The 55,668-nt window shown below is 73.1% G+C and carries 58 protein-coding genes (2 of these 58 cut by a window edge); 19 read left to right on the forward strand and 39 right to left on the reverse strand.

The window, feature by feature from the left end; translation table 11 throughout:
* Both fmt and def read right to left on the reverse strand, forming a co-directional pair.
* On the reverse strand, positions 1-183 hold the start of the coding sequence (gene fmt / locus FIP57_RS17730; protein WP_148574871.1) for a methionyl-tRNA formyltransferase. 762 nt of this gene lie to the left of the window's left edge; the window shows 183 of its 945 coding nt (coding positions 1-183); its start codon is at positions 181-183; its stop codon lies off the left edge, out of view.
* Between the two features lie 16 nt (positions 184-199).
* Complete coding sequence (def, locus tag FIP57_RS17735) at positions 200-742, reverse strand: peptide deformylase (RefSeq protein ID WP_148574872.1); 543 nt, start codon at positions 740-742, stop codon at positions 200-202.
* A gap of 212 nt (positions 743-954) precedes the next feature.
* Between def and FIP57_RS17740 the strand changes: the two genes are divergently transcribed.
* The 5 genes from FIP57_RS17740 (at position 955) to FIP57_RS17760 (ending at position 4,988) form a co-directional block, all read left to right on the forward strand.
* The gene (locus tag FIP57_RS17740) at positions 955-1,155 is read left to right on the forward strand and encodes a DUF1918 domain-containing protein (RefSeq protein WP_148574873.1); all 201 of its coding nucleotides are present in this window, start codon (positions 955-957) and stop codon (positions 1,153-1,155) included.
* A 91-nt stretch (positions 1,156-1,246) separates the two neighbouring features.
* Complete coding sequence (locus FIP57_RS17745; RefSeq protein WP_148574874.1) at positions 1,247-1,747, forward strand: flavodoxin family protein; 501 nt, start codon at positions 1,247-1,249, stop codon at positions 1,745-1,747.
* A 69-nt stretch (positions 1,748-1,816) separates the two neighbouring features.
* Positions 1,817-2,467, forward strand: coding sequence for a response regulator (locus FIP57_RS17750; RefSeq protein ID WP_238993571.1), 651 nt, complete (start codon positions 1,817-1,819; stop codon positions 2,465-2,467).
* 88 nt (positions 2,468-2,555) lie between these two features.
* Complete coding sequence (locus tag FIP57_RS17755; RefSeq protein ID WP_162529854.1) at positions 2,556-3,230, forward strand: universal stress protein; 675 nt, start codon at positions 2,556-2,558, stop codon at positions 3,228-3,230.
* Between the two features lie 42 nt (positions 3,231-3,272).
* Complete coding sequence (locus FIP57_RS17760) at positions 3,273-4,988, forward strand: sensor histidine kinase (protein WP_148574877.1); 1,716 nt, start codon at positions 3,273-3,275, stop codon at positions 4,986-4,988.
* Between the two features lie 13 nt (positions 4,989-5,001).
* Here the strand turns inward: FIP57_RS17760 and FIP57_RS17765 are convergent, their stop codons facing one another.
* From FIP57_RS17765 to FIP57_RS17810, 10 genes are all read right to left on the reverse strand, one after another.
* A complete protein-coding gene (locus tag FIP57_RS17765) occupies positions 5,002-7,083 on the reverse strand; it encodes a primosomal protein N' (protein ID WP_148574878.1) in 2,082 nt (693 codons plus the stop codon).
* Between the two features lie 66 nt (positions 7,084-7,149).
* The gene (locus tag FIP57_RS17770; protein ID WP_148574879.1) at positions 7,150-7,425 is read right to left on the reverse strand and encodes a DUF6458 family protein; all 276 of its coding nucleotides are present in this window, start codon (positions 7,423-7,425) and stop codon (positions 7,150-7,152) included.
* Positions 7,426-7,518: 93 nt separating this feature from the next.
* Complete coding sequence (gene metK, locus FIP57_RS17775; RefSeq protein WP_148574880.1) at positions 7,519-8,715, reverse strand: methionine adenosyltransferase; 1,197 nt, start codon at positions 8,713-8,715, stop codon at positions 7,519-7,521.
* A gap of 84 nt (positions 8,716-8,799) precedes the next feature.
* Positions 8,800-10,041 (reverse strand): bifunctional phosphopantothenoylcysteine decarboxylase/phosphopantothenate--cysteine ligase CoaBC, encoded by a 1,242-nt coding sequence (coaBC, locus tag FIP57_RS17780; RefSeq protein ID WP_148574881.1) that lies wholly within the window; start codon positions 10,039-10,041, stop codon positions 8,800-8,802.
* 25 nt (positions 10,042-10,066) lie between these two features.
* Positions 10,067-10,393: a DNA-directed RNA polymerase subunit omega gene (gene rpoZ, locus FIP57_RS17785; RefSeq protein ID WP_275266173.1), complete on the reverse strand. Its 327-nt coding sequence runs from the start codon at positions 10,391-10,393 to the stop codon at positions 10,067-10,069.
* Between the two features lie 45 nt (positions 10,394-10,438).
* The gene (gmk, locus tag FIP57_RS17790) at positions 10,439-11,029 is read right to left on the reverse strand and encodes a guanylate kinase (protein WP_148574882.1); all 591 of its coding nucleotides are present in this window, start codon (positions 11,027-11,029) and stop codon (positions 10,439-10,441) included.
* Entirely contained in the window at positions 11,026-11,358 is a 333-nt protein-coding gene (gene mihF / locus FIP57_RS17795; protein WP_148574883.1) for an integration host factor, actinobacterial type, read from the reverse strand. Before mihF ends, gmk begins: the two co-directional genes overlap by 4 nt.
* Positions 11,359-11,450: 92 nt before the next feature.
* Positions 11,451-11,894, reverse strand: coding sequence for a hypothetical protein (locus FIP57_RS17800; protein ID WP_148574884.1), 444 nt, complete (start codon positions 11,892-11,894; stop codon positions 11,451-11,453).
* Positions 11,891-12,718, reverse strand: coding sequence for an orotidine-5'-phosphate decarboxylase (gene pyrF / locus FIP57_RS17805; RefSeq protein ID WP_148574885.1), 828 nt, complete (start codon positions 12,716-12,718; stop codon positions 11,891-11,893). Before pyrF ends, FIP57_RS17800 begins: the two co-directional genes overlap by 4 nt.
* The gene (locus FIP57_RS17810) at positions 12,715-13,782 is read right to left on the reverse strand and encodes a quinone-dependent dihydroorotate dehydrogenase (protein ID WP_148574886.1); all 1,068 of its coding nucleotides are present in this window, start codon (positions 13,780-13,782) and stop codon (positions 12,715-12,717) included. Before FIP57_RS17810 ends, pyrF begins: the two co-directional genes overlap by 4 nt.
* Before the next feature lie 133 nt (positions 13,783-13,915).
* On the opposite strand from FIP57_RS17810, the gene FIP57_RS17815 reads away from it, so the two are divergent.
* Both FIP57_RS17815 and FIP57_RS17820 read left to right on the forward strand, forming a co-directional pair.
* Positions 13,916-14,449 (forward strand): SigE family RNA polymerase sigma factor, encoded by a 534-nt coding sequence (locus FIP57_RS17815; protein ID WP_148574887.1) that lies wholly within the window; start codon positions 13,916-13,918, stop codon positions 14,447-14,449.
* Positions 14,446-15,771, forward strand: coding sequence for a hypothetical protein (locus FIP57_RS17820; protein WP_148574888.1), 1,326 nt, complete (start codon positions 14,446-14,448; stop codon positions 15,769-15,771). The genes FIP57_RS17815 and FIP57_RS17820 overlap by 4 nt, the downstream gene beginning before the upstream one ends.
* A 3-nt stretch (positions 15,772-15,774) precedes the next feature.
* On the opposite strand, the gene FIP57_RS17825 is transcribed toward FIP57_RS17820, so the two are convergent.
* Positions 15,775-17,076 (reverse strand): Nramp family divalent metal transporter, encoded by a 1,302-nt coding sequence (locus FIP57_RS17825; RefSeq protein WP_148574889.1) that lies wholly within the window; start codon positions 17,074-17,076, stop codon positions 15,775-15,777.
* A gap of 146 nt (positions 17,077-17,222) precedes the next feature.
* On the opposite strand from FIP57_RS17825, the gene FIP57_RS17830 reads away from it, so the two are divergent.
* Positions 17,223-18,506 carry a serine hydrolase domain-containing protein gene (locus FIP57_RS17830; RefSeq protein WP_148574890.1) on the forward strand — a complete coding sequence of 428 codons (1,284 nt, stop codon included), beginning with the start codon at positions 17,223-17,225 and terminating at the stop codon, positions 18,504-18,506.
* Between the two features lie 3 nt (positions 18,507-18,509).
* Here FIP57_RS17830 and FIP57_RS17835 read toward each other — a convergent pair whose 3' ends face one another.
* The 3 genes from FIP57_RS17835 to FIP57_RS17845 are packed head-to-tail and all read right to left on the reverse strand — an operon-like array spanning position 18,510 to position 20,306.
* Positions 18,510-18,842 (reverse strand): hypothetical protein, encoded by a 333-nt coding sequence (locus tag FIP57_RS17835; protein ID WP_148574891.1) that lies wholly within the window; start codon positions 18,840-18,842, stop codon positions 18,510-18,512.
* Between the two features lie 43 nt (positions 18,843-18,885).
* The gene (locus FIP57_RS17840; protein ID WP_148574892.1) at positions 18,886-19,329 is read right to left on the reverse strand and encodes a DUF6069 family protein; all 444 of its coding nucleotides are present in this window, start codon (positions 19,327-19,329) and stop codon (positions 18,886-18,888) included.
* A gap of 2 nt (positions 19,330-19,331) precedes the next feature.
* Positions 19,332-20,306, reverse strand: coding sequence for an RNA polymerase subunit sigma-70 (locus FIP57_RS17845; protein ID WP_203231330.1), 975 nt, complete (start codon positions 20,304-20,306; stop codon positions 19,332-19,334).
* A 180-nt stretch (positions 20,307-20,486) separates the two neighbouring features.
* Here FIP57_RS17845 and FIP57_RS17850 point away from each other — a divergent pair, with 180 nt between their 5' ends.
* Positions 20,487-21,026, forward strand: coding sequence for a hypothetical protein (locus FIP57_RS17850; RefSeq protein ID WP_148574894.1), 540 nt, complete (start codon positions 20,487-20,489; stop codon positions 21,024-21,026).
* 9 nt (positions 21,027-21,035) lie between these two features.
* Positions 21,036-21,329: a hypothetical protein gene (locus FIP57_RS17855; protein WP_148574895.1), complete on the forward strand. Its 294-nt coding sequence runs from the start codon at positions 21,036-21,038 to the stop codon at positions 21,327-21,329.
* A 373-nt stretch (positions 21,330-21,702) separates the two neighbouring features.
* Here FIP57_RS17855 and FIP57_RS23355 read toward each other — a convergent pair whose 3' ends face one another.
* Positions 21,703-22,086 carry a hypothetical protein gene (locus FIP57_RS23355; RefSeq protein WP_162529855.1) on the reverse strand — a complete coding sequence of 128 codons (384 nt, stop codon included), beginning with the start codon at positions 22,084-22,086 and terminating at the stop codon, positions 21,703-21,705.
* Here FIP57_RS23355 and FIP57_RS17865 point away from each other — a divergent pair.
* A complete protein-coding gene (locus FIP57_RS17865; protein WP_162529856.1) occupies positions 22,081-22,719 on the forward strand; it encodes a CPCC family cysteine-rich protein in 639 nt (212 codons plus the stop codon). The two genes, FIP57_RS23355 and FIP57_RS17865, sit on opposite strands and share 6 nt — an antisense overlap.
* Before the next feature lie 332 nt (positions 22,720-23,051).
* Positions 23,052-23,417, forward strand: a complete 366-nt coding sequence (locus FIP57_RS17870; RefSeq protein WP_148574898.1) for a YciI family protein — start codon at positions 23,052-23,054, stop codon at positions 23,415-23,417.
* 243 nt (positions 23,418-23,660) lie between these two features.
* Here FIP57_RS17870 and carB read toward each other — a convergent pair whose 3' ends face one another.
* The 6 genes from carB to FIP57_RS17900 all read right to left on the reverse strand — a co-directional run bounded on the left by carB (position 23,661) and on the right by FIP57_RS17900 (position 31,848).
* On the reverse strand, positions 23,661-26,966 hold the full coding sequence (carB, locus tag FIP57_RS17875; RefSeq protein ID WP_148574899.1) for a carbamoyl-phosphate synthase large subunit: 3,306 nt from the start codon (positions 26,964-26,966) through the stop codon (positions 23,661-23,663).
* Positions 26,966-28,084 carry a glutamine-hydrolyzing carbamoyl-phosphate synthase small subunit gene (gene carA / locus FIP57_RS17880; RefSeq protein ID WP_148574900.1) on the reverse strand — a complete coding sequence of 373 codons (1,119 nt, stop codon included), beginning with the start codon at positions 28,082-28,084 and terminating at the stop codon, positions 26,966-26,968. Before carA ends, carB begins: the two co-directional genes overlap by 1 nt.
* A gap of 1 nt (position 28,085) precedes the next feature.
* Positions 28,086-29,375, reverse strand: a complete 1,290-nt coding sequence (locus FIP57_RS17885) for a dihydroorotase (protein ID WP_148574901.1) — start codon at positions 29,373-29,375, stop codon at positions 28,086-28,088.
* Positions 29,372-30,358, reverse strand: coding sequence for an aspartate carbamoyltransferase catalytic subunit (locus FIP57_RS17890; protein ID WP_148574902.1), 987 nt, complete (start codon positions 30,356-30,358; stop codon positions 29,372-29,374). Before FIP57_RS17890 ends, FIP57_RS17885 begins: the two co-directional genes overlap by 4 nt.
* Positions 30,355-30,861 carry a bifunctional pyr operon transcriptional regulator/uracil phosphoribosyltransferase PyrR gene (pyrR, locus tag FIP57_RS17895; RefSeq protein ID WP_238993578.1) on the reverse strand — a complete coding sequence of 169 codons (507 nt, stop codon included), beginning with the start codon at positions 30,859-30,861 and terminating at the stop codon, positions 30,355-30,357. Before pyrR ends, FIP57_RS17890 begins: the two co-directional genes overlap by 4 nt.
* A 186-nt stretch (positions 30,862-31,047) precedes the next feature.
* Positions 31,048-31,848 (reverse strand): hypothetical protein, encoded by an 801-nt coding sequence (locus FIP57_RS17900; RefSeq protein WP_148574904.1) that lies wholly within the window; start codon positions 31,846-31,848, stop codon positions 31,048-31,050.
* A 113-nt stretch (positions 31,849-31,961) separates the two neighbouring features.
* Between FIP57_RS17900 and FIP57_RS17905 the strand changes: the two genes are divergently transcribed.
* Entirely contained in the window at positions 31,962-32,657 is a 696-nt protein-coding gene (locus FIP57_RS17905; protein WP_148574905.1) for an acetoacetate decarboxylase family protein, read from the forward strand.
* Positions 32,658-32,669: 12 nt separating this feature from the next.
* Here the strand turns inward: FIP57_RS17905 and FIP57_RS17910 are convergent, their stop codons facing one another.
* The 5 genes from FIP57_RS17910 to pepN form a co-directional block, all read right to left on the reverse strand.
* A complete protein-coding gene (locus FIP57_RS17910) occupies positions 32,670-34,061 on the reverse strand; it encodes a dihydrolipoyl dehydrogenase family protein (RefSeq protein WP_148574906.1) in 1,392 nt (463 codons plus the stop codon).
* Positions 34,062-34,223: 162 nt separating this feature from the next.
* Positions 34,224-35,009 (reverse strand): response regulator transcription factor, encoded by a 786-nt coding sequence (locus tag FIP57_RS17915; RefSeq protein WP_148574907.1) that lies wholly within the window; start codon positions 35,007-35,009, stop codon positions 34,224-34,226.
* Positions 35,010-35,041: 32 nt separating this feature from the next.
* Positions 35,042-35,449 carry a transcription antitermination factor NusB gene (gene nusB, locus FIP57_RS17920; protein WP_148574908.1) on the reverse strand — a complete coding sequence of 136 codons (408 nt, stop codon included), beginning with the start codon at positions 35,447-35,449 and terminating at the stop codon, positions 35,042-35,044.
* 8 nt (positions 35,450-35,457) lie between these two features.
* Complete coding sequence (gene efp, locus FIP57_RS17925) at positions 35,458-36,021, reverse strand: elongation factor P (RefSeq protein WP_148574909.1); 564 nt, start codon at positions 36,019-36,021, stop codon at positions 35,458-35,460.
* A gap of 97 nt (positions 36,022-36,118) precedes the next feature.
* The gene (gene pepN, locus FIP57_RS17930) at positions 36,119-38,554 is read right to left on the reverse strand and encodes an aminopeptidase N (protein WP_148574910.1); all 2,436 of its coding nucleotides are present in this window, start codon (positions 38,552-38,554) and stop codon (positions 36,119-36,121) included.
* A 272-nt stretch (positions 38,555-38,826) separates the two neighbouring features.
* On the opposite strand from pepN, the gene FIP57_RS17935 reads away from it, so the two are divergent.
* The 6 genes from FIP57_RS17935 (at position 38,827) to FIP57_RS17960 (ending at position 44,870) form a co-directional block, all read left to right on the forward strand.
* Positions 38,827-39,456, forward strand: a complete 630-nt coding sequence (locus FIP57_RS17935) for a hypothetical protein (RefSeq protein WP_148574911.1) — start codon at positions 38,827-38,829, stop codon at positions 39,454-39,456.
* 57 nt (positions 39,457-39,513) lie between these two features.
* Entirely contained in the window at positions 39,514-40,395 is an 882-nt protein-coding gene (locus FIP57_RS17940) for an AAA family ATPase (protein WP_148574912.1), read from the forward strand.
* A gap of 7 nt (positions 40,396-40,402) precedes the next feature.
* Positions 40,403-41,806 carry a vWA domain-containing protein gene (locus FIP57_RS17945; RefSeq protein ID WP_148574913.1) on the forward strand — a complete coding sequence of 468 codons (1,404 nt, stop codon included), beginning with the start codon at positions 40,403-40,405 and terminating at the stop codon, positions 41,804-41,806.
* A 150-nt stretch (positions 41,807-41,956) separates the two neighbouring features.
* Positions 41,957-43,396, forward strand: coding sequence for a glycosyltransferase family 2 protein (locus tag FIP57_RS17950; protein WP_148574914.1), 1,440 nt, complete (start codon positions 41,957-41,959; stop codon positions 43,394-43,396).
* Positions 43,397-43,438: 42 nt separating this feature from the next.
* The gene (locus tag FIP57_RS17955) at positions 43,439-43,699 is read left to right on the forward strand and encodes a hypothetical protein (RefSeq protein WP_148574915.1); all 261 of its coding nucleotides are present in this window, start codon (positions 43,439-43,441) and stop codon (positions 43,697-43,699) included.
* The gene (locus FIP57_RS17960; RefSeq protein ID WP_203231331.1) at positions 43,626-44,870 is read left to right on the forward strand and encodes a GGDEF domain-containing protein; all 1,245 of its coding nucleotides are present in this window, start codon (positions 43,626-43,628) and stop codon (positions 44,868-44,870) included. Before FIP57_RS17955 ends, FIP57_RS17960 begins: the two co-directional genes overlap by 74 nt.
* 97 nt (positions 44,871-44,967) lie before the next feature.
* On the opposite strand, the gene aroB is transcribed toward FIP57_RS17960, so the two are convergent.
* The 11 genes in view from aroB to FIP57_RS18015 are tightly spaced (at most 57 nt apart) and all read right to left on the reverse strand, a layout consistent with a single transcriptional unit that may run on beyond the window.
* On the reverse strand, positions 44,968-46,089 hold the full coding sequence (aroB, locus tag FIP57_RS17965; RefSeq protein ID WP_238993572.1) for a 3-dehydroquinate synthase: 1,122 nt from the start codon (positions 46,087-46,089) through the stop codon (positions 44,968-44,970).
* The gene (locus FIP57_RS17970) at positions 46,086-46,622 is read right to left on the reverse strand and encodes a shikimate kinase (RefSeq protein WP_476739178.1); all 537 of its coding nucleotides are present in this window, start codon (positions 46,620-46,622) and stop codon (positions 46,086-46,088) included. Before FIP57_RS17970 ends, aroB begins: the two co-directional genes overlap by 4 nt.
* Positions 46,619-47,797 carry a chorismate synthase gene (gene aroC / locus FIP57_RS17975; RefSeq protein ID WP_148574916.1) on the reverse strand — a complete coding sequence of 393 codons (1,179 nt, stop codon included), beginning with the start codon at positions 47,795-47,797 and terminating at the stop codon, positions 46,619-46,621. The genes FIP57_RS17970 and aroC overlap by 4 nt, the downstream gene beginning before the upstream one ends.
* A gap of 26 nt (positions 47,798-47,823) precedes the next feature.
* Positions 47,824-48,609 carry a prepilin peptidase gene (locus FIP57_RS17980; RefSeq protein ID WP_148574917.1) on the reverse strand — a complete coding sequence of 262 codons (786 nt, stop codon included), beginning with the start codon at positions 48,607-48,609 and terminating at the stop codon, positions 47,824-47,826.
* Positions 48,610-48,666: 57 nt separating this feature from the next.
* A complete protein-coding gene (locus tag FIP57_RS17985; RefSeq protein ID WP_148574918.1) occupies positions 48,667-49,485 on the reverse strand; it encodes a shikimate dehydrogenase in 819 nt (272 codons plus the stop codon).
* A 5-nt stretch (positions 49,486-49,490) separates the two neighbouring features.
* On the reverse strand, positions 49,491-50,762 hold the full coding sequence (gene mltG, locus FIP57_RS17990) for an endolytic transglycosylase MltG (RefSeq protein ID WP_148574919.1): 1,272 nt from the start codon (positions 50,760-50,762) through the stop codon (positions 49,491-49,493).
* Positions 50,759-51,244 (reverse strand): Holliday junction resolvase RuvX, encoded by a 486-nt coding sequence (gene ruvX, locus FIP57_RS17995; RefSeq protein ID WP_148574920.1) that lies wholly within the window; start codon positions 51,242-51,244, stop codon positions 50,759-50,761. Before ruvX ends, mltG begins: the two co-directional genes overlap by 4 nt.
* Positions 51,241-53,919: an alanine--tRNA ligase gene (alaS, locus tag FIP57_RS18000; RefSeq protein WP_148574921.1), complete on the reverse strand. Its 2,679-nt coding sequence runs from the start codon at positions 53,917-53,919 to the stop codon at positions 51,241-51,243. The genes ruvX and alaS overlap by 4 nt, the downstream gene beginning before the upstream one ends.
* Positions 53,919-54,263: a DUF6167 family protein gene (locus FIP57_RS23360; protein WP_162529857.1), complete on the reverse strand. Its 345-nt coding sequence runs from the start codon at positions 54,261-54,263 to the stop codon at positions 53,919-53,921. The genes alaS and FIP57_RS23360 overlap by 1 nt, the downstream gene beginning before the upstream one ends.
* Positions 54,260-54,871: a hypothetical protein gene (locus FIP57_RS18010; RefSeq protein ID WP_148574923.1), complete on the reverse strand. Its 612-nt coding sequence runs from the start codon at positions 54,869-54,871 to the stop codon at positions 54,260-54,262. The genes FIP57_RS23360 and FIP57_RS18010 overlap by 4 nt, the downstream gene beginning before the upstream one ends.
* Before the next feature lie 11 nt (positions 54,872-54,882).
* Positions 54,883-55,668, reverse strand: partial view of a replication-associated recombination protein A gene (locus FIP57_RS18015; RefSeq protein ID WP_148574924.1) — the 3' portion only. Its footprint extends 585 nt past the window's final position; the window shows 786 of its 1,371 coding nt (coding positions 586-1,371); the start codon falls outside the window, past its right edge; it ends in the stop codon at positions 54,883-54,885.

Genomic DNA, 55,668 nt, shown 5'->3' on the forward strand with positions numbered 1-55,668 from the left:
CTTCAGCACCGGGACGCCGAGCTCCTCGGCGAGAGCGGCGACCGGCGAGGCCACGAGCCGTCGGCCGCGTCCGGCCGGCGCGTCCGGCCGGGTGACGACGCCGACCAGCTCGTGGCGGCTCGCGGCGATCGCGCGGAGCGACGGCAGCGCCACCTCCGGGGTGCCGGCGAAGACGACGCGCATCAGCAGCGCCCCGCCGTCACAGCCCGAGGCCGCGGGTCGGGTGCGGGCTGACCTTGATCGTCGGTGGGGCGCCGAACCAGTCGGCCTCGCGGATCGCCCGCATCGCCTGCTTGCGGGTCTCGCGGTCGAGCCGTTCGACGAAGAGGATCCCGTCGAGGTGGTCGGTCTCGTGCTGCAGGGCGCGGGCGAGGAGGTGGGAGCCCTCGACGGTCACCGGCTCGCCGTACATGTCGAACCCGCGGGCGACGGCGCGGAGCGCCCGCCGGCAGTCGAAGGTGAGGTCGGGGATCGAGAGGCACCCCTCCTCGCCGTCCTGGCTCTCCTCCGACAGCGTCAGCTCGGGGTTGACCAGGTGGCCGACCTCGCCGTCGACGAACCAGGTGAAGACCCGGAGCCCGACCCCGATCTGGGGCGCGGCCAGCCCGGCCCCCGGGGCGTCGAGCATCGTGTCGGTCAGGTCCTGGACCAGCCGGCGCAGCTCGAGGTCGAAGTCCGTCACCGGCGTGGCCGGCGTGCGGAGCACCGGGTCGCCGAACAGGCGGATCGGCTGGACGCTCACGTGGTTCCTCCCTCAGGTGCGCGGTCGCCGAGTCTACTGAGCCGCCCGCGCGCGTCCGGGGCTGCCGGTGCCGGACCCTCTCGACCTGCGCGCAGGACCGGCGCAGGATGGCGGTGTAGCACTGTGCACCACCATTGGCACCGCCGTGGCAGCACCGTGGCAGCACCGTGCCGGTCCGCGCCGGACCGGCACGTGAGCGGGGAGGAGGAACCATGCACGCGTCCGTAGGAGACCGTCTGGTCGTCCGGAGTGCGCACGTCGACGGTCACGTCCGGGACGGGGAGATCACCGAGGTGAGGGGCGACGACGGCGCCCCTCCGTACGTCGTGCGCTGGTCGGACGACGGCCACGAGGGGCTCGTCTACCCCGGCCCCGACGCCTTCGTGGAGCACCGCCAGCCGCAGGAGCGGTAGCACCACCACCGCCACCGCCGGCTGGTGCCGATCGGCCCTGCCGAGAAGCTCCCCTGGGGACCACCGTGGAGGTGAGTGGAAGGAGGCCGTCATGGAGGCCTTGGTGGTCTACGAGTCGATGTGGGGCAACACCGAGGAGGTCGCGCGGGCCGTCGCCCGGGGGCTCGGGGGCGCGCGGGTCGTCGAGGTCGGAGCCGCGACGGAGCAGGAGCTCGAGGGCGTCGAGCTGCTCGTCGTGGGCGGACCGACGCACGCGTTCTCGATGAGCCGGGCGTCGACCCGGCGCGACGCGCACCAGAAGGGCGCACCGCGGGGCGGCGAGGAGGTCGGCGTCCGCGAGTGGCTGGGCCGGCTGCCGAAGCGGCTTGAGGTGCCGATCGCCACGTTCGACACCCGGGTCGCGAAGGTCGCGAAGCTGCCGGGCTCGGCGGCCAAGGGCGCGGAGCGGGAGCTCCGCCGTCACCACCGCGGACGGGTGGTGGGGCGCGAGAGCTTCTACGTCGAGGACATGGCGGGCCCGCTCGTGCGCGGTGAGCTCGAGCGTGCCGAGGCCTGGGGGCGGGCGCTCACCGACGTGCGTGTGTTCGGCTGACCAGCCGAAGGTCACGGCTCTGCGCGGGGGACTTGGCGCAGCCACTCCGCCATGGGGTGGAATGGGCCCATGACGGGCGAGAAGATCACGGTCTACCTCCTCGACGACCACGAGGTGGTCCGTGCGGGGCTGAAGGTGATGCTGGAGGCCTCCGGCCAGATCGAGGTGATCGGCGAGTCAGCGTCCGCCACCGACGCTTCACACCGGATCCCCGCCCTCCGCCCGGACGTCGCGGTCCTCGACGCCCGGCTTCCCGACGGCTCGGGGATCGAGGTGTGCCGGCAGATCCGCTCTGTCGACCCGTCGCTGAACGCGCTCATCCTCACCTCGTACGACGACGACGAGGCGCTCTTCGCCGCGATCATGGCCGGGGCGGCCGGCTACGTCCTCAAGGACGTCCGGGGCAACGACCTCCTCGACGCGATCAAACGGGTGGCGGCCGGGCAGTCGCTGATCGACCCGGCGCTGATGGCGCGGGTCCTCGACCGGGTCCGCAACGGCCCGCAGGTCGCGCCGGAGCTGGCGAACCTCACCGAGCAGGAGATGAAGCTGCTCGGTCACATCGCCGAGGGGCTCACCAACCGGCAGATCAGCGAGAAGATGTTCCTCGCCGAGAAGACCGTGAAGAACTACGTCTCGGCGCTGCTCCACAAGCTCGGCCTCGAGCGCCGGACCCAGGCCGCCGTGCTGGCCACCAAGCTGCTCGGCCCTCCCCAGTGACCTAAGACCTTCCGGCTGGTGTCGCCCTCCCCTGCGGCGGGCCCGGTGCCGCGCCGACCCTTGGGACGGGACCCCGAGGAGCGCACCCGTGAGCAGCACCGCACCGAAGCACGACGACCGTCCGGTCGTGGTCGCGATCGCGGGCACGGCCGAGGACCACGCCACCTTGGAGTGGGCGGCCGAGGAGGCCGCGTCGTCGGGGCGGCGGCTGCTGCTGACCCACGCGGCCGGGCACCTGCCCCCGGAGATGTCCTACGCCGAGCGCCACGTGGCACGCGCCGAGGTACGGGCCCGCAGCCAGCGGCTCCTCGACGAGGCGGTGACGTGGGTACACCGGCTGGTCCCGTCGGTCCCCGTCGAGACCCTCGTGCGGCTGCTGCGGCCCGAGGCGCTCCTGCCCGCCGTCGGCGACCAGGCCGCCGCCGTCACCCGGACCGCCGCGAGCTGGCAGCGCCGCCGGGCAAGGCAGGGCCGGCCCGTCGTCGCGGCCCTCAGGGACGCCGAGAGCGACCGGCACGTGCTCCACTTCGCAGTCGACTACGCCGACCGCCGGGGCGTCGACCTGCTGGTCCTCGAGGACCGGGGACCGGACGCCTCCCGTCGCGTGGTGGAGCGGTCCGGCAGCACCTCGCTGGTCCTCGTCGCGCGCCCCGGCCATCACCGGCCCGGGTCACCACCGGCCCGCGCCGGCTGGGGCACCGCCTTCGACGTGCTGCAGCGCTCCGAGAGCCCGGTCGTGCTGGTCTCCCCCGAGAGGGGCTGAAGGGCGAGCCACAGCGCGGCCCCGCGCCCCTATCCTGACCGCATGGACGAGGGCCACGAGCGACGTACGAGCGGCATGGGCGACGTGCCGCAGCTCCGGCTCGAGGAGCTCCTCTCCCAGCTCATCGAGCGCGCCCAGGAGGCCCTGCACACCCAGGGGCGGCTGCGCGGTCTCGTCTCCGCGAACCAGGCGATCGTCGGTGACCTGGACCTGCACACGGTGCTGCGCCGCATCGTGGAGGCGGCCTGCGAGCTCGTCGGCGCCAGGTACGGCGCGCTGGGGGTCATCGCCCCCGACGGCAGCGGGCTCGAGGAGTTCGTCTACGTGGGCATGGAGGAGGCCGACGTACGACGGATCGGGCACCTCCCGGAGGGCAAGGGGCTGCTCGGCGCACTGATCGACGACCCCTACCCGATCCGGCTCGACCACCTCGACGAGGACGTCCGCTCCGTCGGCTTCCCCGAGGGCCACCCGCCGATGGACAGCTTCCTCGGCGTCCCCGTGCGGGTCCGCGACGAGGTCTTCGGCAACCTCTACCTGACCGAGAGCGCCTCCGGTCACTTCGACGAGGACGACGAGGCACTGGCGCTGTCGCTCGCCGCGACGGCCGGGGTGGCGATCGACAACGCCCGGCTGTTCCAGGAGAGCCGACGTCGGCAGGACTGGCTCCAGGCCTCGGCGGAGATCACCCGCCAGGTGCTCGCCCCCGGAGACGGCAAGCCGCTGCAGACCGTCGTCGACACCGTGCTGCGGCTCGCCGACGCCGACCACGTGAGCCTCGTCGTGCCGGGCACCGACGGCACCACGCTTGCCATCCCCGCCGTCGCGGGCGAGGACTCCGACCACCTCGCAGGCACCGCCGTCCCGGTGGCAGGCACGATCAGCGAGACCGTGCTCACCACCGGCCGGCCGGTGCTGGTCGACAACGCTGCACAGCGGGACGTCGAGGGCGCCCCGCTCCCCCACGTCCGCAGCCTCGGCCCGGTCATGCTGCTCCCTCTGAACAGCTCCGACGGGGTCCGCGGGGTGCTCATCACGGGGCGCCGGCAGGGGCGCCGACGGTTCAGCGAGAGCGACCTCGACATGGCCTCGACGTTCGCCGGCCACGCCTCGCTCGCCCTCGAGCTCGCCGAGGCCCGCCAGGACCGCGAGCGGATGGCGTTGCTCGAGGACCGCACCCGCATCGCCCGGGACCTGCACGACCACGTCATCCAGCAGCTCTTCGCCGCCGGCATGACGGTGCAGGGGGTCGCGGTCGGGCTCCCCGACGACGGCCCCGCCAAGATGCTCGACACCGTCGTCGACACCCTCGACGACGCCGTCAAGCAGATCCGCACGTCGATCTTCCAGCTGCGGCCGCACAGCTACACCGGTGCCAGCCTCCGCGGAGCCGTCCTCGAGGTCTCCTCGCACGTCGCGCGGGCCCTCGGTTTCGAGCCCCACGTGAGCTTCGACGGTCCTGTCGACGCGGTCAGCGACGAGGAGCTCTCCGAGGACGTCCTGGCGGTCGTGCGCGAGGCGTTGACCAACACCGCCAAGCACGCGAGGGCCCGGTCGGCCACCGTCCGGCTGCACGCGACGGCGTCGACCCTGGACGTCACCGTCGTCGACGACGGGGTCGGGCCCGGGGACGCCGAGCGCCACAGCGGGCTGGCCAACCTCCGGGCGCGCGCGGAGCGCCGCAGAGGCACGCTGCTCGTCAACGACCCGCGCCCCGAGAACGGCACCACCCTGGTCTGGTCGGTCCCACTGGGCTGAGCCGCCCGGCACGTCATCCCAGCGCGTAGGGGTCGACCTGCACCCGCACCACGGGGAGCTTCTTCGCCGAGCGGGTGCGCTGCACCGTGCGCAGCGCCTCGCCGAGCGCGTTGCCATGGCGCCGCGGGACGCGCACGATGACGCGCACCTGCGGCCCTTCCTCGCCCGGCTCCCGCTCCGGGACGGGGACGGGGCCGAGCAGCTCCGCCCCCGGGGGCAGCACCAGCGCCGTGACGGCCTCCTCGACCGCTTCCTCGCCCCCCGACAGCACCGCGAGCCGGGAGGCCGGCGGCAGGTGCGCCGAGCGGCGCTCGTCGGCCTCCCGCTCCGCGAATCCGGCGGGATCCCAGCGGACGAGCGCCTGGAGCCCCGGGTGGGACGGCTCGCCGACCGCCACCACCCTGCCGCCCTCGGGCCCCGGGCGGGCGAGCGCAGCGGCGTTGAACCACCGGCGCACCGCCTCCTCCGCCGACCGCAGGTCGGGCCGGGCCAGCGCGAGCCAGGTGTCGAGCAGCACGACCGCGGCGTAGCCGCCCTCGGCGACCGGCTCCGCCCCCGGCGTCGCCACCACGATCGCCGGCGCACCGTCCACGGCGTCGAGCACGCGGCCGCCGGAGGAGCGCTTCACCGGCACCCGTGGGAACGCCCGGCCGAGCTCCTCGGCGGTGCGCAGCTCCCCCACGACCGGCGCACGCAGCCCCGTCCCGCCGCAGTGCGGGCACCGCCAGGCCGGCTCCTCCCGGCCGCACCACCGGCAGCGTGGCGCCTCGTGGCGCCGCGGCTGGTGCAGCGGCCCCGAGCAGGCCACGCACCGCGCCGGCTCCCGGCACCGGTCGCAGACCAGCGTGGCGGCGTAGCCGCTCCTCGGCGTCTGGACCAGCACGGGGCCGACCTCGAGCGCCGCACGGATCGTCGCGTGGGCGCTGCGCGGCACGCGGGCCACCCGGGCCGCCGGGTCCCGCTCCAGCTCCCGGTCGGTCGCACCGGTCACCGCCACCTGGGGCGCCGCGTCGCGGACCACCTGGCGTGGCGCCGTCAGCTCGGTGGCCCACCTCGTGCGGAGCAGCGACGAGGCCTCCACGCTGCGGGCATGCCCGCCGAGCAGCGCCGCGCAGCCGACGTCGTGTGCGCGGAGCAGCAGCACCTCCCGCGTGTGGGGGTACGGCGCCCGCGGCTCGGCGAAGAGGTCGTCACCGTCGTCCCAGGTCGCGACGAGCCCGAGGTCGTGCACCGGGGCGAACGCCGCGGCGCGGGTGCCGGCGACCACCCGCACCGCCCCGCGGGAGACGGCCAGGAACGAGCGGTAGCGCGCGGAGGGACCCAGGTCGGCGGTCAGGGTGACGTGGCGCCCCTCCCCCAGCACCTCCCGGAGCGCCGCGTCGAGCCGGTCGAGGTCGCGGCGGTCAGGGACGCAGAGCAGCGCCCCGCGCCCGGAGGCGAGGGTGGCGGCCGCGGCGTGCGCGAGCCCCGAGGCCCAGTCATCCCCGGGCAGGGTGGTCCACACCATCCGGGGGGCCCGACCCGCGGCCAGCCCCTCGACCAGCGTCGCGCCGCCGGTGTAGCGGCTCCACCACGCCGCCCCGCCCCGGGTCGGGGCCGGCGCCTCGGGGGCGGGGGGGCTGGGCCGCTTCTCCACCGTCGCGTGGCGCGGCGGCACGGCCAGCCGCAGCACGTCGGCGCGGGTGCCGGCGTAACGGGTCGCCACGGCCTCGGTGAGCCGCGCGACCTCGGGGCTCAGCACCGGCTCGGCGCTGACCGCACGGCGCAGCGGGGCCAGCCGCCCCGGGTGGTCGCTCTCGGCCACCCGGTCGACGACGAACCCGTCGACGTCCTGCCCGGCGAAGCGGACCTTCACCCGGCCGCCCACGACCACCTGCTCGTGCATCGCGGCGGGGACCAGGTAGTCGAACGGCCGGTCGAGGTGGGCCAGCGGGACGTCGACCAGGACGCGGGCCACCGGCAGCGCGGGAGCAGGCTCGACCGGGGTGGGCGTGCGGTCCTTCGACCGGGTCCGCCGCGTCGCCGCGGCCGTCTCCTCCCGGGCCCTGGCCAGGGCCGGCAGCAGCGCGAACTGCTCCTGCTCCTCCTCGGCCATGGGGCGGATTCAACCAGCCGGCTCCGACGCTCCCGACCGCCCGTCCTCCGGCCCGACCGAGGACGGTCAGCCGGCCGACGTCGGCGGCGGCTCGCCGCCCGTGGGGTCCTGCTCGGTCACCGACTCGCGGACCGTGCGCACGGTCCGGTCGGGGTCGTGGCGGTCCTCGACGGTCACCACCTCGCGCTCGGCGGTGGCCCCGCGGCGCGCGAAGTAGACGATCGCGCCCCCGGCGACCATGAGGATCAGCCCGACGACCTGCAGGTCGACGACCGAGGAGTCGCTCCGCACGGCGAGCGCGAGGATCGCCCCGAGGACCAGCAGGAACACACCGACGCCCACGGCACACCTTCCCCAGCGACAACTCCGGTCACGGACCACCGTGCCCGGAGCGGTCGCCGCGAAAACGTGCGGCGGGTGGCGGCGCGCCGGGGGTCAGACCCCGGCCGCACCCTTCAGCGCCTCGACCCGGTCGGTGCGCTCCCAGGTGAACTCCGGCAGCTCGCGGCCGAAGTGGCCGTAGGCCGCGGTCTTGGCGTAGATCGGCCGGAGCAGGTCGAGGTCGCGGATGATGGCCGCGGGCCGGAGGTCGAAGACCTCGAGGACCGCCTTCTGGATCGACTCGACGGGGACGACCTCGGTGCCGAAGCAGTCGACGAAGAGCCCGACCGGGTGCGCCTTGCCGATCGCGTAGGCGACCTGCACCTCGCAGCGGCGCGCGAGCCCGGCGGCGACGACGTTCTTCGCCACCCAGCGCATCGCGTAGGCGGCCGAGCGGTCCACCTTCGACGGGTCCTTGCCGGAGAACGCGCCGCCGCCGTGACGGGCCATGCCGCCGTAGGTGTCGATGATGATCTTGCGGCCGGTGAGCCCGGCGTCACCCATCGGGCCGCCGATCTCGAAGCGGCCGGTGGGGTTCACCAGCAGCCGGTAGTCGTCGGAGGGGACGTCGAACTTCGAGAGCACCTCGTCGACGACGTGCTGCTTGATGTCCGGGGTGAGCATGTTGTCGAGGTCGATGCCGCGGGCGTGCTGCGTGGAGACGACGACGGTGTCGACCCGGACGGGACGGTCCTCGGCGTCGTACTCGATGGTGACCTGGGTCTTGCCGTCGGGACGCAGGTAGGGCAGCGTCCCGTCCTTGCGGACCTCGGAGAGCCGCTCGGAGAGCCGGTGGGCGATGGTGATCGGGAGCGGCATCAGCTCCGGGGTGTCGTCGCAGGCGTAGCCGAACATCAGCCCCTGGTCGCCCGCGCCCTGCCGGTCCAGCGGGTCGACGGAGTGGTCGTGGCGCTCCTCGTAGGCGTCGTCGACGCCTTGGGCGATGTCGGGCGATTGCGCGCCGATCGCCACCTGGACACCGCAGGAGGCGCCGTCGAACCCCTTCTCGCTGCTGTCGTAGCCGATGTCGAGCACCCGCTGGCGTGCGAGCTGCGGGATCGGCGCGTAGGTCTCGGTGGTGACCTCGCCGGCGACCACGATGAGCCCGGTGGTGACCAGCGTCTCCACCGCGACCCGGCTGTGCGGGTCGTCGCGCAGGAGCGCGTCGAGGACGGTGTCGCTGATCTGGTCGGCGATCTTGTCCGGGTGGCCCTCGGTCACCGACTCAGAGGTGAAAAGTCGTCCCGTCACGTTCGTGTGCCCCTTGCCCTGCGCCTCGGCGCGCGTCAGCGGTCGTGTGTCCGCGCCACGATAACCGCCGACAGTGACAGAACCTCAGGAGGTCTGCCACCTGGACGAGACCGTGTCCCAGATGACCTGCGCCAGGGCGGCCTTCGAGCCGCGCGGGACCTCGGTGGTCGAGCCGTCGCGGGAGAGCAGGACCGCTTCGTTCTCCGGGCTGCCGAACACCTTGCCGCCGCTGACGTCGTTGACCACCAGCAGGTCGCACCCCTTGCGAGCGAGCTTCGCGCGGGCGTGGTCGAGCACCGAGCCGGTCTCGTCACCGGTCTCGGCCGCGAACCCGACCACGACCATCCCCTCCCGAGGGCGGTGGTGGGAGAGCTCGGCGAGGATGTCGGGGTTCTGGACCAGCCGGACCTCGGGCGCCGAGCCGTCGTCGGCCTTCTTGATCTTGGCCTCGCTCAGCGCGGCCGGCCGGAAGTCCGCGGGGGCCGCCGCCATCACCACGGCGTCCGCCGAGGCGGCCGCCTCGAGGACGGCGTCGCGGAGCTCGGCGGTGGTCTCGACCCGCACGACCTTCACCCCGGCGGGGTCGGGGACGGCGACGTTGGCGGCGACGAGGGTGACCTCGGCGCCGCGGGCCGCGGCGGTGCGGGCCAGCGCCACCCCCTGGCGCCCGGACGAGCGGTTGCCGAGGAACCGGACCGGGTCGAGGTACTCCCGGGTCCCGCCGGCGCTCACCACGACGTGGCGTCCGGCGAGGTCGCCGCCGGTCGCCCCGGGCCGGGCGAGCACGTCGCGGGCGAGCTCGAAGATCTCGCCCGGCTCCGGCAGCCGCCCCTTGCCGGTGTCGGCACCGGTGAGCCGCCCCTCGGCCGGCTCGATGACGACGTTGCCCCGCGCACGGAGCGTCGCGACGTTGGCCTGCGTCGCCGGGTGCTCCCACATCTCGGTGTGCATCGCCGGTGCGAACACGACCGGGCACCGGGCGGTGAGCAAGGTGTTGGTCAGCAGGTCGTCGGCGATGCCGTGGGCCGCCTTCGCCAGCACGTCGGCGGTCGCCGGCGCGACCACGACGAGGTCGGCCTGCTGGCCGATCCGCACGTGGGGCACCTCGTGCACGTCGGCCCACACCTCGGGCGACACCGGCTTGCCCGAGAGCGCCGCCCACGTCGGGGCGCCGACGAACTGCAGCGCCGCCGCGGTGGGCACGACGGTGACGTCGTGCCCGGACTCGGTGAAGCGGCGCAGCAGCTCACAGCTCTTGTACGCCGCGATCCCACCGCTCACCCCGAGGACGACGCGGGGACGTGCTCCCGGCTCGGCGGTCGTCACCCGTGCACCTGCGGGGAGCCGGGGGTCAGAGCTGGAGGTCGTCGGAGCCGGTCTCCGGCTGGGCCGCCGGGGCGGTCAGCTCGGGCTCGGCCTCGGGGTCGTACTCCTCGGCGGTGAGGAGGTCCTCGTTGATCTCGCGCAGCGCGATCGACAGCGGCTTCTCCTGCACGTGGGTGTCGACCAGCGGACCGACGTACTCCAGGAGCCCCTCGCCGAGCTGCGAGTAGTAGGCGTTGATCTGCCGCGCGCGCTTGGCGGCGTAGAGCACCAGGCGGTACTTGGAGTCGGTCTTGGTCAGCAGCTCGTCGATGGGCGGGTTGGTGATGCCCTCGGCGACGGGGTTCACGGACACGTGGGAAGGCCTCGGCTTCGCTCGGGATTCGGTCGGAGGACGCCCTCAGGCGCTCGGCTCCACCATCAAGGCTACCAACTCCTCGCCCGCCTGCTGAATTTCGCTGTTCACCACCGACACGTCGAACTCCGGCTCGGCGGCCAGCTCGACCAGCGCCGTCTCGAGCCGCCGGGTGCGCTCCTCCTCCGACTCGGTGCCCCGGCCGATCAGCCGGCGGACGAGCTCCTCCCAGGACGGCGGCTTGAGGAAGACGAAGAGCGCGTCGGGCATCGACCGCCGCACCTGCCGGGCGCCCTGCAGGTCGATCTCGAGCAGCGCCGGCCGGCCGGCGGCCAGCATCTCCTCGACCGGGCCCCTCGGGGTGCCGTAGCGCGCCTTGCGGTGCACCACCGCCCACTCCAGCAGCTCGCCGTCCTCGACCATGCGGTCGAACTCGGCGTCGCTGACGAACCAGTAGTGCTGCCCGTGCACCTCGCCCGGGCGCGGGGGGCGGGTGGTCGCGGAGACCGAGATCCAGATCTCCGGGTGGTGGTCACGGATGTACGCCGACACGCTCCCCTTGCCCACCGCGGTGGGGCCGGCGAGCACCGTCAACCGGGCCCGCCCGCGGGGGTGGTCGGCGTCGGACGAGGTCACGCCCCGGAGGTGTCCGAGCCGCCGAACTCGCGTTGCAGCGCGGCGATCTGGTTGCTGCCCAGCCCGCGCACCCGACGGCTCTCCGAGATCCCGAGCCGCTCCATCATCTGGCGGGCGCGGACCTTGCCGAGCCCGGGCATCGCCTGGAGCAGGTCGAGGACCCGCATCTTGCCGATGACCTCGTTGGTCTGGCCCTGCTCGAGTACCTCGAGGATCGAGGCTCCCGAGTGCTTGAGCCGGTTCTTGACCTCAGCCCGCTCCCTGCGGGACGCAGCCGCCTTGTCCAGGTTCGCCTGTCGCTGTTCGGGGGTCAGCCGCGGCAACGCCACTGTGGGAACCTCATCGTGTGGGGGGCGGGGGGACGGACGAAATCTAGTCACCGCTCGCTGACGGTGGCAACGCGGGTCACGCGGCCGCGCGGCTAACCGGTGAGGTCGACCTCGCAGACCGACGTCGCATGGTCCTCGATACCCCGGCTGGCGTCGGTCACGCGTGGGGAACCGGCCGTCCCGGCGGCGGCCTCCAGGCGGCGCACGTCGTCGCGGGACACCCCGGCCGGCGGGTCCTCGGGGTCGTAGCCGCCCGGGTCGACGCCGGTCTCCGCGACCGCGTCCGCCAGCGTCCGGTAGGCGCGCACGACGGTGTCCCACTCGTCCCGCAGCTCCTCGGGGGCCTGTTCCTGGAGCCGCTCCATCGAGGCGAGCGCCCGGTCGAGGACGTCGGCGGAGCCGCTCCCCGCCAGCTCCGACAGCGTCTCCCGCTCCTCGGCCAGCGCGTCGCAGTAGGCGTCCTCCTGGTCGCTGCACGCGGCCAGGCCGACCAGGAGCAGCAGCGCCACGACGAGCCGTGCGCCGGCCGGCCTCACGCGACCAGCGCGCCGAACTCGTCGTTGGCGCGCCGCGCGGCGTCCCGGAGCGCCTGTTCCGTGGGGCCGGCGGAGAGGATCTCGCGGCTGCTGGACGGCAGCACGTTCGGCAGCGCGCCCCCGAAGACCGCACGCACCGACTCCGCGGAGCCGCCCTGCGCACCCACCCCCGGGACGAGCAGCGGCCCGTTGACGTCGAGCTCCTCGTCGGTCCGACCGATCGTGGCCCCGACCACGGCACCGAACGACCCGAGCGGCTGCGCGCCGGCGTTGCGCTCGGCGAGGGCCGCGAGGACGGTGGCCGCCACGGTCGGCCCGGCCGTGGTGCGCGCGTGCTGGACCTGCGGCCCCTCGGGGTTGGAGGTGAGCGCGAGGACGAAGACGCCCCCGCCGTGGCGCTCCGCGGTCGCGAACATCGGCTCCAGCGAGCCGACGCCCAGGAACGGGCTGGCGGTGATCGCGTCCACGGCCAGCGGCGCGGCGGGGTCGAGGTAGGCGTCGGCGTACCCCTGGGCGGTGGAGCCGATGTCGCCCCTCTTCACGTCGAGGACCACGAGCGAGCCCAGCGACCGGGCCGCGACGACGGCCCGCTCGAGCACCGCGATGCCGGCGGAGCCGTGGCGCTCGAAGAACGCCGACTGCGGCTTCAGGAGCGCGACCTCGCCGGCGAGTGCCTCGACGGCGGTCATCGTGAACCGCTCGAGCCCCGCGACGTCGTCGCCGAGCCCCCACGAGGCGAGCAGGGACGGGTGCGGGTCGATGCCCGCGCACAACGGGCCGCGCTCGGCGGTCGCCGCGCGGACCCGGGCGCCGAACGGCGTCATGCGGTCCTCCTCCGGTCGGACAGGGCGAGCTGGAGCCGCCGCGGCCACGCGGGACCGCCGTACACGAAGCCGGTGTAGCCCTGCAGCAGGGTCGCCCCCGCCGCCAGCCGGGCGCGGGCGTCGTCGGCGGTGCAGATGCCCCCGACGCCGATCAGCGTGAGCTCCGGGCCGACGCGGTCGCGGAGCAGCCGCACCACCTCCTCGGCGCGGTCGCGGAGCGGGGCACCGCTCAACCCCCCGGCTCCCACGGCGGCCACCTCGTCGGGGGTGCTGGTCAGCGGGTGACGGGCGGTCGTGGTGTTGGTCGCGACGATGCCGTCGAGCCGCAGCGCGAGCGCCAGGTCGGCGACCGCGAGGACGTCGGCGTCGGCGAGGTCGGGGGCGATCTTCACCAGCAGCGGGACCCTCCGCCCGGCCGCCTCGTCCGCGGTCCGGCGTACGGCGGTCAGGAGCGGTTCGAGCTTCTCGACCGCCTGCAGGTCGCGGAGCCCGGGGGTGTTCGGGGAGGAGACGTTGACGACCAGGTAGTCGGCGTACGGCGCGAGCAGCCGGGCGCTCTTCTCGTAGTCGCGGACCGCCTCGTCCTCCGGCACCACCTTCGTCTTGCCGATGTTGACCCCGAGCACCACGTCGGGCTCCGGGTGCGACCGGCGGCTGCGCATGGACGCCCGGCGGGCCAGCCGTCGGGCGACGACCTCGGCGCCGTCGTTGTTGAACCCCATCCGGTTCACCACGGCGCGGTCCTGCGTCAGCCGGAACAGCCGTGGCCGCTCGTTGCCGGGCTGCGGCTCGCCGGTCACCGTGCCGATCTCGACGAAGGAGAAGCCGAGGGCGCCGAGGGCGTCGATCCCCTCGGCGTTCTTGTCGAAGCCGGCGGCCAGCCCGAGGACGCCGGGGAACGTCAGCCCCATCGCCTGGACCGGCGTGGCCCGGCGACGGACCCGCGCGCCGATGAGCGCGGTCGCCGGGCGCGCGCCGCGGATGGCTCGGAAGGCCTGCTGGTGGGCGGTCTCGGCGTCGGTGCGGGTGAGGACCCGGTCGAAGAACGCGTCGTAGGCCCTCATCGGCGGCACCCCCTGACGAGCGGAGGGCGGACGGCGGCCATGGGCGCAGTCTTGCACGGTGCGAACCTGGGGTCCGTGCCAGGCAACCTTCCCGCCCCCCCACCCCGTTGGAGAGGCATGGAGCGGGTGACCGATGCGTGACGAGGCGGCGTTCGTCGAGTTCGCCGAGGCGGTGCGGGGACAGCTGCGCCGCACGGCCTACCTGATGTGCGGCGACTGGGACCAGGCGTCGGACCACGTGCAGGAGGGGCTCATCCGGGTGTACGTCGCGTGGCCGCGGCTCACCCGGGCGGGGCGTGAGTACGCCTACGCGCGGAAGGCGGTGGTCAGCGCCTTCCTCGACCACGCCCGGCGCCGGTCGAGCAGCGAGGTGCCGTCCGCCACCCACCCCGACGTCGTGTCGGGGCAGGACGTGGCCGAGTCGGTGGTGGTGCGCGACGCCGTGGCGTCGGCGCTCGCGGCGTTGCCGGCGAGGCAGCGGGCGTGCGTGGTGCTGCGGTTCTTCGACGACCTCAGCGTCGCCGACGCCGCCGCCGTCCTCGGGTGCAGCGAAGGCACCGTGAAGAGCCAGACCTCCCGCGCGCTCGCCTCGCTCCGGTCGATGTTCGAGGGGTCGCCGCTGGGCTCGACTCTGGGCGCCCTCACTACCGAAGGAGCCGCACGGTGAACGACCTCCGAGAGCTGTTGAGCGACCACGCCGCCTCCGCGCCACCCGACGACCTCGACGTGGCGTCGGTGCTCGTCGGGGGCCGACGCCGGGTCCGCCGCCGGCGGCTCGCCGCGCTGGGCGGCACCACGCTGGGCACCGCCGCCGTCGTCGCCACGGCCGCGCTGGTGCCGTTCGGCGGGACGACGGACCTGCAGGCGGCCGGGGTGCCCCGGCCGGACGCCCCGTTGGTGCGGCTCTCCGACGCGTCCTCCGCCGTCGAGGGCGAGGACTACCGGTTGCTCGTCTCGCACACCAACGAGGACCTCGACAGCGACAACGGGCAGTACTTCGACGGGGTGACCGACGACCGGCTGGTGCTGTTCCGGGACGGGCCCCGGATGGAGCAGCCGGAGCCGCGCTTCGCTCTGATGGACCCGGCGACCGGCCACAAGCAGTGGCTGCCGTCCCCGGGCGTCGGCGGGCTGCAGACCTGGCCGGTCGAGCTCGGCGAGGACCGGCTGGTGCTGGTCACGGCCGAGGGCGGGGCGAAGGTCGCGCTGGTGGCGCACGTCTACGACCGTGCGAGCGGGCAGTGGGACGAGCTCCGCTGGGCAGGGCTGCCCAAGGTGGACGGGCCGACGGCCCAGGTCGGTCCGGACGGCCGGCTCTACGTCCGGGTACCCGCGACGCGGGGCGAGCCACCGGAGGGTGGCTGGCCGACGGGGCCCGACGGCGAGGCGGACGACGCCGACGCCGATGGCGACACCTACCGGCTCTGGTCGGCGTCGTTGACCGACCCCAGCGACGTGCGTGACGAGGGGCTGACCCTCGGCTCGCTCGCGTTCACCGACTCCTCGATGGTGTGGACCGACGCCACCAACGGCGACGCCGGACGCGTGCACGTCCGGGACCTCGACACCGGTGAGGAGCGCGCCTTCGACCCGCGGTCGGGCGAGAGGTGCAACCTGCTCTCCTTCGGCGCGACCGAGGAGCGGGTGGTGCTCGGGCAGTACTGCGGCACGTACGACGACGGGGTCCGCGACGACCGGGTCCAGGTGCTCGACACCGACGGCGGCCAGGTGGTCACCCTGCAGGGCAGCGACATCGAGGGGTGGCTCGCCTCCCCGGAGGGCGACGGGATCGTGGCGGTCACGGCGCGCGGGCGCGGCACCACGGGCACCTACCTCTACGACCTCGGGTCCGGGGAGCTGGTCCGGGTCAGCGGGAGCCTGTCGTCGTGGACCTCCGGCGGACCGGTGCCCGAGGGGATGTTCCTGTGGAACACGCCGGTGAACCGCGGCCGGGGCATGACCGAGCACCTCGGCGAGCTGGCCGGCTGACCGTCACCACCAGGACAGGTTCTCCGAGAGCGTGGTGCGCAGCTCGTTGGCCGCCAGCACCACGAACAGCACCGCGCACAGCGCCATGAACGTGTTGGACAGCCAGCCGTTGCGCCACCGCTCGGGCACCTCGGTGTGCGGCAGCGCGCCCTCCCGACGCCGGTTCAGCAGGACCAGCAACGTGATCGCGAGGAACGGCATGAACAGGGCGCCGAGGGTGCCGTAGGCCAGGATCAGCCCGACCGGCTGGTCGAGCAGGAGCAGCAGCATCGGCGGGAAGGTCAGCCACAGCATGTACGCCTTGAAGAAGCGCCCGCCGGTGCGGGTGTCGGGGTGGCCGCTGGGCAGCCCGCGCAGGTTCCCGACGTAGTCGGCGAACATCAGGCTCACCCCGCTCCACACGCCGATCAGCGACGAGAACGACGAGGCGAAGAAGCCGACGAGGAAGATCTTCCCGAACACCTCGCCGTAACGGTCCTCGAGCACGTCCGAGAGCTGCACCAGGGCCTGGTCGCCGGTCTCGGCGGCGATGCCGGCGGAGTAGTAGAGCTCGGCGCCCACGACCAGCATCGCGACGACGAAGATTCCGGTCATCGCGTAGGCCACGCCGTTGTCGAGCCGCATCACGCGCATGAACGCGGGGGTGTGCCACCCCTTCTCTCTCAGCCAGTAGCCGTACGCCGCCAGCGTGATCGTGCCGCCGACGCCGCCGGCGATCGCGAGCACGTTGATGATCGAGTCGTCGGGGAAGATCGGCCGGAGCCCGAGCACCACGTCGCCGAGGTTCGGCAGCGTGAGCACGGCCGCGCCGACGACGCAGACGAACATCACGCCGACGAAGGCCGCGATGACCTTCTCGAAGGTGCGGTAGGTGCCGAGCCACACCAGCGCGAGGCCGACCAGCCCCATGACGATCGCGGTCCAGCGCAGCGACAGGTCGGGGAAGAGCGCGACGAGGGGCAGTGCCGAGGAGGACATCGCGGTGGCGCCGTACACGAGCCCCCAGACGACGATGTACGGCGCGAAGTACCACGTCGTCCACCGGCCGAGGCTCCGCCACCCCTCGAAGATCGTGCGTCCGGTGGCGAGCGAGTAGCGGCCGGCCCCCTCGACCAAAACCACCTTGATCACCGCGCCGAGCACCGCGACCCACAGCAGGGTGTACCCGAACTTCGCCCCGGCGACCAGCGTGGCCACGAGGTCGGCGGCACCGACGCCGGTCGCGGCGACGACGAGGCCGGGCCCGATCACCTTCCACCGAGGCGTGTCGTCCGTCGTCCGCTCGACGTCCTGGGGTGTGCTCATCGTGTCCTCCCGGAGGGGTTGTCCTGGATGCTCCCCAGGAGAGGACCCGTTCGCACCCCCACGACAATTTCTCTCGGGGTCTTGACGCGCTCCCCGACCCGGTTGATAGGGCTGGTGGGTCGCGCCCCCCGACGAGGAGATCCTCCATGCTGCGCACCCCTCGGGCGGGACGGTTCGCCGCCGCCCTGCTCGCCGGTCTCGTCCTGCCCCTCACCGGCCAGCCGGTCGTCGCGGAGCCGGCCGGTCCCCGGGACGCCTCTCCCGACACCTCCTCGGGCGCCTCCGCCGGCTCGAAGACGCCCCGCCCGGCACGGGTGCTCGAGCGGCGGCTGCACCGGGTCGTCAAAGCGGGTGGCGTCGGTGCCGTGGCCGAGGTCGTGAACCCGCGCCGTACCTGGCGGCTCGCCGACGGACGGGCGACGGTCGATCCCCGACGCGCCGCGAAGCCGGGTGCCCGGTTCCGCGCCGGCAGCGTCACCAAGCAGCTGGTCGCGGTGCTTGCGCTCCAGCTGGTCGCCAAGGGGCGGTGGAGCCTGGGGACCACGATCGGCGACGTCCTCCCAGGCGTGTGGCCCGAGCGGTCCGACCTCACGCTCCGTCAGCTGCTGAGCCACACCAGCGGGATGCCGGACTACATCGTGCCGCTGATCGCCGAGGCGGAGACCACGCCGGAGTTCCTGCGCGCGATCAGCAGGAAGCGCACTCCTCGCGCGCTGGTGCGCGCGGCGAAGGGACAGCCCTGGGTGTTCGAGCCGGGCACCGACTGGGACTACTCGAACACCGGCTACGTGGTGGTCGGGCTGATGCTCCGGATGGCGACCGGCAAGGACCTGCCGCGGCTGGTCCACAACCGGGTGCTCCGGCCCGCCGGGATGACCCAGTCGAAGCTCGCGCGTACCCCTCGGGTGGGCTGGCCGAGGCTCCACGAGTACGCCCGGCTCGAGGGGCTGCAGGACCTCGGCCGGTCGCACCCGTCGATGTTCGACGCCGCCGGCGCGCTGGTGAGCACCACACGTGACCTGAACCGGTTCCACGAGGCCCTGTCCCGCGGTGACCTGCTGCCGCCCGGGCTGGTGCGCACGATGCGCTCGGTGGTCGCGGTCGACGAGGAGTCCGGGCTGCCTTACGGGCTGGGCAGCTACCGGCTGCCGGACCCGTGCCGCCCGGGCAAGTTCGTGCACGGGCACGACGGCGCGACCTGGGGGACGTACACCTGGTCGTTCTCCTCCCCCGACGGCCGGCGCCGCGTGACCGTGGCCGCCACGGGACGGGCGATCGACCGCTCCGGGCGTCCGATCCAGCAGGTCTTCCGCTTCGTCGACGCCGCGTTCGCCGCGACCTGCCCGGGCGGACCGCCGCGCTCGGCCGCCGGGGGCCGCCAGGGGGTCGAGCCCTGGCCGGCGCCCCCGGACGCCCGCGTGGCCCGCTGACCCTCACAGCTGGAGGATCGAGGCGGAGACCAGGTACGCCGCGGACACCGCCTCCGGGTCGTGGAGCTCCCCTGGCTTCCGCAGGACCTGCTCCGAGTGGCGTCGTACCGCGGCACCGGGGTCGTCGGAGACCAGGTCGTCGCAGAGCCCGGCCACCACGGCGTCGGTGTCGTGCGGATCGAGCCCGTCGAGCGCCAACCCGTTGTGCAGCAAGGTCGCGGCCTCCAGGAAGACCTCCCGTGCCAGCGCCGCGTCCACCTCGGGCCGCTCCCGGGCGACGGTGTCGGCCATCGCCAGGAAGGGCTCGAAGGGCGCGGGCACCTGGCCGGGCTGCATGGGGAGGAGCCTCGCAGGGCTTCCACCCCGCGACAACCCCGGCTCAGGCCGCGCGGAGGCTCCTCGTCAACGGCGGGACCATCACGGCCGCGGCGACGAGGTGGAGCGCGACGAGCGCGGTGACGGTCCCGGCACTACCTCCGGACAGGAACGGCGGGACCATCGAGGCGGCGGTCAGCGCCACGGTCGTCTGCAGGAACCGTACGGCGGGACGGCGGCTCCACCACCGCAGGCCGAGGGCGATGACGACGCCCACGAGGGAGAAGAACCCGGTCACCACGGCCACGCCGGCGACGGGGACCTGCTCACCTCCGCCGGGGATCTGGAAGTCCACGCCGACGGACCGGGCGAGCGCGGCGCCGAGTGCCGTGGCGGTCATCGCGACGGGCGTGGCGACGAGGCCGGTGAGGGCGACGACGCGCAGCCGGGGCCGGCGCGCCGGAGCCACCCGGTCGGGGGCGACGTGGGTCTGTGCAGCGCTGGTCATGGTCACCGCCCCTCTTCGGTGTCCTCGGTGGTCAGCCGGTCGGGCAGGCCGAACCGCGGGAACTGGTCGGCGTGGAAGGTGGTGATCTCGCTGACCGCACCGCCCGAGACCCGGAGGACGTCGAGCGTCAGCGGCAGGTAGGCATCCTCCTGCTCGCGCCACTCGTAGAACGCGATGGCCGGCTGGCGGTTGGCCGAGGTCTCGACGGCCCGCAAGCCGGTCAGCTCGCCGAAGCCGCTCTCGAGCCAGTCCCTGAGGACGTTCTCGCGTCCGACGTACACCCCCGGGGTGGGCGGCATGGAGCAGCGGACGTCGTCACGCAGCAGGGCGGCGAGGCCGTCGACGTCGGTGGCCACACCGGCCTCGACGTAGCGGCGCACCAGCTCGCGCGTCGCGGGGTCCGTCCTGTCGCCGGCCCAGTCCTGGCGGTCGCCGGGCAGGTGCTCGCGCATGCCGGCACGGGCCCGCTGCAAGGCGCTGTTGACCGAGTTCACCGAGTCGCCGAGGAGGTCGGCGACGTCCCTCGCCGGCCAGCCGAGCACGTCGCGCAGGACCAGCACCGCCCGCGGCCGTGGGGCGAGGTGCTGGACCGCGACGAGGTAGGCGAGCTCGATCGTCTCCTGGGCGACGGCGAGGGTCGCCGGGTCCTCGGCATCGTCGGCCGGGAGCTCGTCGAGCAACCGGTCCGGGTAGGGCTGCAGCCAGAGCACCTCGCCGCCCGTGGCGGCCTTCGGCCTCCGCTTGTCCAGGAGGTCCAGGCAGGCGTTGGTCGCGATGCGGTAGAGCCACGCCCGGAAGGTCGACCGACCCTCGAACGTCTCGCGCCGCCGCCAGGCCCGGAGGAACGTCTCCTGGACGGTGTCCTCGGCGTCCTCGAAGGAGCCGAGCATCCGGTAGCAGTGCACGTGCAGCTCGCGGCGATGGCGCTCGGCCGACCTCGTGAACTCCTGCTCGTCGACCTCCGCCAGACCGCTCATCAGCCGCTCCTCGGTTCGAACCACGCTCATCACGTCGCCGTTCTCTCGTGTCCTGTCGTCGGTATGACGGGACGGAGGGCGACCACTCATCACACCGGCGCCGGTGCAGCGATCATCGACGCGCCTGTCGCCCGTCGCCAGGTGCGCTGCGTCGGGCAGGTGGGGTGCGAGGATGGCGCGATGACCGAGGGGGCCGCCGGACCGAGAGCCACGCCGCCGTTGCCCCGGTCGATCTGGGTGGTGGCGTGGGCCTCGGTGGCCGGTCAGGTGGTGCAGCTGGTCGACCAGGGGTTCCGGTCGCAGAACGAGGTCTCGCTCGTCGTCTCCGTCGTCCTCGGCGCCCTCGTCGTCGGCTACGTCTCCGCCGGGGTCGTCCGGGCCCGCACCGTGCGCGTGGTCCTTGCCTGGGTCGTGCTGACGCTGAGCGCCATCGCCGAGCTCCTCCGCCTCGTCACGGCCGACCACCTGGGCGACGCCTTCCTCGTCCTGCTCTCCGTGGTGTCCACCTTCGTGGCGCTGGGCGGGTTGCTGCTGTTCCGCCGCACCGCCTGGTACGCCTGGCAGCGCACCAGGCCTCCGGCGGGCGTGGGCGCACCGATCGGCTCACTGGTCGCGATCGGGGTGCTGGTCGGCGTGCTCGGCGGGATCGTCGCACCGGTCGACGGCGGGTTCGAGGCCGAGGTCCGCGTGTCGGGAAACGGCACGAATGCCGTGCCCTAGCCTTCGCACATGGACACCAGCGCCGAGGCCCGCGTCATCGCCTCCTTCACCCTGATCGTGGCGCTGATGCTGGGCGCCTGGAGCGGGCTCGACCACGTCCTCGCCGGGCCCTCCTCCCTGGTCCCGTCCACCGAGATCGCCCGACTCCTGGTGGCGGCGACGCCTTTCGCGGCGACCGCCGTGGCCTTCCAGGCAGCGCGTGCGGCGCGGGCCGCGTGGGCCCGGACGCTCGGCGGGGCTGCCGTGATGCTCGGTGTCCTCACCAGCATCGGCGGGGTCCTGTACTTCGTCGCCAACACCTGACCCGGCTCCTCGCCCCGGTCCTCGGCGGGCACGAGGCCGGTCGCGTACGGTTTGCCGGACACCCCTGTGTCTGTCGTGTCTGCGGCCTCGCGCGCCCTTGCCGGCACCTCACCGGTCGAGCGTCCGGACGCTCTTCCCGCGACGCTCGCAGCCACTGTCGGAGCGGACGAGGCCTGTTCGCTGCCCGTTCCCGAGCCGCCCGGCCGGTGGGACGCCCAGCACGCCCGTGCGGCGCCCGCTGCGGCTGCCGACGACCTGGCGCAGCTCGTCGGCAGTCGCCTAAGTGGTGGGGGCGAAGGTGGTCAGTGGGACGCCCGGACGCACGGTCGGCCTCTCGACTGGGTCGCGAGGAGGTCGCTCTCTGACGCAGCCGTCAGCGCGGCTGAGCGCGAGCCGCCGGCGCCTTCCTGCCGAAGGTGCAGTGCACCAACGCGGCGTGGCCCGCGCCGACCAGGTCGGCGACGGGCCGGGCGATGCCGAGGGTGAGCTCCGGGTGAGGCAGCTCGTCACCGTCGGCGAGCGGCGCCTTGAGGTACATCAGCCCGTCGATCTGGTCCGCGGACGGGTACGCCTCCGCGAGGTCGAGCACGACCGCGATGCCGGTGTTCCTGACCCAGCCGAAGTCGACGGGGCACCCGCCGTGCCACAGCTGGTCGGTGATGAGCTCGGTCGGCCGGTCAGCATGGTCGACGCCGTTTACCCGCGCAGCCGCTCGCCACCCACGACCTCCCGGAGCAGCGAGACTGCTCTCATGCATCCCTGCCCGTGCTGCGGCTACCGGACCCTGCCGGGTCGCGCCGACTACGACGTGTGCCCGGTGTGCTGGTGGGAGGACGACGGTGGCGAGCCGTGGGAGCTCAGCGGTCCGAACGGACGCACGCTGGTCGAGGCGCAGCAGGAGTTCCTGGCGGAGCGCCGCCCGTACCGACTGCGACCGGGCTCGGTGCGCGCCCCAAAGAAGCACGAGGCCCGCGACCCGGGCTGGCGGCCGTACGAGCTGACCGACGACCTCGTCGCCCGGGTGCGGCGGACGCACGAGGAGGAGCGGCGCCGGTGGGACGAGGAAACCCGTCGCGTGGCGCAGGAGATCGCTGACGACCCCGAGGGGCCGTTCAAGGCGTACAACGCGGGCCTGCGCTCGTTGCGGTCGCAGGCGCCTGCGCTGTCGCACCAGGAGGTCAAGCAGCGGCTGCGCGACCTCGGTCGGGAGCACGGCGTCACGCTGCCCGAGGCGTACCTGGAGCTCCAGTCCCGGCTCACCCAGGACGAGCACTTCTACCGCCGGCACCCTCTCCACGCGGCTCTATGGCTGCTCCGCCACAGCCGGCCCGGGACGTTCCTGCGGCGGTGGGCGGAGCTGCGTACCGGCAGCTTCCGCCTGAGCGGCTGACCAGGCCCCGCGACCTGGCGAGCGCTCCCCCAGAGCGATGCGCTGGGCTGCACGGCCGGACGAGGCGACCAACGCCCGGCGGACTGCGGGCTCGTCGAACAGGTCGACCGCAATCCCGGGCCCGCCATCCCGGCCGCGGGTGTGCCGTGATCACACTCCGCATGGTGCGCTGACCGTCGTCCGCGGCGCCGGATCGCTCGACCTGGCTCCGGCGATGGCCACCACTGGGGGACGAGGCTGGTCGTCACCCCGCTGACGAAGCCTGGCCCCGACCGGCCCGCGCGCCTAACGTGCCGGAGACGGGCGGACGCCCGCGAGAGGGAGGGCTGTCGATGACGAAGTACCTGATCACGTTCCCCACCGGCGCGATGGACCACGTTTCCGTTGAGGAGATGGCCGAGGTGGGCCGGGCCGCGCACGCGGTCTGCCGGGAGGCGATCAGCGCGGGTGCGTACGTCGTCAGCGGCGGCATGGCGACGGAGCCCGGGGACCTCGTGGGCACCGACGGGACGGTCTCCGCCGGAGCGGTGCCGACGCTCCTCGGCGGGATCGCGATCGTGGACGTCCCGACCCGCGAGGAGGCGCTGGAGTGGGCCGCGAAGTTCGCGGCCGCGTGCCGCTGCGCGCAGGAGGTCCGAGCGGTCATGGACGACGCCGAGCTCGAGGCGATGCTGGGCGAGGTCGCGGGGGCCAGGTGACCGCGTGCTCCCGCTGCGCGTCGTAGCGGCTCCTTCTCCCCGGCCACGTCAGGGCCAGCATCCCGACGCCGATCTCGACCCAGGACGGCACGACTGAGCCGGCCCCACGGACCGGATCATGTCGGTCGGCTCACTTGATGGCGCAGGTGGAGCACCCGGTCGCCCTGGACCAGGGCTGGACCGGTTCTCCCCAACCAGGCAGGGGCTTGCGTGGTTTCGGCAGGCTCAACCACCCTGGGCGACTCAGCTGGTGATGCGGGCCCACTCCTGCAGCGACCGCACGCCGATCGTGTGCGCCCGGAGAGCCTCGATGCCCTGCACCGCCGCACCGAGCCCCTGCACCGTGGTGATGCACGGAACTCCGGTGACCACCGCCGCGGTCCGGATCTCGTAGCCGTCCAGCCGGATCGACGCGCCCTTGGTGGCGCCGTGCGGGGTGTTCACCACCAGCGCGACCTCGCCGTCGAGGATCCGCCCGACGATCGTCGGCTCGCCGTCCGGCCCGGGGCCCTGGCTGTTCTTGCGGACCACGGTCGCGGGAACGCCGTTGCGGCGCAGCACCTCGGCGGTGCCCTGGGTCGCGAGGATCTCGAAGCCGAGGTCCGCGAGCCGCTTCACCGGGAACACCATGTGGCGCTTGTCGACGTTCGCCATCGAGACGAACACCTTGCCCTCGAGCGGCAGCGAGCCGTACGCCGCGGTCTGCGACTTGGCGAACGCCGTGCCGAAGAACGCGTCGAACCCCATCACCTCACCGGTCGAGCGCATCTCCGGCCCCAGGATCGCGTCGACCGAGTGGCCCTCGCTGGTCCGGAACCGGTTGAACGGGAGCACCGCCTCCTTGACCGCGATCGGCGCGTCCGGCGGCAGCTCCCCACCGTCGCCCGACGCGGGAAGCAACCCCTCGTTGCGCAGCTCGGCGATCGTCGCGCCCATCATCACCCGGGCCGCGGCCTTCGCCAGCGGGGTCGCGGTCGCCTTGGAGACGAACGGCACCGTGCGGGACGCACGCGGGTTGGCCTCGAGGACGTAGACGACGTCGGAGCTCAGGGCGTACTGCACGTTGAGCAGCCCGCGGACGCCGACGCCCTCGGCGATCTTCTCCGTCGACTCCCGGATCCGCTCGATGGTCTCCCGGCCGAGCGTGATCGGCGGCAGCGCGCACGACGAGTCGCCGGAGTGGATCCCGGCCTCCTCGATGTGCTCCATCACGCCCCCGAGGAACAGCTCCTGGCCGTCGTACAACGCGTCGACGTCGATCTCCACGGCGTCGTCGAGGAACCGGTCGATGAGCACCGGGCGGTCGGGGCTGATCAGCCCGGGCGCCGCCTCGGCGAGGTAGGTCTTCAGCGCGTCGTCGTCGTAGACGATCTCCATCCCGCGGCCGCCGAGGACGTACGACGGGCGGACGAGCACCGGGTAGCCGATCTCCTCCGCGACCACCCGCGCCTCGTCGTACGACGCCGCCGTGCCGTGCTTGGGCGACGGCAGCCCGGCCGCCGCCAGCACCCGGCCGAACGCACCGCGCTCCTCGGCGAGGTGGATCGCAGCCGGCGACGTCCCGACGATCGGCACCCCGGCGTCCTGGAGCCCCTGCGCGAGCCCCAACGGCGTCTGCCCGCCGAGCTGGCAGATGACGCCCGCCACCGGCCCCGCCTTGGACTCCGCGTGGAAGATCTCCAGCACGTCCTCGAGGGTCAGCGGCTCGAAGTAGAGGCGGTCGCTGGTGTCGTAGTCGGTCGAGACGGTCTCGGGGTTGCAGTTGACCATGATCGTCTCGAAGCCGGCGCCGCCGTCCTGGCCGAGCGCGAGGCTGGCGTGGACGCAGGAGTAGTCGAACTCGATTCCCTGGCCGATCCGGTTGGGGCCGCTGCCGAGGATGATCACCGCCGGCTTCTCGCGGGGCTGCACCTCGGTCTCCTCGTCGTACGACGAGTAGTGGTACGGCGTCCGGGCGGCGAACTCGGCAGCGCAGGTGTCGACGGTCTTGTAGACGGGCCGGATCCCCAGCGCCCACCGGACCCCGCGGACGACGTCCTCGCCGAGCCCGCGGATGTGCGCGACCTGCAGGTCGGAGAAGCCGTGCCGCTTCGCCAGCCGCAGCGTGGCCGGGTCGAGCTCGTCGGCCTCGCCGATGCGGACCGCCACCTCGTGCACCAGGAACAGCTGGTCGAGGAACCACGGGTCGATCTTGGTGACGGCGAAGAGCTGCTCAGGGGTCGCGCCGGCGCGGATCGCCTCCATGACCTCCGCGAGCCGCCCGTCGTGGGGCACGGTGACCGAGGCGAGCAGCTGGTCGAGCGGGCGCGGCGGCCGCGAGAAGTCGAACGGCGCCGACTTGGACTCGAGGCTCCGCAGCGCCTTCTGCAGCGCCTCGGTGAAGTTCCGCCCGATCGCCATCGCCTCACCGACCGACTTCATGTGCGTGGTCAGCGCGGGATCGGCCGCGGGGAACTTCTCGAAGGCGAACCGCGGCACCTTCACCACGACGTAGTCGAGCGTCGGCTCGAAGCTCGCCGGGGTCTCCGCCGTGATGTCGTTGGGGATCTCGTCGAGGGTGTAGCCGATCGCCACCTTCGCGGCGATCTTCGCGATCGGGAACCCGGTCGCCTTCGACGCCAGCGCCGAGCTGCGCGACACCCGCGGGTTCATCTCGATGACGACCACCCGGCCGTCCTCGGGGTTCACCGCGAACTGGATGTTGCAGCCGCCGGTGTCCACGCCGACCGACCGGATGATGCCGATCGAGAGGTCGCGCAGGTACTGGTACTCGCGGTCGGTCAGCGTCATCGCCGGCGCCACCGTGATCGAGTCGCCGGTGTGGACGCCCATCGGGTCGAGGTTCTCGATCGAGCAGACGATGACGACGTTGTCGGCCTGGTCGCGCATCACCTCCAGCTCGTACTCCTTCCACCCGAGGATCGACTCCTCCAGGAGCACCTCGGTGGTCGGGCTGGCCGCGAGCCCCGCCCCGGCGATCCGCCGGAGGTCGTGCTCGTCGTGCGCCATCCCGGAGCCGGTCCCGCCCATCGTGAAGCTCGGCCGGACGACGACCGGGTAGCCGAGCTCCTCGACCGCGCCGAGGCAGTCGTCCATCGAGTGGCAGATGACGCTACGCGCCACCTCTCCCCCGAGCTCCTCGACGATCTTCTTGAACGACTCGCGGTTCTCGCCCCGGTCGATCGCCTCGATGCTGGCGCCGATCAGCTCGACGTCGTACTTCTCGAGGACGCCGTTGGCCGCCAGGCTCATCGCCGCGTTGAGCGCCGTCTGGCCGCCGAGGGTGGCCAGCAGGGCGTCCGGGCGCTCCTTGGCGATCACCTTCTCGACGAACTCCGGCGTGATCGGCTCGATGTAGGTCGCGTCGGCGAACTCGGGGTCGGTCATGATCGTGGCCGGGTTGGAGTTCACCAGGACCACCCGCAGTCCCTCGTCCTTCAGGACGCGGCAGGCCTGCGTGCCCGAGTAGTCGAACTCGGCCGCCTGCCCGATGACGATCGGCCCCGAGCCGATCACCATCACGCTCTTGATGTCGGTGCGCTTGGGCATCAGGCCTTGTCCCCCATCAGCTCGCAGAACCGGTCGAAGAGGTAGGCCGCGTCGTGCGGTCCGGCCGCGGCCTCCGGGTGGTACTGCACCGAGAACGACTTGAGGTTCCCGTCGGCGTCGCGGAGCTCCAGCCCCTCGACGACGTTGTCATTCAGACAAATATGGCTCACGCTTGCCTCGCCGTACGGCGTGGTGGTCGGCCGGTCGAGCGGCGCGTCGACGGCGAACCCGTGGTTGTGGGCCGTCACCTCCACGCGCCCGGTGGTGCGGTCCATCACCGGCTGGTTGATGCCGCGGTGACCGTACTTCAGCTTGTAGGTGCCGAACCCGAGGGCCCGGCCGAACAGCTGGTTGCCGAAGCAGATCCCGAAGTAGGGGATCCCGCGCTGCAGCGCCGCCTCCAGCAGCTCGATCTGATGGGTCGTCGCCGCCGGGTCCCCGGGGCCGTTGGAGAAGAACAGCCCGTCCGGCTGAACCGCCAGGACGTCGTCGATCGTCGACACGGCGGGAAGCACGTGCACCTCGATGCCGCGCTCGCTCATCATCCGCGGGGTGTTCGACTTGATGCCGAGGTCGACCGCCGCGACGGTGAACCGCTTCTCCCCCACCGCCGGGACGACGTAGGGCTCGCTGGTCGTGACCTCGTCGGCCAGCTCGAGCCCCGTCATCTCCGCGGACTCCTTCACCCGCGCCAGCAGCGCGGCCGGGTCCGTCTCCACCGTCGAGATCCCGACGCGCATCGCGCCCCTTTCCCGCAGGTGGCGGGTCAGCGCACGGGTGTCGACCCCGGAGATGCCCACGACGCCCTGGTCGCGCAGCGCGTCGTCGAGGCTGCGCCGCGACCGCCAGCTGCTCGGCACCCGGGCCGGGTCGCGCACGACGTAGCCGGCCACCCAGATGCGGCTGCTCTCCGGGTCCTCGTCGTTCATCCCGGTGTTGCCCACGTGCGGTGCCGTCATCACCACGACCTGCCGGTGGTACGACGGGTCGGTCAGCGTCTCCTGGTAGCCGGACATCCCCGTCGAGAACACCGCCTCGCCGAACGTCTCCCCTTCGGCCCCGAACGGCTCGCCGCGGAACGTGCGACCGTCCTCGAGGACCAGCAACGCCTCTGCCATCTCAGAGCACCTTCCCGTCGAGCACGGTGGGCCGGCCGCGCAGGAACGTGGCGACCACGCGTCCCGGCAGCTCACGACCCGCGTAGGGGTTGTTCCGCGACAGGCTCGCGGTCTCCGTGGGGTCGACGACCCGGGTCACCGAGGCGTCGAACACCACGAGGTTGGCGGGCTCCCCCACCGCGATCGGCCGGCCGTGGTCGGCGACCCGGCCGATCTCCGCGGGCCTGACCGACATCCGGTCCGCGACCTGCTCCCAGGTCAGCAGCCCGGTGTCGACCATCGTGTGCTGGACGACGGAGAGCGCGGTCTCGAGCCCGAGCATCCCGAACGCGGCTGCGGACCACTCGCAGTCCTTGTCCTCGTGCGGGTGCGGCGCGTGGTCGGTGGCGACGACGTCGATCGTGCCGTCAGCCAGGCCGGCGCGCACCGCCTCGACGTCGGCGGCGGTCCGCAGCGGCGGGTTGACCTTGAAGATCGGGTCGTAGGTTGCCGCGAGGTCGTCGGTCAGCAGCAGGTGGTGCGGCGTCACCTCCGCGGTGACGTTCCACCCGTTGCTCTTCGCCCAGCGCACCAGGTCGACCGACCCGGCGGTCGACAGGTGGCAGACGTGCAACCGGCTCCCGACGTGGGCGGTCAGCAGGCAGTCGCGGGCGATGATCGCCTCCTCGGCGACCGCCGGCCACCCGCGCAGCCCGAGGCGACCGGAGAGGTCGCCCTCGTTCATCTGCGCGCCCTCGGTGAGCCGGGGCTCCTGGGCGTGCTGGGCGATCACGCCGTCGAACGCCTTGACGTACTCCAGCGCCCGGCGCATCAGGACCGCGTCGGAGACGCACTTGCCGTCGTCGGAGAACACCCGCACCCGAGCCGCGGAATCGGCCATCGCGCCCAGCTCGGCGAGCTGCTCGCCGGCGAGCCCGACGGTGACCGCGCCGACCGGGTAGACGTCGCAGTGACCCGCCTCGCGACCGAGCCGCCACACCTGCTCCACGACCCCCGCGGTGTCCGCGACGGGGTCGGTGTTCGCCATCGCGTGCACCGCGGTGAACCCGCCCTGGGCGGCCGCCCGGGTGCCCGTGTCGACGGTCTCCGCGTCCTCGCGGCCGGGCTCGCGCAGGTGGGTGTGGAGGTCCACGAGGCCGGGCAGCAGGACCGCGCCGCCGGCGTCGACGACCTCGGTCCCCTCCTCGGGGGTCAGCGACGCCCCGAGCTCGGCGACGACCCCGTCGCGCACCAGGACGTCGGTGGGCTCCCCGCCGTACGGACGGGCGTTCTTGATCAGGTACGAGGTCACTCGGACGCTCCCGGGTCGGAGGTGGTGAGGGTGGGCTCGGAGCTGCCGGCCAGCAGGAGGTAGAGCACCGCCATCCGGACGGCGACCCCGTTGGTCACCTGCTCGACGATGACCGAGCGGGAGGAGTCGGCGACGTCGGCGGTGATCTCCATGCCGCGGACCATCGGGCCGGGGTGCATGACGAGCGCGTGCTCCTGCAGCAGCCCCATCCGGCGGGAGTCCAGCCCGTAGCGGCGGGAGTACTCGCGCACCGTCGGGAAGTACGCGTCGCTCATCCGCTCGCGCTGGACCCGCAGCATCATCACCGCGTCGGCCTTGGGCAGCACCGAGTCGAGGTCGTACGACGTCTCGACGTCCCACCCCTCGACACCGACCGGCAGGAGGGTCGGCGGCGCCACCAGCGTGACCTCGGCGCCGAGGGTGCGGAGCAGCAGCGCGTTGCTGCGGGCGACCCGGCTGTGCAGGACGTCGCCCACCACCGCGATCCGGCGCCCGTCGAGCCCCCCACCGGACTTCCCGGCTCCGCCGGGGGCGAGGTGGCGCCACATCGTGAAGGCGTCGAGCAGCGCCTGGGTCGGGTGCTCGTGCGTGCCGTCGCCGGCGTTGATCACGCTCGACCTCGTCCAGCCGGTGTGCGCCAGCCGGTGCGGGGCGCCGCTGGCGGAGTGGCGGACCACGATCGCGTCGGCGCCCATCGCCTCGAGGGTCAGGGCGGTGTCCTTGAGGCTCTCGCCCTTGCTGAGGCTGGAGCCCTTGGCGGCGAAGTTGATGACGTCGGCCGAGAGCCGCTTCGCGGCCGCCTCGAACGAGATCCGGGTGCGGGTGCTGTCCTCGAAGAACAGGTTGACCACCGTGCGGCCGCGCAGCGCGGGCAGCTTCTTGATCGGGCGGTCCGCGAGGCTGCGCAGCTCCTCGGCGGTGCGCAGCACCAGCTCGGCGTCGTCGCGGGTCAGGTCGCCCGCGCTCAGCAGGTGGCGGTTCATGCCGCACCCCCGCTGATCGTGACGTCGTCGGCGCCGTCGATCTCGCCGAGCCGCACCCTCACCGTCTCGTCGAGGGCGGTCGGGAGGTTCTTGCCGACGAAGTCCGCGCGGATCGGCAGGTCGCGGTGGCCGCGGTCGACGAGCACGGCGAGCCGCACCGCCCGCGGCCGGCCGACGTCGTTCATCGCGTCGAGCGCTGCCCGGATGGTGCGCCCCGAGAAGAGCACGTCGTCGACGAGCACGACGACCTTGTCGTCGATGCCGCCGGCGGGGATCTCGGTGGGGAGCAGCGCGCGCGGCGGGCGCATCCGCAGGTCGTCGCGGTACATCGTCACGTCGAGGGAGCCGACCGCGACGGGGCGCTCCTCGACGATGGCGATCCGCTCGGCGACGCGACGGGCGAGGGGCACGCCGCCGGTCGGGATGCCGAGGAGGACGAGGTCCGCGGCGCCCTTGTTGCGCTCGAGGATCTCGTGGGCGATCCGGGTCAGGGCCCGGGAGATGTCACGCGCGTCGAGGACGACCCGGCCTGCCGGTTCCTCGGGGGGCGTGGCTCCGACGGCGGTGTCGCCGGCGTCGGGCGGGGGAACGGGCTTCGCAGGCTGGGCATGCACGAGTGCGCCTGACCTCCTTCTCCGCCTCACGGGACGGCTCGTTAAAGGACGTCGATCGCCGACACCCTAACAGGGTCAGCCGCAGCCGTTGAGCTGGGCGTCCTGGCCGACCCGCGAGAGCTTGGCCGGGTCGGTGCCGCACTGGACGACCCCGTGGTCGAGCCGCTGCCAGGCCGCGAAGGTGCCGCGCACCTCGGTCGGGCCGGCGTCGGAGGCTCCGTCCTGGCAGACGGTGGCGGTCCAGCGCCCCTCGCTCCGGGTGGCGTAGGCGTAGACGACGTAGGAGCGGTTCTTCCCCGAGGTGTTCCGCAGCCGGAGCGGGACGCGGAGCTCCTCCACCCCGTCGCGGACGACGCCGGCGCCGAGCCGCTCGACGACGGCGGCGCGCAGCGGGCCGGCGACCTCCGCACCCTGCGCGTCGACGATGCCGCTGAACAGCGCCTCGAAGAGCTCGACCTGCTCCCCCTTGGACCGGACGGCGCCTCCCGGGGCGACGCTGTGGACGGTGAACCCGAGGAGCTGCTCGGCCGTCCGGCGCACGTCGACCCGGGCCTCCGGCGTGAAGGCGGCGGGGTCGCACCCCTGCTCGGGCGGGTCGCTGGCGGCCGGGTCGTCGGCCGGCGCCGGAGGCTCGCTGCTCGCGGTGGGGGCCGGCGAGCCGGTGGGGTCCGACGACGGCTCCGTCGGGGAGGCGCTCGGGGACTCGCTGGTCGACTCGCTGGTCGACTCGCTGGGTGTGGGGCTCGCGGCCACGGACCCGGAGGCGTCCTCGGGCCGGTCCTCGTCGGACGAACACCCCGCCAGCGAGCCGGCAATGAGGACGACCGCCCCGACCACGACAACGCCGCCCCGCGCCCACCTCGTGTCCCGAGCCATGACCGGGACCCTAACGACCGGCGCCCGGCTCCCGCGCACCTGGCCGCATCTCTCTGTTCCGCGTCGCCTCCGAGCCCCTACCGTCGGTGGCTCCCGCACGACGAGGAGGAACCGTGGTCGACCGCCCCGAGCTCACCGGAGTCGGAGGTGTCCCCGAGACGCAGCTCGGTGGCGCGCTCGTCGACCGGCTGCCGGAGAACCTGGCCCCGGCGCCGTGGACCTGCCGGTGCGAGGCGGTCGTCTGGCTCTCGCGCGGTGGCCGTGCGGCGGCCGCCGCGACACCGTCCGCCGTGCGCGGCCGGGCGCTCGGCGTCGTCGGCGGGTTCGTCCGCTACGCCGAGACCCCCGTCGGGGCGTACGACGAGGTGCTCGGCCTCGTCGCGTCGGCCGCAGGCAGGCGTGGCTGGGGCAGCGTCGCGTTCATGGCCGTCGACTCCGAGGCCAGCCTCGTCGGCGGCCGCACCAACTGGGCGATGCCGAAGACCCTCGCCTCGTTCACGGGCGGCGTGGGACGCGGCGAGACCTTCGCCGCCACCGGCGCCGACGAGCGCCGTTGGCGGGTCAGCGCGACGCCGGTCCGCGTGGGCCCGGCGCTCCCGGTGCGGCTCGTGGGCACCGCCCGGCAGCAGTTCCCCGGGGGCGCCGTGGGCGCCGCCCACCTCACCGGCCGCGGTCGGGTCCGTCCGGCGCTGGTGCAGGTCGAGGTGGCGTCCGACGGGCCGCTGCCGGCCTGGCTGCGCCCGGGGCGCCACCTGGGCGCCGTGATCGAGTCCGGCGAGTTCGCCCTGGACGCCCCCAGCCCGGAGTGAGGGCCGAGGGGTTCAGCCCAGGTCCTCCAGGGCGTCGAGGACCGCGCGGTGGAAGGTCGGGTAGGCGTAGATCATCGACCGCAGCGTGCTCACCGGCACCCGGCCGTGGATCGCGGTCGTCAACATCGACAGCACCTCGCCGCCGCTCGGCCCCACCGAGGTCGCTCCCACCAGCTGGTCCCCCTCGGCCACCAGCTTGATCAACCCGTCGTTGCCCGCGGCGTGGATGAACCCCCGCGACGAGCTGGGCAGCTGCGCGCTCCCGGTCCGCACGTCGAGCCCCTGCTCGCGGGCCTTCGCCTCGGTGAGCCCGACCGACCCCACCTCGGGGTCGGTGAAGGTCACCCGCGGCAGCGCGCGGAAGTCCGCCTCGGGGCCGTCCTCGCCGAGGATGTCGCGCACGACGATCCCCGAGTGGTACATCGAGGTGTGGGTGAAGGCGCCCTTGCCGGTGACGTCCCCGACCGCCCACAGCCCCTCGACCGGCTCGCCGTCGCGCAGGACCCGCATCCGACCGTCGGTGTCGAGGAACCGTGACGCGGGGTCGAGCCCGACGCTCTCCAGCCCCAGGTCGGCGAGGTTGGCCCGGCGGCCGGCGGCCACCAGGAGGCGGTCGGCCTCGACGGTCTCGCCCTCGAGGGTGACCGTGAACGTGCCGTCGCCGTGGTCCACGCGCTTGATCGTGGTGCCGGCGACCACCCGGATCCCCTCCCCGGTGAACACCGAGGTGACCAGCGCGCTCGCCTCCGGCTCCTCCGGGGCGAGGATCCGGTCGGCGACCTCGAGGACCGTGACCCGGACCCCGAACCGCGCCACGGCCTGCGCGACCTCGCAGCCGATCGCACCGCCCCCGACGACCGCCATGGAGCCCGGCAGCCGGTCCATGCGCACGACGTCGCGGTTGGTCCAGTACGGCGTGGTCGCGAGCCCGTCGACGGGCGGGGCGCCGGGCGCCGTACCGGTGTTGACCACGACGCCGCGGGAGGCACGGTAGGTCCTGCCGTCGACCTCCACCGTCCGGGGGCCGACGAGCCGCGCCAGGCCGTGCACCACCGTGGCCCCGGCGCGTTCGAGCCGCTCGACGGCGACGGTGTCGTCCCAGTCGTCGGTGGCCTCCTCGCGGATCCGCCGGGCGACGTGGGCCCAGTCTGCGACCGTCGTGGCCTCGCCCGCGAGCCCCGGGACGCGGCGGGCCTCGGCCAGGGCGTCGGCGGCCCGGATCATCATCTTGGTCGGGATGCACCCGTAGTAGGGGCACTCGCCGCCCACGAGGTGCTTGTCGACCGCGACGACCGAGAGACCGGCGGCGGCGAGCTTGGTGGCAGCCGCCTCACCGCCGGGACCGAGCCCGACCACGACGACGTCGACGTCGGAGGTGCTGGAGGAACCGCTGCCGGAGGTCATGGGGCCACCCTGCCACTGGAGGGCCACCGTGGTCACCGAACGAGCCCGGTGGAACAGCCGCGACCCCCGACGCAGCGCGGCTGGTTCGCCGTGGATGCGGTTCGGCGACCACGGTGGCCACAGGAGGAAGGTAAGTGGGTCGGGGTTCGACCCTCAACGGAACTACGCAGGATTGCGTACGTCGCGCCCGCTGAGCCGACGTCGCACGTCACGGTAGATCCGGACCGCCAGGAGCCGGTCGTGGACGTCCAGCGCCCGGTAGACGTGGCGCAGGTGCACCTGCACGGTGCGCGGCGAGATCCCGAGCCGCCGCCCGATGGCCTCGGCGGTGAGCCCCTCGTCGAGCAGCTCGAGGACGGCCAGCTGGCGACCGCTCACCCCCAGCTCCCCGGCGAGCGTCTCGGAGTCGACCTCGGCGAGCACCTGGGCCTGGCGGTCGAGCAGCGCGAGCAGCGGCTGCAGCTGGCGGGCGAACGCGACCTCCCCGTCGGAGAAGTCGGTCCCGGCCCGGCCGAGCGTGAACGCTCGGCGCCGCATGCCTTCGCGGAAGTGCATGATCGACATCTGCTGCTGCACCTCGGGCGGCACCAGCGCCTCCCGCAGCTCGTCGCGGTCACGCTCGGTGACCAGCCAGGTGGGGACCCGCTCGATCGTCATCGGCGTGAGGTCGGGCGCGACGGTGTACCAGCGCGGCAGCGGGTGGCGTCGCCAACCGCCGTGGCGCCAGTGCTCCTCGACCTGCGCCACCGGCCAGGTCGGCACCGCCTCGTCGATGGCCACGTCGGCCCCGTCGGACCATCCGCCCACCACATAGCTGCCGAACTCGCGGTGGAGCTGCTCCCGGATCAGCCGGTCGGGAAACGGCCCTGCGTGCAGCACCGCGTCCCTGACCAGGTCGAGCCAGGGATCCAGGCGGCGGTCGGCACGCCGGTCGGTCTGCGGTGCCACCACCGAACGGTAACGCGGGTGGCCTTACTTCGTCAGGCGATGCTGGTCTTGTTCCGCACGATCGTGCCGAGGACGCCGTTGACGAACGACGGCGACTCGTCGGTGGAGAGGTCACGCACCAGCGCCACCGCCTCGCTCACCGCGACGGCGTCGGGGACGTCCTCGCGGTAGAGGACCTCGTAGACGCCGAGCCGCAGCACGTTGCGGTCGACCCCCGGCATCCGCTCGAGCGTCCATCCCTCGGAGTACGACGCGAGCACCTGGTCGATCCGCTCGCGGTGCTCGGCCACCCCCTGCACCAGCGTCACCGTGTAGTCGTTGACAGGCGGCTCGTTGGCCTCCCGCCGCTCCGCGAGCGTGCCGTCGAGCGGCAGCCCCCGGAGCTCGCTCTCGAAGAGCACGTCGAGCGCGCGCTTGCGGGCCTTGGTGCGTGCCGACATCCGGGTGCTCAGCTGGTCACGCGGCCGAGGTAGCTGCTGTCGCGGGTGTCGACCTTGACCTTCTCGCCGGTGGTGATGAACAGCGGGACCTGGATCTCGTGGCCGGTCTCGAGGCGCGCAGGCTTCGTGCCACCGGTGGAACGGTCGCCCTGGAGTCCGGGCTCGGTGTACTCGACGAGGAGCTCGACCGAGGCGGGCAGCTCGATGTAGAGCACGCGGCCCTCGTTGGTGGCCACGATCGCCTCCTGCTGCTCGAGGAGGAAATTGGCGGCGTCACCGACGATGTCGGGGCTGATCTCGAGCTGGTCGTAGGTCGAGGTGTCCATGAAGACGTAGCTGGTGCCGTCGTTGTAGAGGTACTGCATCGTCCGCTTGTCGACGTTCGCGACCTCGACCTTCACGTCGGCGTTGAACGTCTTGTCCACCGTCTTGCCGGACTCGATGTTCTTCAGCTTGGTGCGGACGACGGCGCCGCCCTTGCCAGGCTTGTGGTGCTGGAACCAGATGACCTGCCACAGCTGGCCGTCCAGGTTGAGCACCATGCCGTTCTTCAGGTCGTTGGTCGTCGCCATGCGCAGATGAACCTCGTGAGTCTCAGGGAGCGTGGACCGCGGCGGTCCGAACCGGCCGCGTGGTGGCCACGGATCGTCCCGGGGCCGACCGTTGATCCTACCGGCCGCGCGAGGCCAGCATCCTCCGCACCTCGTCGGCCTGCTGGATCAGCGTCTTGCGGACGACCGGCGCAGCGCCTGCGGCCGCCGCGACGGCCCGGTCGAGGTAGCCGGTGTCCACGCCGTGGAGGGGGAAGAGCCGCCTGGTGTGGACCATCGCCGGGATCATCCCGCCGGCGTCCAGCCCGGGCAGGAGCTCCAGGTACCTCTCGGCGTACGGCGCGAGCAGCTCGTCCTGGCCCGGTCGCCAGAAGGCGCCCGCCACCTGGCCGAAAGCGCCGATCGGCACTCGGCGCTCCACGACCGCGGTCTGCCAGAAGAGCTCCTTCGCCGCGGCGTCCGGCCGCGCGACGCGCACCGCCAGCGCCCGCACCCACGCGTCGGGGTCGGGGTCCCGCTGCTCGAGCCGCTCCACGGCGTTGTCCACGTCCCCGCCGAGCTCGGCGGAGCGCTGCAGCGCGCGCCAGGCGAGGTCGACGTCGTCGCCGGCCTGCCCGGAGAGCCAGGTGACGTCGTCCTGGTCCCCGACGCGGGCCAACCCCCGGAGGGCTACCTGGGCCCGGCCAGGCGTCCCGGCCATGGTCCGGCAGGTCGCCGCGACGGCCCGGGCGAGGTCGGCCCGCTCGCGCCCCGGGGCCCAGAGCTCGACGACGTCGCAGACGCGCCGGATGTAGGGCTCGACGACCGCGTCGCTGGTCTCGACGGCGAGCACGCCGGTGAGGCACTCGACCGCCTCGGCCGGGCTTGCCTCGGCATCGACCAGCATGTCGAGCACGGTGGCCACCGCGACGGCCCGCGAGATCGCGGTCGGCAGCCGCCCTGCGGAGCGGACCAGCACCTCACGCGACGCGGCGTCCGGGCGGACGGTCACGAACGTCAGGTCGTCGTCGTTGACCAGGAAGAGGTCGGCGTCGGCGGGCAGCTCGACCGGCGTCGTCGTGCCCTGCACCTCGACCTCGGCCCGGGCCACCCGTTCCAGACCCGCGCCGGTGTCCCGGTAGGCGCCGACCGCGAGCACGTGCGGCCGGGGCTCGCCCCCGCCGGGGCCCCGGCCGACCAGCGTGAACCGGTCCCCGTCGCGCTCGAGGGTGAACCGGTCGGTGCCGGCGGTCTCCAGCCAGCCCCGGCGCCAGGTGTCGAGGTCCCGTCCGCTGGCCGCGGCCAGCGCGTCGATGAGGTCCTCCAGCGTGGTGCTGCCCCAGGCGTGCTCGGCGAAGTAGGCCGTCATCCCCACCCGGAACCGCTCCTCACCGACGTACGTCATCAGCTGCTGGAGCACCGAGGCGCCCTTGGGGTAGGTGATCGCGTCGAAGATCGAGGCGGCCTGCTCCACGTCGATGATCGGCTGCCGGATCGGGTGCGACGTGGGCCCCTGGTCGGCGAGGTACGCGTCGATCTCGTCGTCGGCGAGGTGGCTCGCCCACGCGTCGGTGTATCGGGTCGCACGCTCGGCGGCCCAGTTGCAGGCGAACTCCGCGAACGCCTCGTTGAGCCAGAGGTCGTCCCACCAGCGCATCGTGACCATGTTGCCGAACCACATGTGCGCCATCTCGTGGAGCAGCACCTTGGCGAGCAGCTCCAGCTCGGCGTGGGTGGGCTCGGCGCGGCGCAGGAACGCGTCGGACCAGGCGACGCACCCGTAGTTCTCCATCGCGCCGCCCAGCTCGGGCAGGAACACCTGGTCGTACTTGCGCTCGGGGAACTCCAGCCCGAAGGCGTCGGCGAAGAAGGCGAGCCCCTGCGCGGTGACGGTGAACAGCTCGTCGGCGTCGCGCTCGAGGATGCTCGCAAGCGACCGCCGGGAGAAGATCCCGAGGTCGTGGCCGCCGACCTCGCGGCGCACCTCGTGGAACGGGCCGGCCAGCACCACCGGGTTGTACGACGACAGCGGCGGCGTGTCCGGGAAGCTCCACCGGAGGGCGTCGCCCTCGTCGACGACCTCCCGGTGCTCCATGTTGCTGACCACCCGCCAGGCGGCCGGCGCCGTGACGGTGAAGCCCCAGCGCGCCTTGAGGTCCGGCTGGTCGAAGCACGCCCAGACGAACCGCGCCTCGTCGGGCTCGAACGACGTCCACAGGTAGACCTCGCCGTCCGCGGGGTCGACCGCCTTGTGGACCCCCTCGCCGTCGGTGGTCTCCCGCTGGACCGTCCGGACCACCAGCACGTTGTCCGCGGCGAGGCCGGGCAGCTCGATGCGCCCCTCCTCCGCCGGCCCGAGCGGCTCGCCGTTCAGGGTCGCCTCCACGACCTCCGCCGCGCAGTCGACGAACGTGGACGCCCCGACCTCCCGGGAGGTGAAGCGGACCGTCGAGGTGCTCCGCAGCTCGGGGCCGGTGGGCAGGTCGGTGAGGTCGACGTCGATGTCGTACCTCTCCACCGCGAGCAGCGCGGCGCGCTCCTCCGCCTCACGCTGGGTCAGGCTGCGGACGGTCATGCGGCTCCTCCACTGGTCCGGGGTCGGCGGCCACCCTAGGTCGGCGCTCCGCGGCGCTCCACCGGGATTCCCCCGCGGACATGAGGACGGGACGTCCAGACAGCCCTCCGTCCCGATCGTGGCAACCACCCGTGCGGGCCATGGGGAGCGCCCCACGGCTCTGGTAGGCGCCGCTCCCGTATCACCCCCTGACGCGCCGGGTTCCTCCACCACCGAGGGCGACTCCCCCGCCCCCCACCCCACCACCCGGATTCCTGGAAGGAAGCCACGTCATGAACCTCACCAAGCTCACCCCGGCTCTCCGGACCCCCAAGGGGCGCCGCATCGCCGCCGCCCTGGTGACCGCCACCGCCGGCGCCGCCGTCGTCGTCCCCGTCCCCTCCGCCTCGGCGGCGGAGATCAGGGTCAACTTCGACGGCGGCACCCCGGGAGCGCCGTGCAACTTCGTCTCGACCGCTCCGCTGCGCAACCAGTACGCCGGGGTCGGGATCCGGTTCCGCGGACCGAGCGCGCTGGACGGCGGCGCGGTCCTCGACACCTGCGCGAACTTCGGCGGCGTCAACCCGCGCAGCGGCCTGCGGTTCCTGGCGTTCAACGCCTTCGCCGGGCCGATGACCAACGGCGGCACGCCACGAGGGCCCGAGCACATCCTGTTCAACAAGCGCATGAAGAAGGTGAGCATCTGGGTGTCGCAGGGCGGCGGCGTGCTCGGCACCCCGACGTTCAAGCTCGTCGGCAAGCGGAACGGGAACACCATCCGGACGGCAACGGCGACGACGAACACCGCCGACTGGGTCAAGCTGACGATCAACCAGAAGAAGGGGTTCGACAAGGCGGTGCTCAGCGTCACCGGTGACCCGAACCGCGCCTGGGTCGCCGACGACCTCGTCGTCCGCCGCTGACCTCGCCGCCCCGAGGTCGACCAGGGTCGTCACCGCGCCGGCCACTAGGCTGACGCGGTGACGACCTGGTTCGACTCCCCCGCGGACGCGGCGAAGCGGCTCCACGACAGCGGCTACCTCGCCGACACCGCTACCGCGACGACGGCGTACCTGGCGGGCGCCCTGGAGAAGCCGCTCCTCGTCGAGGGGCCGGCCGGTGTCGGGAAGACCGAGCTGGCCAAGGCGGTCGCCCGTGCGACCGGCGCGGAGCTGGTCAGGCTCCAGTGCTACGAAGGGCTCGACGAGGCCCGCGCTCTTTATGAGTGGAACTACAAGAAACAGCTGCTGCGCATCCAGGCCGCCGGCGACCAGTCGTGGGAGCAGACGCACGACGACATCTTCACCGAGGAGTTCCTGCTCACCCGGCCGCTGCTGACCGCGATCCGCCGCGAGGAGCAGACGGTGCTGCTCGTCGACGAGGTCGACAAGACCGACGTCGAGGTCGAAGGGCTGCTGCTCGAGGTGCTCTCGGACTTCCAGGTCACGATCCCCGAGATGGGCACGGTCAGCGCCGTCCGACGCCCGTTCGTCGTGCTCACCTCCAACGCCACGCGCGAGCTCTCCGAGGCCGTGAAGCGGCGGTGCCTCTTCCTCCACCTCGACTACCCCGACGCCGCCCGGGAGAAGGAGATCGTCGTCTCCCAGGTCCCCGGCGTCGCCGACCGGCTCGCCGCCGAGCTGGTCGAGACGGTCGCCCGCCTCCGCGAGCTCGAGCTCAAGAAGGCGCCGTCGATCGCGGAGTCCGTCGACTGGGCCCGCACGCTGGTCGCGCTCGAGGTCGACGACCTCGACGAGGAGGCGGTCGGCGCCACGCTGGGCGTCGTCCTCAAGCACGCCTCCGACCAGGACAAGGCGCTCGCCGCGCTGCGCGGCCACCAGGCCGGCGCCCGCCGACGCTGAGGGTCCCATGGCGCTGCTCGACCGGCACATCGCGTTCGTGGAGGCGCTCCGCGCCGCGGGGCTCCCCGTGTCGCTCTCGGAGGACCTCGACGCGGTCGAGGCGGTCACGCAGCTCGGGCTCGCCGACCGCGAGGCGCTCCGCGCCGGGCTCGCCGCCACGCTGGTGAAGCGGGAAGGCCACCGCACCAGCTTCGACGCGCTGTTCGACCTCTGGTTCCCGCCGCTGCTCGGCGCCGGCGTCGGCGGTCACGGCGCCCCGCCGGAGGACGAGGACGACCGCACCGCCGAGCAGGTCGCCCAGGTGCTGCGGACGGAGGTCGAGGCGCTGCGCCAGGAGCTCAGCCAGGCGCTCCAGGACGAGGACGCCGACCGGCTCCGCGAGCTCACCCAGGAGGCGGTCGGCCGGTTCGGCGCGATGCCCGGTCGCGGGCAGGGGCTGTCGTCGTGGTCGTCGTACAACGCGCTGCAGCGCATCGACCCGGACACCGTGGTGCTGCGGCTCGCCCGGGCCCTGATGGCAGGCTCCGACGACCGCCGCCCGCTGTCGGAGGAGCTCGCGATGCGGACCGCGACCCGGCGCGTGGAGGGGTGGCGGCGCCAGGTCGAGGGCGAGGTACGCCGCCGCGTGGCCGAGGAGAAGGGCGCCGAGCACGTCGCCCGCACCACCGTCCGGCCGAGCGTCGACCGGATCCCCTTCACCGCCGCGCGGCGCGGGGAGATCGAGGAGATGCGGCGGCAGATCTACCCGCTGGCGCGTCGGCTCGCGAGCCGTCTCGCCAAGGAGCAGCACGCCCGGCGCCGCGGCCCCCTGGACTTCCGCCGCACCGTCCGGGCGTCGGTGTCCACCGGCGGGGTCCCGCTCACCACCCACCACCGGCCGAGGCGGCCGCACCGCACAGAGCTCGTGGTGCTCTGCGACGTGAGCGGCTCGGTGGCGAACTTCGCGGCCTTCACGCTGCTGCTCGTCTACGCGCTGCAGGAGCAGTTCTCGAAGGTGCGGGCCTTCACCTTCGTCGACGACGTCGCCGAGGTCACCGGCGAGTTCCGCGCGGGCGCCGACCCGGAGGAGACGCTGACCCGGCTCACCGAGAGCGCGCGGCACGCGTCGCTGTGGGGACGCACCGACTACGGCCGGGCGCTGCGCGAGTTCCGCTCCCGGTTCGGCGACGCGGTCGGACCGCGCTCGAGCCTGCTGGTGCTCGGCGACGCACGGTCCAACTACACCGACCCTCGGCTCGACGTGCTCCGCGACCTCGCCGACCGCGCCCGGCACGCCTGGTGGCTCAACCCCGAGGCAACGGCCCAGTGGGACACCGGCGACTCGGCGGCCTCGCAGTACGGCGAGGTGGTGCCGATGGTCGAGTGCCGCAACCTCGCCCAGCTCACCGCCTTCGTGCACGACATCGTCTGACTGAGCGCGGGTCGAGACCACGACCGAGCGAAGACCCTGCGTTCCACGGTCTTGGGCGATGTTGCGGAACCTGCTGCGCCCGCATCGGCTAAAGAGCGGTGTCGATGGGCCCGAGACTTCCCGCGAGACCAGAAGAGAGATGAGTCAGCCATGCGTACCGGCACGTTCCAGCGGGCCGTCGGAGTGATCGTGATCGCTACCGCGGGCCTCGGCGCAGTCCTGCTGCTCTGGCTCGCCGTACTCGCCGGCGGCAAGAGCCCTGAGCCCGCGCCGACCGAAGGCTTGCTGTTCGGGACCTGGAACGTGTTCTATGACACTCAGCTGCCGTCGCCGCGGGTCATGCTCGCCGCCGCGGCGCTGGCCGCCCTCTTCGCCGTCGGGGTCGCCGCCGTGGAGCAACGCATCGCCAACCGTGCGCGACGGTCCACCAACGGAGAGGCGACTCCGTTGTCACCGAAGGTCGTCATGGCGGCTACTCACGGCATCTACGCAGGGCCGGTGACGGTCACCGTGTTGATCCCGGCTCACAACGAAGAGGGCACGATCGGGGCTACGGTGCGCTCGCTGATGGCCCAGTCACACCAGCCGGAGCGGGTCATCGTCATCGCAGACAACTGCACCGATGCAACGGTCGCTATCGCGCGTGGTGCCGGCGTGGAGGTCCTCAGCACCGTCGGCAACACGAAGAAGAAGGCTGGAGCCCTCAACCAGGCGCTCAAGCAACTGCTTCCCGAGCAGAGGGACAACGACCTCGTCATGGTGATGGACGCCGACACCGTCCTCGACGCGGGCTTCCTCGAGGCGGCAGTGCGGCGTTTCAGGAGCGACCGAGCGCTGATGGCGGTGGGTGGCCTCTTCTATGGCGAGGAGGGCGCGGGGATGCTGGGCCAGTTCCAACGCAACGAATACATCCGCTACGCGCGCGAGATGCGCCGGCGGCGGGGTCGTGTGTTCGTCCTGACCGGCACGGCATCGCTCTTCCGGCCGGTTGCCCTACGCACCGTGGCGAACAGCCGAGGTCGAGCAATCCCGGGCACGCACGGTGACGTCTACGACACCGCCGCATTGACCGAGGACAACGAGCTGACCATCGCGTTGAAGTCGCTGGGCGGCCTCATGATCTCACCGCATGAGTGCACGGTGGTGACGGAGGTGATGCCGACATGGCGAACGCTCTGGGCGCAACGTCTGCGTTGGCAACGGGGTGCACTGGAGAACCTGGGCGCGTACGGCATCACTCGACAGACCTTCCGCTACTGGGCTCAGCAGTTCGGGATCGGCTACGGCGTGATCGCGCTGGGCGCCTACCTCGTGCTCATGTCGATCGCGGCGCTGTCGATGGAGCACTGGATCGTCTATCCGTTCTGGGCCGGGCTGGGCGCACTCTTCATGGCCGAGCGGGTGCTGACGGTGTGGAACGGCGGCTGGCAGGCCCGACTGCTCGCACTCATGCTGATTCCCGAGCTGATCTTCGCCCTGTTCCTCAACGCGTCGTTCGTCCGCGGAACGGTCGACATCTTCCTGGGGCGTCAGGCCGGGTGGAAACACCTCCAACGGAGCTCCGACCTCGAGCCGGCACCCGCGGCTTGACGATCCCTCACGACTGCCACCTCTTGTGTGAAAGCTGCCACGATGCTGCCCGAATCCGTCATGCACTCAGGCCCCTTTGCGATCCTCGCGACCTTCGTCGCCATCAACACGATGATGTACGCCGCCTTGGCCGTCGGGAAGCTGCTGCCGAAGGTCTACGTCTCGGACGCACTCCACCGACGGGTGCAACGCGACGATGACCGCAGCATCTACCCGCCGCCTTCCCAGCATGCGCCGCACGACGACGTTCCCACCGCACCGGCCGAAGCCACGACCGGAAGGCGGTACGACCATGCAGCTTGACACCTACAGCCTCCGTGTTGCGTTCGGCGTGATGTCGGTGGCCCTGCTCGTCTTGTTCTACTTCGTGACCTATCGCGGCACGCGATCCGCCTACAGCGGCTGGTGGTGCGCTGCCCTCGCAGCCTTCCAGAGTGGCTCCTTCGCGTACTTGCTGGACGGCACCGACCAGCGTTGGTGGGCCAACCCGCTGGGTAACGGGCTGCTCGTCGTCGGCGCAGCGAGCGTCTGGGCAGGAGCGCGGTCGTTCCGCGCGACGCGGATCCATCGATGGGGATTCACTCTCGCACCTCTCGCTACCACGCTGGCCGCCGCGCTCGACAGCCCCGGGACCAATACCTGGGCAGGTGGACCCGTCTTCCTGGGCTCGATGACCATCATGATCGCTCTGGCGTCACGCGAGCTGTGGAAGCTCGACACCGGCACCCACCGCGCCATGTCCCTCGCCGCGGGCGGGCTCGCGCTGTACTACGCAGCACGGCTGGTCGCCTACATCGCGGTCGGTCCAGACGCCCGCGCCTTCCTCACGTGGTTCGGCTCCGCCGTCACCACCCTGGTGACGATGGTGCTCCTCGTCTTCGTCTCCTTCACGATCACCGCGCTCAGCAACGAACAGAGCCAGAACGATCTCCGCGGACGTGCGACGCGGGACGGCCTCACCGGCGTCCTCAACCGCAACACGTTCCTCGAGATGGCCGCAGACCGGCTGCGCTCCATGAAGCGGACGGGCTCCTCGGGATCACTCATCCTCGCCGACCTCGACCACTTCAAGCAGGTCAACGACACCTACGGACATGCGGCGGGCGACGCCGCCATCCAGGCCTTCGCCGAAGCATGCCGCAACACCGTTCGCTCCACCGACCTGGTGGGCCGCTACGGCGGCGAGGAGTTCGTGCTCCTGCTGCCCGGAGCCGAAGGCAGCATCGCAGAGGCAGTGGCTGCACAGGTGAGCCTCCGGCTCCGAGCAGCAGAACAGGCTTACCCGTTCCCGCTGCCCACGGTCAGCTACGGCATCGCCTCCGTCGACGGCTCCACCACCGACCTCGGCGATGTCATTTCGGCAGCGGACGTTGCCCTGTACCGCGCCAAGGACGGCGGGCGGAACCGTGCCGTCCACGCCTCGGGGGTCGCGGAGGGAAGGATGCAGGCGACCGAATCCCTGCTGGCCCGCTGACGTCGGCAAGCCGGCACTGATGTCGGGCACGCTCCTGCAGAACGGGGAAGACGACCGCGGGCGGACCCACCGTCCGCGGCGACCTGCCCCCGCGGGGTCAGCCCGAGACGGAGCGGAACGCCTGCTCGAGCAGCTGCTCGTCGGGCCCCTCGAGCACCGCGGGTCGCGCGAGCCCGTCGAGGACCAGGAACCGGAGGAGGTCGCCGCGGGTCTTCTTGTCGATCCGCATGGTCGCCAGCAGCTCCGGCCAGCCGGCTCCGGCGTACGACGTGGGCAGCCCGACCGAGGCCAGCACCGCCCGGTGACGCTCCGCGGTGGCGTCGTCGAGCCGGCCCGCGAGCCGGGCGAGCTCGGCGACGAAGACCATGCCGATCGAGACCGCGGCGCCGTGGCGGAACCGGTACCCCTCCGCCCGCTCGATGGCGTGGGCGAGCGTGTGGCCGTAGTTCAGCGCCTCGCGGCCGGGGTGGCCACCGGTGCCACCGGTCTCCTTGAGGTCCCAGGAGACCACGTCGATCTTCACGCGGATCGCCCGCTCCACGAGCTCGCGGAGCTCGGGAGTGCCCACCGTCAGCGCCGTCTCCGGGGAGCGCTCGACGATCTCGAGGATCGTCGGGTCGGCGATGAAGCCGCACTTCACGACCTCCGCCATCCCGCTCACCAGCTCCTCGCGCGGCAGCGACTGCAGCACGGCGAGGTCGCAGAGGACGCCGGCGGGCTCGTGGAACGAGCCGACGAGGTTCTTCCCCTCCCCGGTGTTGATGCCGGTCTTGCCCCCGACCGCGGCGTCGACCATTGCGAGCAGGGTCGTCGGCATGTGCACCACGCGGACGCCGCGCAGCCAGGTGGCCGCGACGAAGCCGCCCATGTCGGTGGTCGCACCACCGCCGACGGTGACGACGACGTCGGAGCGGGTGAACCCGTTGCGGCCGAGCACCTGCCAGCAGAACGACGCCACCGAGGCGTCCTTGGCCGCCTCGCCGTCGGGGACCTCGATCGCGTGGGCGGCGTAGCCGTGCTCGGCGAGGAACTCGCGGACCCACTGCCCCATCCCGGTCAGCATCCGCGGGTGGATGACCGCCACGCGCCGCGCGGCGGGTCCCACGAGCCCGGGGAGCCGGTCGACGATGCCGGGGCCGACCAGCACGTCGTAGCGGCTCGCCGCGCTGTCCGGCCCTCCGAGGCTCAGCGTCGTCGGTCCGGTCGTCGGCTCCGTCACCGAGCGTCCTCCCTCTCGATCGTCTCGACCGCGGCGGCGACCGCCTCCGCGACCTCGTCGGCGTCCCGTCCGTCGGTCTCCACCACCGCGGCGGCCACCGCCTCGTAGATCGGCAGCCGCTCGTCGAGGAGCGCCTTCATCCGTGACCGCACGTTGCCGAGCAGCAGCGGCCGCCCGGTGCCGAGCCCGACCCGCTTCGCGGCGTCAGCCAGCCCCACCTTAAGGAAGACCACGGGGTGGCCGGCGAGCGCCTGGCGGGTGCGCGGGTCGAGGACGGCCCCCCCGCCGAGCGCCAGCACGCCGTCGTGCTCGGCCAGCGCCGCGAGGACCGCCTCGTGCTCCAGGGCGCGGAAGTGCTCCTCCCCCGACTCCACGAAGATGTCGGAGACCGAGCGGCCCTCCCGGGCCTCGACGTCCTGGTCGGTGTCGCGCAGGGCGACGCCCCAGCGCTGCGCCAGCCGCTCGCCCACGGTGGTCTTGCCGGCCCCCATCGGCCCCACGAGGACGACGCGGGGCCCCTGCCCAGCGGTCACCGGTACCTCAGCGTGTCGAGGTACCCCTCGACGTTGCGGCGCGTCTCCTGCACCGAGTCACCGCCGAACTTCTCCAGCACCGCGTCGGCGAGGACGAGGGCCACCATCGCCTCCGCCACGATGCCGGCAGCCGGGACGGCGCAGACGTCGGAGCGCTGGTGGTGGGCCACCGCGGCCTCGCCGGTGGCGACGTCGACGGTGCGCAGCGCCCGCGGGACGGTCGCGATCGGCTTCATCGCCGCGCGCACGCGCAGAACCTCGCCGGTCGACATGCCGCCCTCGGTGCCACCCGACCTCCCCGAGGTACGCCGGACGCCGTCCTCGGTCCCGACGATCTCGTCGTGGGCCTGCGAGCCGGGGACCTCGGCGAGGCCGAACCCGTCACCGAGCTCGACGCCCTTGATCGCCTGGATCCCCATCAGCGCCCCGGCCAGCCGCGCGTCGAGGCGACGGTCCCAGTGCACGTGGCTGCCGAGCCCCGGGGGGAGCCCGTGGACCGCGACCTCGACGACCCCGCCGAGCGTGTCGCCGTCCTTGTGGGCCTGGTCGATCTCCGCGACCATCGCCTTGCTCGCGTCGGCGTCGAGGCAGCGCACCGGGTCGGCGTCGAGGTAGGGCACGTCGGCCGGCGTCGGCACGGAGCCGTAGGGCGCCACGGCGCTGCCGATCCGCACCACGTGCGAGACGATTCCCGCGCCGGTGGCCTGCTGCACGAAGGCGGCCGCGACCGCGCCGAGCGCGACCCGCGCCGCGGTCTCGCGTGCGGAGGCCCGCTCGAGGACCGGTCGGGCCTCGTCGAAGTCGTACTTCTGCATCCCCACCAGGTCGGCGTGGCCGGGGCGGGGACGGGTCAGCGGGGCGTTGCGCGCCGAGCCCTCCAGCTCCACGGGGTCGACCGGGTCGGCCGACATGACCTTCTCCCACTTGGGCCACTCGGTGTTGCCGACCCGGATCGCGACCGGCCCGCCCTGCGTCCTGCCGTGGCGGATCCCGCCGACGACCTCGATCTCGTCCTGCTCGAACTTCATCCGGGCGCCGCGGCCGTAGCCGAGGCGGCGACGGGCCAGCGCGTCCGCGATGTCCGTCGAGGTGACGGCGACGTGGGCGGGCATCCCTTCGAGGATGGCGACCAGGGCAGGGCCGTGGGACTCGCCCGCGGTGAGCCAACGAAGCATGGGGCCCAGTCTCCCACGGGGGTCGGTCACGACCTCCCGGAGTACCAGTCCGCGGCCCATTCGCCGGTCAGGACGCCGACCACGGCGCCGAGCAGCATGAAGGGGCCGAAGGGGTACGCCTTGCGGTCGACGATCCGCAGGGCGCTGAGCAGGGCACCGCCGAGCCCGCCGAGCAGGAACCCGGCGTAGACGCCCACGAGCAGGGCGCCCCAGCCGGAGAAGCCGAGGGCGATCCCGAGGAGGCCGGACAGCCGCACGTCGCCGTACCCCATGCCGCGGGGGTAGATGAGCCACATCAGCAGGAAGGTGCCGCCGGCGACGGCCCACCCCCATCCTGCGCGGGCGAGGTCGTCCCAGTCGCCGAGCGCCCCGGCGACGAGCGCGAGCGCGATCACCACCAGGTAGGAGGGGGCGATGACCTTGGTGGGCAGCAGCCGGGTGCGCCAGTCGACGACGGCGAGTGCGACGCCGACGGGCACGAGGTACATCAGCACCAGCAGGTCCCACTGCCAACCGACGACCGCACCGAGCAGCCCGCCGACCACCGCGGCGGCCACCCCGGCCTTCCAGGCCAGCCCGGGCAGCGCGGCGATGGAGGTGTAGAGCTCCTTGGGCTCCTCGGCGACCGTGTCCGGCGGGACGACGGACTCGACGGGCTCGCTGAGGTCCTCGGGGGTGGAGGCGTCGGCCTCGTCGACCTCGTCCTCCGGCGACGCCGGCTCCGGGATCCGGCCGATCAGCGTCGGCACCCCGAGCCCGGTCAGGAACCCCACGCCGGCCATCACGGCCGCGGTGTCGAGGTACCAGGTCATGGTGCGCGAGCCTAGGGGACCCGTCCGGCGCTCCGTGCGCTCATCCCCAGGTGCTCGTCATCGTGCCGCGAGCGCGGCCTCTCCCGCTGCCCGCATCGCCGCCAGCGGGGCGGGCTGCCCGGTCATGAGCTCCACCTGGAGCGCCGCCTGGTGGACCAGCAGGTCGAGCCCGCCGACGAGCGGCTGCCCCCGCTCGGCGGCTTGGGCGGCCAGCGGCGTCGGCCACGGGTGGTAGAGCACCTCGAAGACCACCGAGGCGCCGGCCGCGTGGCGCAGCACCGCGTCGTCCTGGGCCGAAGCCGGGATCGTGGAGGCGACCAGCTCGGTGTCGGGGAGCGTCGAGCCGAGCCGCGCCACCGTGACCGCCGGCGGAGAGGGGTGCCGCTCCACCGCGGCCAGGGTGTCGGCGGCCCGCGCGGGCTCCCGTACCAGCAGCGTCGCGGTCGGGCACCCCAGGTCGCCGAGCGCCAGCAGCAGCGACGCGGCGGTCGCTCCCCCGCCGACCACCGTCGCCGAGCCGACCGGCCCCTCCCAGCGCTCCCGCAGCGCCGCCACCGCGCCGGGGACGTCGGTGTTGTGGCCCACCCGTCGCCCTGCGTCGAGGACCACGGTGTTCGCGGCCTGCGCCTCCACCGCCCGCCCGAGCACCTCGTCGAGCAGCGGCACGACCGCCCGCTTCAGCGGCATCGTGAGCGACAGCCCCCGCCACTCCGCCCGGAGGTCGTCGAGGAACCCGGGCAGCCCGGCCTCGTCGACCTCGACGGCGTCGTACCTCCAGTCGAGGCCGAGCTCGGCGTACGCCGCGCGGTGGAGCGCGGGCGAGAGCGAGTGCGCGATCGGGCTGCCGAGCACGGCGCAGCGACGAGGTCCGGCCACGGCGCTCAGCAGCGGTCGGAGCCGTCGCAGAACGCCGCCAGCTCCTCGTTCTTCAACCGCAGGAACTCGTCGTAGTCCTCGGTGAACTTGGTCTCGCCGGTGTCCAGGTTCACCGTCACGTAGTAGACCCAGTCGCCCTCGGGCGGGTTCGCCGCCGCCTCGATCGCGGCGTCGCCCGGGGACTCGATCGGCCCCGGCGGGAGGCCGGGGTACTTCCGGGTGTTGTACGGCGAGTCCACCTCGAGCTGCTCCGAGGTGAGACCGAGCCCCAGGTCACGGCCGAGGGCGTAGTTGACGGTCGCGTCGATCTGCAGCAGCCCGTTGGTGGCGTCGGTCTCCAACCGGTTGTAGATCACCCGGGCGACCTTGCCGCGGTCCTCGGCCCGGCTCGCCTCCGACTCGACGAGGCTGGCGATCGTCATCAGCTCGCCAGGCGAGTAGTCGAGCTCCTTCGCGCGCTGCTCCAGCCCGGCCTCGTCCGCCGCCTGACGCCACCGCGCCACCATCGCGGCGAGCATCGAGGTCGCGTCGTCATTCGGCCCGAAGGCGTAGGTGGCCGGGAAGAGGTACCCCTCCGGGTTCCCCTTCGCGTACGACGGGAGGCCGATCCCCTCGGCGTCCTTCGAGGCCCTCTTCAGGTCACGGAGGGAGACGTCGGTGGCCTTCGCGATCCGCGCCAGCGTCTCCTCGACCCGGAGCCCCTCGGGGACGGTGACCGTGTTGCTCACCAGGTTGTCGGGGTCGACCAGCACCTCGAGGGCGGCCTCGGCCGACATCTCCTCCTTGAGCTCGTAGAACCCGACCTGGATTCCGCGGGAGTCCGGGTTCTCCGCCGCCGCGTCGGTGAACGCCTCCTGGCTGGCCACCACGCCGGCGTCGACGAGGTTGCGGCCGATCGCGGAGGAGCTGTCGCCCTCGCGGACCTCGAAGACCACCGATCCCTTGCCGCCGCCGGAGTAGTCCTCCGGACCGGCGAAGAGGTCCTGGAGCTTGCCGACCCCGGCGAAGAGCGCGAAGCCGCCGCCGACCACGAGGACGGCGACCACCACGAGCACGGCCAGGCAGCTCTTCAGCCCGTTGCGGGGGCGGACCGGGTCGTCCTGCGCGGGCTCGTCGTAGCCCTGGTCGTCGTAGCCCTGGTCGTACGCCTGGTCGTAGCCGTCCTCGGCGTAGCCGTGCTCCCGCCCGGCGTGCTCGTCGTCACCGAAGAGCGCGAACGGCTGCCCCGCCGGCGGGTCGGCATGGGCGTCGCCCCGGTCGTCGCGCTGGTCGCTCACGGTTCCCTCTCGTCGGCCGTGTCGGGGGCGCTCACGGCCTCCCCGGCCGGTCGCCCCGTGCCACGTTCGGTGTCCAGTGCATTCTGCAGGATGACGACTGCGGCCGCCTGGTCCACGACGGCACGCCGCTTCTTGCCCTTTCTTCCCCGTTCGCGCAGCGCCGACTCCGCGGTCACCGTGCTCAACCTCTCGTCGGCGAGCCGCACGGTCGTGCCGTCGGGGGCGAGCGCACCGGCGAGCTCGGCGGCGAACGCCCGGGCCTTCGCGGCGGCCGGCCCCTCCCCGCCGGAGAGCGACCGCGGGAGCCCGACCACCGCCTCGACGGCGTCGAGCTCCCGGGCGATCTCCCGGATCCGGACGAGGTCGCCGGCCCCTCGCGCCACGGTCTCGACCGGTGTCGCGATCAGCCCGGCGGGGTCGCTGCTGGCGACGCCGATCCGGACGTCCCCCACGTCGATCCCGAGCCGGACCCCGCGCCTCACGAGCCCGTGACGGTGTCGTGGACCTGGGTGCGGAGCCGGTTGAGGGCCTCGTCGGCCTTCGCGGCGTCGGCGCCGCCGCCCTGGGCGACGTCGTCCTTGCCGCCACCGCGGCCGCCGAGGGTCTCCGCAGCGGCGCGGACCAGGGCGTTCGCGGACAGCCCCTGGGCCCGGGCCGCGTCGTTGACCGCGACGACGACCGAGGCGCGCCCGTCGACCGAGCCGACGACGGCGACGACCGCTGCGCGGTCCGACGGGAAGCGGCCGCGCACGTCGAGGGTCAGCTTGCGCACGTCGCCGGCGTCGGCACCGTCGGCGCGGTGGCCCACGAAGGAGACCCCGCCGAGGTCCTCCGCCGCGGCGGCGAGCTCGCCCGCGGCCGCGAGCAGCTGGGCCACCCGCACCCGCTCGATCTCCTTCTCCGCGGAGCGGAGCCGGTCGACGAGGTCGGCGACCCGTTCGGGCAGCTCCTCCGGGCGCGCCTTGAGCGCCTCGCTGAGCTGGGCCACGAGGACGTGCTCGCGGGCCAGGAACCGGTAGGCGTCGGAGCCGACCAGTGCCTCGACCCGACGGACCCCGGAGCCGATCGAGGACTCCCCGAGCAGCTTGACCACCCCGAGGTTCGCCGACCGGGGGGTGTGGGTGCCGCCGCAGAGCTCGCGGGCCCAGTCGCCGACCGAGATCACGCGCACCTGGTCGCCGTACTTCTCGCCGAAGAGGGCCATCGCCCCCGAGCGCACCGCCTCGGCCTGGCTCATGATCTCGGCGTGCACCGGCAGGTCGGCGAGCACGAGGTCGTTCACGCGCGCCTCGACGTCGGCGAGCACCGACGGGGGCACCGCCCCGGTCGCGGAGAAGTCGAACCGGAACCGGCCGGGCGCGTTCTCCGACCCCGCCTGGGTCGCGGTGTCGCCGAGCGCCTCGCGGAACGCCTTGTGCACCATGTGGGTCGCGGTGTGGGCGCGGCTGATCGACAGCCGGCGCTCGACGTCGACCAGCGCTTGTGCCTGCTCGCCGACGGTGACCTCTCCCGCCACCACCTTCGCCTGGTGGACGATCAGCCCGCTGATCGGCGACTGCACGTCGAGGACCTGGAGCCGGGCGCCGTTGCCGAGCTGGATCAGCCCCTGGTCGGCGAGCTGGCCACCGCCCTCGGCGTAGAACGGGGTGCGGTCGAGCACCAGCTCGATCTCGTCGCCCTCGTGCGCCGCCTGCGCGGTGCCGTCGCCGGCGAGGATGCCGCGGACGGTCCCCTCGCTGACCACCTCGTCGTACCCGGTGAACTGGACCGCGCTGCCGAGGCTGTCCGCGAGCGCCCGGTAGTGGTGGGTGTCGCCGTGCTTGGCCTTCTTCGCCTTCGCGTCGGCCTTCGCCCGCTCGCGCTGCTGCGCCATCAGCCGGCGGAACCCCTCCTCGTCGACGGCGAGCCCCTGCTCGGAGGCCATCTCGAGGGTGAGGTCGATCGGGAAGCCGTAGGTGTCGTGCAAACGGAAAGCCTGTTCTCCCGTCAGCGACGCCGTGGCTGAGTTGCGCGCCTCGCCGACCGCCACGTCGAAGATCTGCGTGCCCGCCTTGAGGGTGGAGCGGAACGCGTCCTCCTCGGCGTAGGCGACGGTGGAGATCCGCTCCCACTGCAGCTCGAGCTCGGGGTACGACGCCTTCATCCGGTCACGGCTGACCGGCATCAGCTCGGGGAGCACGCGGTCCTCGACGCCGAGCAGCCGCATCGACCGCACGGCGCGGCGGAGCAACCGGCGGAGGACGTAGCCGCGGGCCTCGTTGCCGGGGGTGACGCCGTCGCCGATCAGCATCATCGCGCTGCGCACGTGGTCGGCGACGACGCGGAACCGCACGTCGTCGTCGTGGTCGGCGCCGTAGCGGCGGCCGGAGAGCTCGCTGGCCTTCTCGATGACCGGGAAGATCTCGTCGATCTCGTACATGTTCTGCTTGCCCTGCAGCAGGTACGCCACCCGCTCGAGCCCCATGCCGGTGTCGATGTTCTTCGCCGGCAGGTCGCCCTCGATGTCGAAGTCGTCCTTGGCGCGGACCTCGGAGAGCTTCGACTGCATGAAGACGAGGTTCCAGATCTCCAGGAACCGGTCCTCGTCGGCCTCGGGGCCGCCGTCGGGGCCGTACTCCGGGCCGCGGTCGACGTAGATCTCGCTGCACGGGCCGCCGGGGCCTGGCACCCCCATGTGCCAGTAGTTGTCCTTGAGGCCACGGCGTTGGATCCGCTCCTCGGGGAGCCCCGCGATCCGCTTCCAGAGCTGGGCGGACTCGTCGTCGTGGTGCTCGACGGTGACCCAGATCCGGTCGGGCGCGAAGCCCAGACCACCCTCGTCGACCGAGCCGGTGACCAGCCGCCAGGCGTTCTCGATCGCGCCGTCCTTGAAGTAGTCGCCGAACGAGAAGTTGCCGTTCATCTGGAAGAACGTGCCGTGCCGGGTGGTCTTCCCGACCTCCTCGATGTCGAGGGTGCGCACGCACTTCTGCACGCTCACCGCGCGCGGGTAGGGCGGCGTCTCCTGGCCGAGGAAGTACGGCTTGAACGGGACCATGCCGGCGTTGACGAACAGCAGGTTGGGGTCGTCGAGGAGCAGCGAGGCCGACGGCACGTGGGTGTGGCCGCGCCCCTCGAAGTGCGCGATGAACCGTCGACGGATCTCGGCGGTCTCCATCAGTTGTCGTCCCTTCCGGTGCTGTGGGTCTCGTCGTGCTGGTCGGCCTGGTCGGCATGGTCGGCTTGATCGGCCTGGTCGGCGCGCGGGGCGAGCTGCAGGTGGCGCCGCCCCTCGAGCCGGGCCGGTCCCTCATCGGGCACCAGGGACAGCCTCTCGCGCAACTCGGTTTCCTTCACGGCCGCCCCCGTGCGCACCTCGTCGGCGAGCACCCGGGCGCCCGCGAACCAGCCGGTCAGCCGGTCGTGCACGCCGTCCACGGTGAGCGCCTCGGCCGCGCGGCGGACCTTCGTCGTGGCGTAGACGCCGGCGGCGGCGCCGGCGACGAACCACCAGCTCTTCACGCGGCGTGCCCCTCGCCGCCCTGGCCACGGGAGCGGGACTGCGCCTTGACGATGCGCAGGAGGCGGCGGGCCTGCCGCTCCTCACGCTTCCGGTTGCGGCGGGAGCGGCGGCGGGCGACGTGCGCCTCGGCGGCGGCCCGGTCGAGGACGTCCGGCGACAGCGCCCGTCGTACGCCGTGGCCGAGGGCGACCGTGCGGACGACCGCGTCGACGGCCCTGCGCCCCAGCGGCCCGCGCCGCTGCCGGGCCAGGGTGCTGACCAGCCGCTCCTCGAGGAGGTCGGCGACCGGTGGCTGCGGAGCCCGGGCGAGGTCGAGCCGGACCGGCGCCAGCTCGTCGGGGTCCCCGAGGGAGGTGATGACGTACTCCCGGTCCAGGTCGGCGACCCGCCGGGCCTCGACGACCTCGTCGGAGAGCTCCTCGACCCGCTGGTGGAGGGCGTCGACCGCGTCCCGGGAGGTGCGGAGCTCGGCGAGCAGCTGCTGCTCGCGGGCGAGGGACGCGCGCTTCGACCGGCGTACGGCGGCGACGGCGAGCACGACGACCAGCACGGCCACCACCGCGACGGCAGCGGCGGCGAGGACGCCCGGCGTGCCGACGGAATCCATGGGAGGTGACCCTACCTCCCGCCCTCGCCCCGGACGATCCGGCGCAGCCGCTCCCAGCGCTCCTTGACCGCGGCCTCGGCGCCGAGGCTGGTGGGCCGGTAGTACGTCGCGTCGGCGACCACGTCGGGGGCGTACTGCTGCTCCGCGACGCCGAACGGCTCGTCGTGGGCGTACTTGTAGCCCTTCCCGTGGCCGAGCTTCTTCGAGCCGCCGTAGTGGGCGTCGCGGAGGTGCGCCGGCACCGGGCCGATCTTGCCCGCGCGGACGTCCGCGCTCGCGGCGTCGATCGCCGTGATCACCGCGTTGCTCTTCGGTGCCACGGCCAGGGCGATGACGGCCTGTGCGAGGTTGAGCCGCGCCTCCGGCATCCCGATCAGCTGCACCGCCTGCGCGGCGGCCACCGCCGTCGTGAGGGCGGTCGGGTCGGCGAGCCCGATGTCCTCGCTGGCGAGGATCACCAGCCGCCGGGCGATGAAGCGGGGGTCCTCCCCCGCCTCCACCATCCGCGCCAGGTAGTGGAGCGCGGCGTCGGCGTCGGAGCCGCGGATCGACTTGATGAAGGCGCTGATCACGTCGTAGTGCTGGTCGCCCTGGCGGTCGTAGCGCACCGCGGCCCGGTCGACCGCCTTCTCGGCGATCTCGAGCGCGACCGTGGTCTCCCCCGTGCTCAGCGCGGCACCGGCCGCGGCCTCCAGGTAGGTCAGCGCCCGCCGGGCGTCTCCGCCGGCCAACCGCACCAGGTGGTCGAGGGTGTCGTCGGTCAGCTCCACCTGGCCGGCGAGTCCGCGCTCGTCGGT

The sequence above is a fragment of the Nocardioides caldifontis genome (genome assembly GCF_008087345.1).
Taxonomy (GTDB): domain Bacteria; phylum Actinomycetota; class Actinomycetes; order Propionibacteriales; family Nocardioidaceae; genus Marmoricola_A; species Marmoricola_A caldifontis.

Coding starts and splice junctions, on each gene's coding strand:
- carB (WP_148574899.1), bottom strand. CDS start 26,966: ATGCCCAAGCGCACCGACATCAAGAGCGTGATGGTGATCGGCTCGGGG.
- FIP57_RS17855 (WP_148574895.1), top strand. CDS start 21,036: ATGGACACCAGCGCCGAGGCCCGCGTCATCGCCTCCTTCACCCTGATC.
- alaS (WP_148574921.1), bottom strand. CDS start 53,919: ATGGAGACCGCCGAGATCCGTCGACGGTTCATCGCGCACTTCGAGGGG.
- FIP57_RS17945 (WP_148574913.1), top strand. CDS start 40,403: ATGGCGCTGCTCGACCGGCACATCGCGTTCGTGGAGGCGCTCCGCGCC.
- FIP57_RS17900 (WP_148574904.1), bottom strand. CDS start 31,848: ATGGCTCGGGACACGAGGTGGGCGCGGGGCGGCGTTGTCGTGGTCGGG.
- FIP57_RS17890 (WP_148574902.1), bottom strand. CDS start 30,358: ATGAACCGCCACCTGCTGAGCGCGGGCGACCTGACCCGCGACGACGCC.
- FIP57_RS17750 (WP_238993571.1), top strand. CDS start 1,817: ATGACGGGCGAGAAGATCACGGTCTACCTCCTCGACGACCACGAGGTG.
- FIP57_RS17765 (WP_148574878.1), bottom strand. CDS start 7,083: ATGGCCGAGGAGGAGCAGGAGCAGTTCGCGCTGCTGCCGGCCCTGGCC.
- FIP57_RS17850 (WP_148574894.1), top strand. CDS start 20,487: ATGACCGAGGGGGCCGCCGGACCGAGAGCCACGCCGCCGTTGCCCCGG.
- FIP57_RS17760 (WP_148574877.1), top strand. CDS start 3,273: ATGGACGAGGGCCACGAGCGACGTACGAGCGGCATGGGCGACGTGCCG.
- FIP57_RS23355 (WP_162529855.1), bottom strand. CDS start 22,086: ATGCATGAGAGCAGTCTCGCTGCTCCGGGAGGTCGTGGGTGGCGAGCG.
- FIP57_RS17745 (WP_148574874.1), top strand. CDS start 1,247: ATGGAGGCCTTGGTGGTCTACGAGTCGATGTGGGGCAACACCGAGGAG.
- FIP57_RS17815 (WP_148574887.1), top strand. CDS start 13,916: ATGCGTGACGAGGCGGCGTTCGTCGAGTTCGCCGAGGCGGTGCGGGGA.
- FIP57_RS17845 (WP_203231330.1), bottom strand. CDS start 20,306: ATGAGCGGTCTGGCGGAGGTCGACGAGCAGGAGTTCACGAGGTCGGCC.
- FIP57_RS17825 (WP_148574889.1), bottom strand. CDS start 17,076: ATGAGCACACCCCAGGACGTCGAGCGGACGACGGACGACACGCCTCGG.
- FIP57_RS17865 (WP_162529856.1), top strand. CDS start 22,081: ATGCATCCCTGCCCGTGCTGCGGCTACCGGACCCTGCCGGGTCGCGCC.
- FIP57_RS17740 (WP_148574873.1), top strand. CDS start 955: ATGCACGCGTCCGTAGGAGACCGTCTGGTCGTCCGGAGTGCGCACGTC.
- FIP57_RS17955 (WP_148574915.1), top strand. CDS start 43,439: ATGCTGCCCGAATCCGTCATGCACTCAGGCCCCTTTGCGATCCTCGCG.
- pyrF (WP_148574885.1), bottom strand. CDS start 12,718: ATGACGCCGTTCGGCGCCCGGGTCCGCGCGGCGACCGCCGAGCGCGGC.
- nusB (WP_148574908.1), bottom strand. CDS start 35,449: ATGTCGGCACGCACCAAGGCCCGCAAGCGCGCGCTCGACGTGCTCTTC.
- FIP57_RS17935 (WP_148574911.1), top strand. CDS start 38,827: ATGAACCTCACCAAGCTCACCCCGGCTCTCCGGACCCCCAAGGGGCGC.
- FIP57_RS17810 (WP_148574886.1), bottom strand. CDS start 13,782: ATGAGGGCCTACGACGCGTTCTTCGACCGGGTCCTCACCCGCACCGAC.
- FIP57_RS17960 (WP_203231331.1), top strand. CDS start 43,626: ATGCGCCGCACGACGACGTTCCCACCGCACCGGCCGAAGCCACGACCG.
- FIP57_RS17830 (WP_148574890.1), top strand. CDS start 17,223: ATGCTGCGCACCCCTCGGGCGGGACGGTTCGCCGCCGCCCTGCTCGCC.
- efp (WP_148574909.1), bottom strand. CDS start 36,021: ATGGCGACGACCAACGACCTGAAGAACGGCATGGTGCTCAACCTGGAC.
- FIP57_RS17980 (WP_148574917.1), bottom strand. CDS start 48,609: ATGACCTGGTACCTCGACACCGCGGCCGTGATGGCCGGCGTGGGGTTC.
- FIP57_RS17950 (WP_148574914.1), top strand. CDS start 41,957: ATGCGTACCGGCACGTTCCAGCGGGCCGTCGGAGTGATCGTGATCGCT.
- carA (WP_148574900.1), bottom strand. CDS start 28,084: ATGGCAGAGGCGTTGCTGGTCCTCGAGGACGGTCGCACGTTCCGCGGC.
- FIP57_RS17835 (WP_148574891.1), bottom strand. CDS start 18,842: ATGCAGCCCGGCCAGGTGCCCGCGCCCTTCGAGCCCTTCCTGGCGATG.
- pepN (WP_148574910.1), bottom strand. CDS start 38,554: ATGACCGTCCGCAGCCTGACCCAGCGTGAGGCGGAGGAGCGCGCCGCG.
- aroC (WP_148574916.1), bottom strand. CDS start 47,797: ATGCTTCGTTGGCTCACCGCGGGCGAGTCCCACGGCCCTGCCCTGGTC.
- FIP57_RS17870 (WP_148574898.1), top strand. CDS start 23,052: ATGACGAAGTACCTGATCACGTTCCCCACCGGCGCGATGGACCACGTT.
- FIP57_RS17840 (WP_148574892.1), bottom strand. CDS start 19,329: ATGACCAGCGCTGCACAGACCCACGTCGCCCCCGACCGGGTGGCTCCG.
- FIP57_RS18010 (WP_148574923.1), bottom strand. CDS start 54,871: ATGGATTCCGTCGGCACGCCGGGCGTCCTCGCCGCCGCTGCCGTCGCG.
- FIP57_RS17910 (WP_148574906.1), bottom strand. CDS start 34,061: ATGACCTCCGGCAGCGGTTCCTCCAGCACCTCCGACGTCGACGTCGTC.